This window comes from Actinomadura fulvescens (genome assembly GCF_039533225.1).
Lineage (GTDB): Bacteria > Actinomycetota > Actinomycetes > Streptosporangiales > Streptosporangiaceae > Spirillospora > Spirillospora fulvescens.
This window is the reverse complement of record NZ_BAAATD010000010.1, coordinates 286,991-341,855: the sequence shown is the minus strand read 5'-3', so window position 1 is coordinate 341,855 and position 54,865 is coordinate 286,991. Positions and strand designations below refer to the sequence as shown.

The 54,865-nt window shown below is 69.5% G+C and carries 62 protein-coding genes, 2 tRNA genes and 1 pseudogene (2 of these 65 cut by a window edge); 36 read left to right on the top strand and 29 right to left on the bottom strand.

All coding sequences use genetic code 11. The features are described from left to right. Positions 1–179 carry the final stretch of a winged helix-turn-helix transcriptional regulator gene (locus ABD333_RS33495; RefSeq protein ID WP_344546550.1) on the top strand. 214 nt of this gene lie to the left of the window's left edge, so the window shows 179 of its 393 coding nt (coding positions 215–393); its start codon lies off the left edge, out of view; the stop codon is at positions 177–179. A gap of 546 nt (positions 180–725) precedes the next feature. On the opposite strand, the gene ABD333_RS33490 is transcribed toward ABD333_RS33495, so the two are convergent. Then, on the bottom strand, positions 726–1,562 hold the full coding sequence (locus tag ABD333_RS33490; RefSeq protein WP_344546549.1) for a helix-turn-helix transcriptional regulator: 837 nt from the start codon (positions 1,560–1,562) through the stop codon (positions 726–728). A gap of 76 nt (positions 1,563–1,638) precedes the next feature. Between ABD333_RS33490 and ABD333_RS33485 the strand changes: the two genes are divergently transcribed. Continuing rightward, the gene (locus ABD333_RS33485) at positions 1,639–2,619 is read left to right on the top strand and encodes a hypothetical protein (protein WP_344546548.1); all 981 of its coding nucleotides are present in this window, start codon (positions 1,639–1,641) and stop codon (positions 2,617–2,619) included. Positions 2,620–2,843: 224 nt separating this feature from the next. Here the strand turns inward: ABD333_RS33485 and ABD333_RS33480 are convergent, their stop codons facing one another. Then, on the bottom strand, positions 2,844–3,545 hold the full coding sequence (locus ABD333_RS33480) for a TetR/AcrR family transcriptional regulator (protein ID WP_344546547.1): 702 nt from the start codon (positions 3,543–3,545) through the stop codon (positions 2,844–2,846). A gap of 105 nt (positions 3,546–3,650) precedes the next feature. Between ABD333_RS33480 and ABD333_RS33475 the strand changes: the two genes are divergently transcribed. After that, complete coding sequence (locus ABD333_RS33475) at positions 3,651–4,262, top strand: dihydrofolate reductase family protein (protein ID WP_344546546.1); 612 nt, start codon at positions 3,651–3,653, stop codon at positions 4,260–4,262. A gap of 137 nt (positions 4,263–4,399) precedes the next feature. On the opposite strand, the gene ABD333_RS33470 is transcribed toward ABD333_RS33475, so the two are convergent. Further along, on the bottom strand, positions 4,400–5,029 hold the full coding sequence (locus ABD333_RS33470) for a recombinase family protein (RefSeq protein ID WP_344546545.1): 630 nt from the start codon (positions 5,027–5,029) through the stop codon (positions 4,400–4,402). Positions 5,030–5,222: 193 nt separating this feature from the next. Then, the gene (locus ABD333_RS33465) at positions 5,223–5,921 is read right to left on the bottom strand and encodes a TetR/AcrR family transcriptional regulator (protein WP_344546544.1); all 699 of its coding nucleotides are present in this window, start codon (positions 5,919–5,921) and stop codon (positions 5,223–5,225) included. An 80-nt stretch (positions 5,922–6,001) separates the two neighbouring features. On the opposite strand from ABD333_RS33465, the gene ABD333_RS33460 reads away from it, so the two are divergent. The 4 genes from ABD333_RS33460 (at position 6,002) to ABD333_RS33445 (ending at position 7,748) form a co-directional block, all read left to right on the top strand. Continuing rightward, complete coding sequence (locus ABD333_RS33460) at positions 6,002–6,745, top strand: siderophore-interacting protein (protein ID WP_344546543.1); 744 nt, start codon at positions 6,002–6,004, stop codon at positions 6,743–6,745. A 108-nt stretch (positions 6,746–6,853) separates the two neighbouring features. Further along, positions 6,854–7,249 carry a hypothetical protein gene (locus ABD333_RS33455; RefSeq protein WP_344546542.1) on the top strand — a complete coding sequence of 132 codons (396 nt, stop codon included), beginning with the start codon at positions 6,854–6,856 and terminating at the stop codon, positions 7,247–7,249. A gap of 31 nt (positions 7,250–7,280) precedes the next feature. Next, positions 7,281–7,448, top strand: coding sequence for a hypothetical protein (locus ABD333_RS33450; protein WP_344546541.1), 168 nt, complete (start codon positions 7,281–7,283; stop codon positions 7,446–7,448). 78 nt (positions 7,449–7,526) lie between these two features. Continuing rightward, positions 7,527–7,748, top strand: a complete 222-nt coding sequence (locus tag ABD333_RS33445; protein WP_344546540.1) for an AAA family ATPase — start codon at positions 7,527–7,529, stop codon at positions 7,746–7,748. 654 nt (positions 7,749–8,402) lie between these two features. On the opposite strand, the gene ABD333_RS33440 is transcribed toward ABD333_RS33445, so the two are convergent. Further along, complete coding sequence (locus tag ABD333_RS33440; RefSeq protein WP_344546539.1) at positions 8,403–8,864, bottom strand: MarR family winged helix-turn-helix transcriptional regulator; 462 nt, start codon at positions 8,862–8,864, stop codon at positions 8,403–8,405. Between the two features lie 30 nt (positions 8,865–8,894). Between ABD333_RS33440 and ABD333_RS33435 the strand changes: the two genes are divergently transcribed. Then, positions 8,895–9,278, top strand: a complete 384-nt coding sequence (locus ABD333_RS33435) for a nuclear transport factor 2 family protein (protein ID WP_344546538.1) — start codon at positions 8,895–8,897, stop codon at positions 9,276–9,278. A gap of 673 nt (positions 9,279–9,951) precedes the next feature. Beyond that, positions 9,952–10,473, top strand: a complete 522-nt coding sequence (locus ABD333_RS33430) for a hypothetical protein (RefSeq protein WP_344546537.1) — start codon at positions 9,952–9,954, stop codon at positions 10,471–10,473. A gap of 213 nt (positions 10,474–10,686) precedes the next feature. Here ABD333_RS33430 and ABD333_RS33425 read toward each other — a convergent pair whose 3' ends face one another. Beyond that, on the bottom strand, positions 10,687–11,055 hold the full coding sequence (locus ABD333_RS33425; protein WP_344546536.1) for a hypothetical protein: 369 nt from the start codon (positions 11,053–11,055) through the stop codon (positions 10,687–10,689). 95 nt (positions 11,056–11,150) lie between these two features. On the opposite strand from ABD333_RS33425, the gene ABD333_RS33420 reads away from it, so the two are divergent. The 7 genes from ABD333_RS33420 (at position 11,151) to ABD333_RS33390 (ending at position 15,144) form a co-directional block, all read left to right on the top strand. Further along, positions 11,151–11,813, top strand: coding sequence for a hypothetical protein (locus ABD333_RS33420; protein ID WP_344546535.1), 663 nt, complete (start codon positions 11,151–11,153; stop codon positions 11,811–11,813). Beyond that, positions 11,810–12,115: a site-specific integrase gene (locus tag ABD333_RS33415; protein ID WP_344546534.1), complete on the top strand. Its 306-nt coding sequence runs from the start codon at positions 11,810–11,812 to the stop codon at positions 12,113–12,115. Before ABD333_RS33420 ends, ABD333_RS33415 begins: the two co-directional genes overlap by 4 nt. 313 nt (positions 12,116–12,428) lie before the next feature. After that, positions 12,429–13,631: a helix-turn-helix domain-containing protein gene (locus ABD333_RS33410; RefSeq protein ID WP_344546533.1), complete on the top strand. Its 1,203-nt coding sequence runs from the start codon at positions 12,429–12,431 to the stop codon at positions 13,629–13,631. Positions 13,632–13,775: 144 nt separating this feature from the next. Further along, complete coding sequence (locus ABD333_RS33405) at positions 13,776–13,976, top strand: hypothetical protein (protein ID WP_344546532.1); 201 nt, start codon at positions 13,776–13,778, stop codon at positions 13,974–13,976. Next, complete coding sequence (locus tag ABD333_RS33400) at positions 13,969–14,367, top strand: hypothetical protein (protein WP_344546531.1); 399 nt, start codon at positions 13,969–13,971, stop codon at positions 14,365–14,367. The genes ABD333_RS33405 and ABD333_RS33400 overlap by 8 nt, the downstream gene beginning before the upstream one ends. Beyond that, positions 14,364–14,672: a hypothetical protein gene (locus ABD333_RS33395; protein WP_344546530.1), complete on the top strand. Its 309-nt coding sequence runs from the start codon at positions 14,364–14,366 to the stop codon at positions 14,670–14,672. The genes ABD333_RS33400 and ABD333_RS33395 overlap by 4 nt, the downstream gene beginning before the upstream one ends. 37 nt (positions 14,673–14,709) lie before the next feature. Further along, positions 14,710–15,144 carry a hypothetical protein gene (locus ABD333_RS33390; RefSeq protein WP_344546529.1) on the top strand — a complete coding sequence of 145 codons (435 nt, stop codon included), beginning with the start codon at positions 14,710–14,712 and terminating at the stop codon, positions 15,142–15,144. A gap of 638 nt (positions 15,145–15,782) precedes the next feature. Here the strand turns inward: ABD333_RS33390 and ABD333_RS33385 are convergent. The 4 genes from ABD333_RS33385 to ABD333_RS33370 form a co-directional block, all read right to left on the bottom strand. Beyond that, complete coding sequence (locus tag ABD333_RS33385) at positions 15,783–16,208, bottom strand: hypothetical protein (protein WP_344546528.1); 426 nt, start codon at positions 16,206–16,208, stop codon at positions 15,783–15,785. Further along, entirely contained in the window at positions 16,205–17,107 is a 903-nt protein-coding gene (locus tag ABD333_RS33380) for a phage major capsid protein (protein ID WP_344546527.1), read from the bottom strand. The genes ABD333_RS33385 and ABD333_RS33380 overlap by 4 nt, the downstream gene beginning before the upstream one ends. A 147-nt stretch (positions 17,108–17,254) precedes the next feature. Continuing rightward, a complete protein-coding gene (locus tag ABD333_RS33375) occupies positions 17,255–17,803 on the bottom strand; it encodes a hypothetical protein (RefSeq protein WP_344546526.1) in 549 nt (182 codons plus the stop codon). Positions 17,804–18,529: 726 nt separating this feature from the next. Next, positions 18,530–18,790, bottom strand: a complete 261-nt coding sequence (locus ABD333_RS33370) for a helix-turn-helix domain-containing protein (protein ID WP_344546525.1) — start codon at positions 18,788–18,790, stop codon at positions 18,530–18,532. A 111-nt stretch (positions 18,791–18,901) separates the two neighbouring features. Here ABD333_RS33370 and ABD333_RS33365 point away from each other — a divergent pair, with 111 nt between their 5' ends. Next, positions 18,902–19,378 (top strand): helix-turn-helix domain-containing protein, encoded by a 477-nt coding sequence (locus ABD333_RS33365; RefSeq protein ID WP_344546524.1) that lies wholly within the window; start codon positions 18,902–18,904, stop codon positions 19,376–19,378. Between the two features lie 409 nt (positions 19,379–19,787). Here the strand turns inward: ABD333_RS33365 and ABD333_RS33360 are convergent, their stop codons facing one another. Then, positions 19,788–19,931: a hypothetical protein gene (locus tag ABD333_RS33360; RefSeq protein WP_344546523.1), complete on the bottom strand. Its 144-nt coding sequence runs from the start codon at positions 19,929–19,931 to the stop codon at positions 19,788–19,790. Here ABD333_RS33360 and ABD333_RS33355 point away from each other — a divergent pair. Next, a pseudogene (locus ABD333_RS33355) lies at positions 19,861–20,778 on the top strand (tyrosine-type recombinase/integrase); the annotation flags it as partial. The gene ABD333_RS33360 and the pseudogene ABD333_RS33355 sit on opposite strands and share 71 nt — an antisense overlap. A gap of 151 nt (positions 20,779–20,929) precedes the next feature. Here the strand turns inward: ABD333_RS33355 and ABD333_RS33350 are convergent. Both ABD333_RS33350 and ABD333_RS33345 read right to left on the bottom strand, forming a co-directional pair. After that, positions 20,930–21,018, bottom strand: a tRNA-Ser gene (locus ABD333_RS33350). Between the two features lie 124 nt (positions 21,019–21,142). Continuing rightward, positions 21,143–21,592, bottom strand: a complete 450-nt coding sequence (locus tag ABD333_RS33345; RefSeq protein WP_344546522.1) for a hypothetical protein — start codon at positions 21,590–21,592, stop codon at positions 21,143–21,145. Between the two features lie 210 nt (positions 21,593–21,802). Here ABD333_RS33345 and ABD333_RS33340 point away from each other — a divergent pair. The 4 genes from ABD333_RS33340 to ABD333_RS33325 all read left to right on the top strand — a co-directional run bounded on the left by ABD333_RS33340 (position 21,803) and on the right by ABD333_RS33325 (position 23,536). Continuing rightward, positions 21,803–21,878 (top strand) — tRNA-Arg (locus ABD333_RS33340). A 119-nt stretch (positions 21,879–21,997) separates the two neighbouring features. After that, positions 21,998–22,957 (top strand): tyrosine-type recombinase/integrase, encoded by a 960-nt coding sequence (locus tag ABD333_RS33335; protein ID WP_344546521.1) that lies wholly within the window; start codon positions 21,998–22,000, stop codon positions 22,955–22,957. A gap of 85 nt (positions 22,958–23,042) precedes the next feature. Beyond that, entirely contained in the window at positions 23,043–23,234 is a 192-nt protein-coding gene (locus tag ABD333_RS33330; protein ID WP_344546608.1) for a peptidoglycan-binding domain-containing protein, read from the top strand. Between the two features lie 47 nt (positions 23,235–23,281). Further along, on the top strand, positions 23,282–23,536 hold the full coding sequence (locus ABD333_RS33325; protein WP_344546520.1) for a hypothetical protein: 255 nt from the start codon (positions 23,282–23,284) through the stop codon (positions 23,534–23,536). A 316-nt stretch (positions 23,537–23,852) separates the two neighbouring features. Here the strand turns inward: ABD333_RS33325 and ABD333_RS33320 are convergent, their stop codons facing one another. The 11 genes from ABD333_RS33320 to ABD333_RS33270 all read right to left on the bottom strand — a co-directional run bounded on the left by ABD333_RS33320 (position 23,853) and on the right by ABD333_RS33270 (position 31,064). Next, on the bottom strand, positions 23,853–24,083 hold the full coding sequence (locus tag ABD333_RS33320) for a hypothetical protein (protein ID WP_344546519.1): 231 nt from the start codon (positions 24,081–24,083) through the stop codon (positions 23,853–23,855). 148 nt (positions 24,084–24,231) lie between these two features. Further along, complete coding sequence (locus tag ABD333_RS33315) at positions 24,232–24,405, bottom strand: hypothetical protein (RefSeq protein ID WP_344546518.1); 174 nt, start codon at positions 24,403–24,405, stop codon at positions 24,232–24,234. Between the two features lie 108 nt (positions 24,406–24,513). After that, positions 24,514–24,777, bottom strand: coding sequence for a hypothetical protein (locus ABD333_RS33310; protein WP_344546517.1), 264 nt, complete (start codon positions 24,775–24,777; stop codon positions 24,514–24,516). Between the two features lie 11 nt (positions 24,778–24,788). Continuing rightward, complete coding sequence (locus tag ABD333_RS33305; protein ID WP_344546516.1) at positions 24,789–25,112, bottom strand: hypothetical protein; 324 nt, start codon at positions 25,110–25,112, stop codon at positions 24,789–24,791. A gap of 106 nt (positions 25,113–25,218) precedes the next feature. Next, entirely contained in the window at positions 25,219–25,416 is a 198-nt protein-coding gene (locus tag ABD333_RS33300) for a hypothetical protein (RefSeq protein WP_344546515.1), read from the bottom strand. Between the two features lie 61 nt (positions 25,417–25,477). Beyond that, a complete protein-coding gene (locus tag ABD333_RS33295) occupies positions 25,478–26,323 on the bottom strand; it encodes a helix-turn-helix domain-containing protein (protein WP_344546514.1) in 846 nt (281 codons plus the stop codon). 6 nt (positions 26,324–26,329) lie between these two features. Next, positions 26,330–26,845, bottom strand: a complete 516-nt coding sequence (locus tag ABD333_RS33290) for a DUF6879 family protein (RefSeq protein WP_344546513.1) — start codon at positions 26,843–26,845, stop codon at positions 26,330–26,332. A 303-nt stretch (positions 26,846–27,148) separates the two neighbouring features. Beyond that, on the bottom strand, positions 27,149–27,382 hold the full coding sequence (locus tag ABD333_RS33285) for a hypothetical protein (protein ID WP_344546512.1): 234 nt from the start codon (positions 27,380–27,382) through the stop codon (positions 27,149–27,151). Between the two features lie 102 nt (positions 27,383–27,484). Then, on the bottom strand, positions 27,485–29,461 hold the full coding sequence (recQ, locus tag ABD333_RS33280) for a DNA helicase RecQ (RefSeq protein ID WP_410558149.1): 1,977 nt from the start codon (positions 29,459–29,461) through the stop codon (positions 27,485–27,487). A gap of 132 nt (positions 29,462–29,593) precedes the next feature. Beyond that, entirely contained in the window at positions 29,594–30,187 is a 594-nt protein-coding gene (locus ABD333_RS33275) for a TetR/AcrR family transcriptional regulator (protein ID WP_344546511.1), read from the bottom strand. Positions 30,188–30,377: 190 nt separating this feature from the next. Next, positions 30,378–31,064, bottom strand: coding sequence for an HAD family hydrolase (locus ABD333_RS33270; protein ID WP_344546510.1), 687 nt, complete (start codon positions 31,062–31,064; stop codon positions 30,378–30,380). Positions 31,065–31,276: 212 nt separating this feature from the next. Here ABD333_RS33270 and ABD333_RS33265 point away from each other — a divergent pair, with 212 nt between their 5' ends. Together ABD333_RS33265 and ABD333_RS33260 are read left to right on the top strand one after the other, a co-directional pair. Beyond that, positions 31,277–31,783 (top strand): hypothetical protein, encoded by a 507-nt coding sequence (locus ABD333_RS33265; protein WP_344546509.1) that lies wholly within the window; start codon positions 31,277–31,279, stop codon positions 31,781–31,783. Between the two features lie 92 nt (positions 31,784–31,875). Continuing rightward, positions 31,876–32,247 carry a phage holin family protein gene (locus ABD333_RS33260; protein WP_344546508.1) on the top strand — a complete coding sequence of 124 codons (372 nt, stop codon included), beginning with the start codon at positions 31,876–31,878 and terminating at the stop codon, positions 32,245–32,247. Positions 32,248–32,350: 103 nt separating this feature from the next. Here the strand turns inward: ABD333_RS33260 and ABD333_RS33255 are convergent, their stop codons facing one another. From ABD333_RS33255 to ABD333_RS33245, 3 genes are all read right to left on the bottom strand, one after another. Continuing rightward, the gene (locus ABD333_RS33255; protein ID WP_344546507.1) at positions 32,351–35,221 is read right to left on the bottom strand and encodes a coiled-coil domain-containing protein; all 2,871 of its coding nucleotides are present in this window, start codon (positions 35,219–35,221) and stop codon (positions 32,351–32,353) included. A gap of 301 nt (positions 35,222–35,522) precedes the next feature. Next, complete coding sequence (locus tag ABD333_RS33250) at positions 35,523–36,530, bottom strand: hemolysin family protein (RefSeq protein WP_344546506.1); 1,008 nt, start codon at positions 36,528–36,530, stop codon at positions 35,523–35,525. Next, on the bottom strand, positions 36,518–38,386 hold the full coding sequence (locus tag ABD333_RS33245; RefSeq protein WP_344546505.1) for a CNNM domain-containing protein: 1,869 nt from the start codon (positions 38,384–38,386) through the stop codon (positions 36,518–36,520). Before ABD333_RS33245 ends, ABD333_RS33250 begins: the two co-directional genes overlap by 13 nt. A gap of 330 nt (positions 38,387–38,716) precedes the next feature. Between ABD333_RS33245 and ABD333_RS33240 the strand changes: the two genes are divergently transcribed. Genes ABD333_RS33240 through ABD333_RS33210 form a run of 7 tightly spaced genes read left to right on the top strand, consistent with a single transcriptional unit; the run spans position 38,717 to position 48,330 of the window. Beyond that, complete coding sequence (locus tag ABD333_RS33240; RefSeq protein ID WP_344546504.1) at positions 38,717–39,958, top strand: hypothetical protein; 1,242 nt, start codon at positions 38,717–38,719, stop codon at positions 39,956–39,958. Then, entirely contained in the window at positions 39,958–42,504 is a 2,547-nt protein-coding gene (locus tag ABD333_RS33235) for a serine/threonine-protein kinase (protein WP_344546503.1), read from the top strand. The genes ABD333_RS33240 and ABD333_RS33235 overlap by 1 nt, the downstream gene beginning before the upstream one ends. A 19-nt stretch (positions 42,505–42,523) precedes the next feature. Beyond that, complete coding sequence (locus ABD333_RS33230) at positions 42,524–43,798, top strand: PP2C family protein-serine/threonine phosphatase (RefSeq protein WP_344546502.1); 1,275 nt, start codon at positions 42,524–42,526, stop codon at positions 43,796–43,798. Next, complete coding sequence (locus ABD333_RS33225; RefSeq protein WP_344546501.1) at positions 43,795–45,129, top strand: VWA domain-containing protein; 1,335 nt, start codon at positions 43,795–43,797, stop codon at positions 45,127–45,129. Before ABD333_RS33230 ends, ABD333_RS33225 begins: the two co-directional genes overlap by 4 nt. A gap of 5 nt (positions 45,130–45,134) precedes the next feature. Beyond that, on the top strand, positions 45,135–45,917 hold the full coding sequence (locus ABD333_RS33220; RefSeq protein WP_344546500.1) for an FHA domain-containing protein: 783 nt from the start codon (positions 45,135–45,137) through the stop codon (positions 45,915–45,917). Beyond that, positions 45,914–47,482 carry a hypothetical protein gene (locus ABD333_RS33215; RefSeq protein WP_344546499.1) on the top strand — a complete coding sequence of 523 codons (1,569 nt, stop codon included), beginning with the start codon at positions 45,914–45,916 and terminating at the stop codon, positions 47,480–47,482. Before ABD333_RS33220 ends, ABD333_RS33215 begins: the two co-directional genes overlap by 4 nt. Before the next feature lie 23 nt (positions 47,483–47,505). Continuing rightward, the gene (locus tag ABD333_RS33210; RefSeq protein WP_344546498.1) at positions 47,506–48,330 is read left to right on the top strand and encodes a glutamate ABC transporter substrate-binding protein; all 825 of its coding nucleotides are present in this window, start codon (positions 47,506–47,508) and stop codon (positions 48,328–48,330) included. Between the two features lie 10 nt (positions 48,331–48,340). Here ABD333_RS33210 and ABD333_RS33205 read toward each other — a convergent pair whose 3' ends face one another. Together ABD333_RS33205 and ABD333_RS33200 are read right to left on the bottom strand one after the other, a co-directional pair. Beyond that, the gene (locus tag ABD333_RS33205) at positions 48,341–48,694 is read right to left on the bottom strand and encodes an STAS domain-containing protein (RefSeq protein ID WP_344546497.1); all 354 of its coding nucleotides are present in this window, start codon (positions 48,692–48,694) and stop codon (positions 48,341–48,343) included. Positions 48,695–48,833: 139 nt separating this feature from the next. Then, positions 48,834–50,426: an alpha/beta hydrolase family protein gene (locus ABD333_RS33200; RefSeq protein ID WP_344546496.1), complete on the bottom strand. Its 1,593-nt coding sequence runs from the start codon at positions 50,424–50,426 to the stop codon at positions 48,834–48,836. Positions 50,427–50,808: 382 nt separating this feature from the next. Here ABD333_RS33200 and ABD333_RS33195 point away from each other — a divergent pair, with 382 nt between their 5' ends. The 5 genes from ABD333_RS33195 to ABD333_RS33175 all read left to right on the top strand — a co-directional run. After that, positions 50,809–51,495: a lysophospholipid acyltransferase family protein gene (locus ABD333_RS33195; RefSeq protein WP_344546495.1), complete on the top strand. Its 687-nt coding sequence runs from the start codon at positions 50,809–50,811 to the stop codon at positions 51,493–51,495. 128 nt (positions 51,496–51,623) lie between these two features. Next, on the top strand, positions 51,624–52,334 hold the full coding sequence (locus tag ABD333_RS33190) for a hypothetical protein (protein ID WP_344546494.1): 711 nt from the start codon (positions 51,624–51,626) through the stop codon (positions 52,332–52,334). A gap of 162 nt (positions 52,335–52,496) precedes the next feature. After that, on the top strand, positions 52,497–52,700 hold the full coding sequence (locus ABD333_RS33185; protein WP_344546493.1) for a hypothetical protein: 204 nt from the start codon (positions 52,497–52,499) through the stop codon (positions 52,698–52,700). A 146-nt stretch (positions 52,701–52,846) separates the two neighbouring features. Beyond that, the gene (locus ABD333_RS33180; protein WP_344546492.1) at positions 52,847–54,232 is read left to right on the top strand and encodes an SPFH domain-containing protein; all 1,386 of its coding nucleotides are present in this window, start codon (positions 52,847–52,849) and stop codon (positions 54,230–54,232) included. A gap of 90 nt (positions 54,233–54,322) precedes the next feature. Further along, positions 54,323–54,865 carry the 5' portion of a class I SAM-dependent DNA methyltransferase gene (locus tag ABD333_RS33175; RefSeq protein WP_344546491.1) on the top strand. The gene runs 102 nt beyond the window's last position, so the window shows 543 of its 645 coding nt (coding positions 1–543); its start codon is at positions 54,323–54,325; the stop codon falls past the right edge of the window.

Below are 54,865 nucleotides of genomic sequence, written 5' to 3'. Positions count from 1 at the left end.
TGCGCACGTACCACCCCGAGATGCCGCCCCGGGTCGAGTACGAGATCACCGAGCTGGGCCGGAGCCTGGCTCCGCTCTTCGCCTCGCTCGCCGAGTGGGCCGACACCAACCTGCCCAAAGTAGAGCGGGCACGGCAGGCGTTCGACCGCTCAGAGCAACTGACCTCCCACCGGAGCTGAGACACCCAGAACCGCGAGCAGTGGTGCAACGGCCGGCGGACGTGTGACCATCCGCGACGAGACCGCCGGGCCACTCCACGTGGCACGGCGGTCTCGTTCCCTCCTGTCGGCGGCGGACGGGTCAGGCCGGCCTTGATCCGCCGGCCAGCCACTCCACCTCCAGCCCCTCGGCAAACACCTCACCCGCCTCGGCATCCCGACCACCGCAGCACGAAGCGCCGCGCTGGCCCAACACCTCCACGACAGCCCGGCACCCGTCGTCGCCCAAGCCCTCGGCTTCCACCCGGTCACCACAGCCAAGATCTCAACCCGCACCGGACTCACCTACAGCCGCTACGCCCCCGGCAATCACACAAGCTCACCACGGCCCACCCCTCAGCGGAGGAACTCGCGACAGTTGAATACGCGCCTCCGCCAGTCAACCGCCGTCCGACACTCCGCGCGCCTAGAGCGGTAAGCCTTCCCGTGTGCCGGTGGCGCCCCGCCAACGGGCCTTGACCTCCGCGCATCGCGCGGGGGCCGCAGGTGCTGAGGGGCGGGGCGGAATCAGACGGGTGTGGTCCTGCCCCCGGCCACCAGGGCGGCCAGCCGCTGGGCGGTGTCGGTGTCGGCGGGTTGCTGGACGATCAGGAACAGGCCGGGCGCGTCAGCGGGGCGCAGCACGATCTGGTTCAGCCGCAGGGTTCCGGCGGACGGGTGCCGGATCTCTTTGGCGAACCCACCGGTCCGGGCGTTCACCGAACGCTCGTCCAGCCATTCGCGCGCTTGCGGGTAGCCGGCGCGCAGCCGCCGCTGTATTTCCGCCATGCGGGTGTCCTCAGGATTGCGGGCGAAGCTCTCCTGCAGCTCGCCCACCACCCGGCGGGCGTGCTCGGGCCAGTCGGCGATCTGATCGCGGATCTCGGGCGCCGCGAACATCAGGTAGGCCATGTTCCGGTCGGCCACCGGCCAGTCGGAGAACCTGTAGAGGGTCTCCGCGCCGAGGTTCCAGGCGCGCAGGTCCCAGCGGTCGTCGAGCACGATCGACGGCGTCGGGTCTTGGGCGTACATGAGCTGGACCAGGTGGTCGGGCGCCTCGCTGACGCCGGGTCGCTCCGGCGGCTGCAGCGCGGCCAGCCGGAACAGGTAGTCGCGCTCGGCGTCGGTGAGCCCGAGCGTACGGGCGATGGAGCCGAGCACCTCCGGTGACGGATGGATGTCGCGGCTCTGCTCCAGCCACGTGTACCAGGTGACCCCGACACCGGCCAGCAACGCGACCTCCTCGCGACGCAGGCCGGGGGTTCGGCGGCGCACACCCGGCGGCAGGCCCACGTCCTGCGGGGAGACCTTCGCGCGGTGCGTACGCAGGAAGCTGGCGAGCGCGTCACGGCGCAGCTGACTCATCGGCTCTCCCTGTTAGCGGCGCTACCAGTATCAGCACGCTCTGCCGGAAGATCCATTCCCGGCCGAGGCTTGGGCCATGAACAAATCACTCACCCGGCGTACGGTCGCCGCCGCCCTCGCGACCGCCACCCTCTCCGTGCTGCCCGTACCGGCCGCGCTGGCGACCCCGTCCCCTGTCATCACCGGGAACGCGCCCTCCCTGCACCCGGAAGGGATCGCGTACGACCCGTACCGGCGGGCGTTCCTGGTCGGCTCGGTCCGGCACGGCACTGTGTCGGTGGTGCGCCGGAACGGCTCCGTCAGCACGCTTGTGCGCGACCCGGCCTTGGTTTCCGCGATCGGTATCCACGTGGACGCGCGCCGTGGCCGCCTGCTCGTCGCCAACGCCGATCCTGGTGCGGGGACCCGCAGTTCGCCGCGGACTCAGCAGCGGCTGGCCGGCGTTGGGATCTACGATCTGAGCACCGGACACCGGATCCGTTACGTGGACTTGGCCGCTGTGGCCTCGGACGGTGGACGCCATCTCGCCAACGACATCGCCGTAGCCCCCGACGGCACCGCCTATGTCACCGACTCGTTCGCGCCGATCGTCTATCGCGTGCCGGTCGGTGGCGCCGCCAGCGTGTTCGTCCGCGACGTTCGTCTCTCCAGTGACTCCTACGGTGCCAACGGCATCGTCTGGCGGTCCGGCAGGCTGATCATCGGCAAGTACGATGACGGCACACTCTGGAGCGTCTCCACGCGCAACGCCGCCACACTCCGCCAGGTCCCGCTGGACCGCCGGCTTCCCGCCCCCGACGGCCTCACCCTCCGTCCCAACGGTGCGCTGACCGTCGTGAACAACACCTTGTCGCCGAGTGGCGCGAACGTCGTCCTCACCGTCCGCCTATTCGCGAACGGCCGCCGCGGCAGTGTCGTACGCGAACAGCGCTCCCCGGAGCCAGTCCCCACCACCGCCGCCATCGGCCCCCTAGGCCATCCCTACGTCCTGAGCGGACGCCTCGACCTCCTGTTCGCAGGCACTCCGTCCGACACCTTCACCGTCCGCCGTTTCTGACCACCTGAGAGCCCGTCGACCTCGCACGCCAGGCCGCGCCCTGCACGACACGACACGGGGCATGACGAGCATCTCTGCGAGAAGTCGCGGTAAGCGGCCCGGAGCGCGTTCCTTGGCGTGACGTTCCGCGCCGATGGGGGTGGGCGGGTGTGGCAGGAATCTTCGGGTTCTTCGCCCGGCTCTTGAGCGGCTACCGACCGCGTCGGCTGGGCGGGCTTGATGGGTCAGCGGGTGCGTTGGGTGATGAGGACTTCTAGGCCGTCGAGGAGGCGTTGGAGGCCGAACTCTCGGCTTCTGTCCGGGGTCGGGTCCCCGGCGGATGCGATTGCGGCGCTCAGCGCGGGAAAGCGGCCGGCGGCGTGGTCGGGCAGGGTGCTGAGGTCGGGCCCAGGCTGCCGCTGTGTGGTCCATGGCTGAGTTCCGGCTGATGCGGTTGATCGGGTGTTGCGGACGTGGCCGCTGAGCAGGAGGACCGCGTCCATCTGCTCGCTTCCGCTCAGCCCGGTCCCGGCGAGGGCGGCGACCGCGATTTCTGTCCAGCCGACCTCTTTCGGGCCCATGACCCGCTCGCCGATGGTGGCGCCGGGCAGCCACGGGTGGCGGTCCCAGGTCTCCCACAGCTGATGGGCCCACTGTTGGAGCTTGCCGCGCCAGCCGCCTGGGACCGCGCTCAGATCGAGCGGCTCGCCCACGGCTTCCTCAATCATGACGGCGATCAGCTCGGCCTTGCCGCTGACATAGCGGTACAGCGCCATCTTGGTGAAGCCGAGTTCGCCGGCGACCCGCTGCATGGACAGCGCGGCGAGCCCTTCGGCGTCGGCGATGTCCATCGCGGCCCTGGCGATCTCTTGGATGGTGAATCCGGGCTTGGGCCCTCGGTTCGGCGGTGGTCGCATTCCCCAAAGCAGCTCCACGGTGCTGTCCAATCGATCCTCCAGAATGCCTTGCCGCCGAACTAAAACTGTGTCTAGCATACACAGCGTCTACCGGACACTGTTTCTTGGATCGTCACCAGCGACGAGGGGACCACCATGGCTGAGAACACCCAACAGCAGCGCAAAGTCATAGCCGACGCCGTCGTTTCGATGGACGGCTACACCAGCACAGGCCCCGAGGACGACATGAGCTGGGCCATGGCGCACATCAGCAGCGAACAGAGCGAGCTCATGTACGAGGGGATCTGGCGCGGAGTGAGCACGGCGGTCCTCGGCCGCGTCAACTGGGAGGGCTTCACCTCCGTATGGCCCGGCCTGACCAGCGACCCGAGCAGCTCGGCCCGGACCCGCGACCTGGGCAACTGGCTCGCCACGGTCGAGAAGGTGGTCTTCTCCACGACCCTGCAGCAAACCGACCTGGACAAGGCAGAATGGACCAACGCCCGAATCTCCCGCGACCCCGAAGCCCAGGTACGCGCTCTCAAGGCCGCGCCGGGCCGCGACATTCTCGTCATCAACAGCGCCAGCATCATCAAGGCGCTGCTCAAGGCCGACCTGATCGACGAGCTCCATATGACCGTGATCCCGGCGACCCTCGGCGCCGGAGTGCGCCTGCTACCCGACGGCCTCGCATCGACATGGCGGCTTTCCCACACCACCACCATCCCCACGACAGGCGCCGTCGCCCTGTGCTACCGCCGACCCTGAGCCGGCGTCTCGCCCAAGAAACAACCCCGGGCCCCCGGGAACGCGCGACCAACCCCCAAAGACATCCCAGGTGGACGTGGCCGGCGGGCTGGCAGCGCCCAGTTCTGGATCATGTTGGGGGATGCGTTCGGACGCGGTCATGACGGCGTTCCAGCCGGCTCATGCCGTGCGGCCACGCGGTAGACCGTGGCGCACCCGATGGAGAAGACGTCGGTGAGGTCGGCGATGGTGTACTCGCCGGTGCGGTGCATGCGTACCAACTCGGCCTGCTGTAGCGCCGTCAGCTTCGGACGCTTTCCCTTGAGCTCGCCTTTGGAGCGGGCGATGGCCATGCCCTCGCGGGTGCGGAGTTTGAGCAGGTCGACTTCGAACTCGGCGAAGGTGGCCAGGATGTTGAAGAACATCTTGCCCATGGGGTCGGCGGGATCGTAGAGGCTGCCGCCCAGTGACAGCTTGACGCCGCGCTCGACCAGGGAGTCGCCGATCTGCCGGGCGTCGGGCACCGAGCGAGCCGGTCGAGCTTGGGGACGACCAGGGTGTCGCCGGCGCGGACGGCAGCCAGGGGCCTGGTCGGGTCCGGGGCGGGCGCGGCTGGTGCCGGTGAGGCCCTTGTCGAGATAGATCCTCTCGTCCGCGACGCCATGGTCGGTCAGGGCCTGGCGTTGAGCGGTCAGATCCTGCAGGACGGTGGAGCATCTGGGTACCCGATGAGTTCCTCCGCAAGCGTGCCGTTTAGCCCCCCATCGTCGGACACTTTCTCGGACCACCTATATGAGACGACGTTCCCACAGGTCACTATCTCGCTCGCGACGCGACCAGGATCGCCCGGTGAGCGAACCCCTAACGGACATCGGGCGATGGGCCGGTCAGGGGACGAGCGCCACTGTCGCAGGGTGATGTCTGAACTTCGTGTGCACGGGCAGTCGCTCCTCGACCGGCACGAGCTCAGTGGATCCGGGTTCAGCCGGGGTTCACATACTCCAGGCCGAGTAGGGGGAGCAGCTCGCGTAGGCATTCTTCGAAGACGGGTTCGAGGTCGGAGTAGGCGTAGTCCAGCTGATTCAGGACCTCCATGCACACGAGTCCGTACAGTCTGATCCAGCACTTCATCACGACGTGCAACGCCTCGGGCGGGAGTTGGTCGCCGAGGGTGGCGGCGTACTTGCGTAGCTGCTCGCGCAACGACTCGTCGAGGTCGTCCGGCACAGGGAACGGCCGCGTCCGCCACAACTCGGCGATCTGGCCGAGGAAAACGCCTCCGAAGCGCTGTCCGGCCAGGTACCACTGCGAGTCCGGCTGCCGGTGTGGCGGCGCGATCCGGCTGGCGAAGATCCAGCGGAACTCGGCGGGATGCGACGTCGCCCAGCGGCGCAGAGCCCGGCAGATGGCCAGCAACCGGAGCGTGGGCGTGTCGTGCGCGTCTCGGGCGGCCTCCATCTCCTCGGTCAGCTCGCGGTAGAAGTCCGCGGTCACCGCCCCGACCAGCTCCTCGTGCCCGGCGAAGTAGTGGTAGAGCGCCGGGCCGCTCATCCCCACCTCGCGCGCGACCGCGTTGATGGTGACCGCCTCCGGTCCCTTCGTGGTCAGCAGCCTGCGCGCGGCCGCGCGGATCTCCGCGAGGGTCTGCTGCCGCTGCCTGTCCCGCCGGCTCGTCGTCATCGGCCACCTCCGTTGACATCCTAGGCGGTCTATGTTCTCTTAATGGTTCTAGATTCACCTAGAGCCATTAAGGAGAGTCCATGCGTAATCCGCTGACCAGCGCCTTCGCCAAGTACTTCATGGAGGCGACCATCACCGAGGCAGACCAGCTCACGCCGACCATGCGGCGAATCCGGCTGGAAACCACCGAGCCGATCCCGTTCCCCTACATCCCCGGCCAGCATGTGCGGATCCAGATCAACGATCCGCTGTCGCCGCGTGGCCTCCTGCGGCCCCTTGAGACGCTGCGCACCTACACGATCTGGAAGCACCGGCCCCAGGCCATTGAGCTGCTCGCCCACCTGTACGAGAACGACGGCGGCGGCATCGGGCTGCGGTGGGCGTCCACGGCGTGTCCCGGCGACCGCGTGACGTTCTGGCGGCACCAGGCGAGTTTCTGCATCCGCGAGGACGCCGCGTACCACCTCTTCATCGGCGAGGAGACCGCCAGCGCCGCGTTCAGCCCGATGATCCGCGCGCTGGACGGCTCGGCGCGGGTGTACGGAGTGCTGGAGAGCGAATCACCCCACGACGACCTCCCCATGCCCCGACCGCACGACCTGCACCGTGTCCACCGCCACGGCACATCAGCTCACTACTCCACGACGCTCCTGGCCGGTGTGACCGACCTCGACCTGCCCGCCGAGCCCGGTGCCGCCTATATCGCCGGCGAGGCCAGGACCTGCCAGATGATCCGTGACCACCTCGTTCGCGACCGCAAGTGGCCCCGCACCTCGATCAAGGTCAAGCCGTTCTGGACCCCAGGGAAACGCGGCCTGCACTGAGCCGCGAACCCTCCCTCGAATCGGTCGTCTTTGCCGAGGAGCAAGCGCTCCCGCTGACCAGATGACCGGTCCCCGACCGCGCCACTCCGCGTCCCGGATCCGCAAGCCGTGGCCTCAGAACGGGCCTCCGCCCGGCCCCCCGTCACAGCAGGTCAGACCGATATCCGTGCTACCGGGACCGCCACCGAGACGATCTCGCTGAAGGACATCCAGACCGCGCGGTCGGCGTGCCGCCGCGCGCTGCACGGCCAGACCAACGAGCGGATCGCCGTCGTCTCTGCTTTGCTGCCCGACCAGGCCCGCCGTCAGATCCCGCAACCGGCGAGACCGTCCCGGAAACGACCGCTGATCGGCGATGACGGACCTGGTCGTTCACCTACGCCGAGGACAAGCCGTGACCGCCCCGAACCCGCCACGCGCGACCTCCGATCCGGCACGTTCATCGCCACCAAGGAGCACCGCCGCTTCACCGAGTTCGCAGGCGCCGTTCGCCGCAACGGCTAGCCTGAGCCGGCCACGCCCCCTGCCCGCCGGCGTGGGCAAGACGCTGCCCGCTCGCCACTACGCCCACTGGGACACCACCGGCCTCTACCTGACCGATTGGGGACCGCGCAGCGACGCCGACGCAGCCATGAACGCCACCCTCAACCGGACCCGGACCGTCTTCTACACAGCGGCGACTACCGACACGCCACGCCATTAGGCACCGAACTGCGCACGCTGGCCACCGCCTGAACATCTGCGTCCACGATCACCTCACCCGCGACCAGCCGCCCCAGCAGTGGCAGCCCACCGCGGCTCGCCCTACCTGGAACTGCTCATCGTGGACGAAGCCGAACGACTGCGTCCCAACGTCCTGGAGCACCTACGCGACCACTACGACAGGACCCGCATGGGCCTAATCTTCATCGGCATGCCCGGCATCGAAAACGCCTTGCCCGCTACCCCCCGCTCTACGGCCGCCTCGGCTTCGCCCACCACTACCGGCCGCGGAACGAGCTGACATTCGTCCTCACACGGCGCTGGCGCAAGCTCGGCCTGAACCTGGACACAGCCGACTTCACCGACGCCCAGGCCATCGCCGCACCGCGCGCCCGGCAAGGGCTTTCGTGCGCGCGGTGGCGTCGACGCGCGCAGTTCAGAGCCGCGCCCATGATCTGCAAGGCGCGCTCAGGACCGCGTATCACGCGCACATGCGCACGATTCACCGAGAGCGCCCCCGAGTGGCGTCGACCAGCTCGCGGACGGACGCTCGCGGCGAGAGATCGCAGCGCCAGTCGCAGCGGAGCGCGCGGTCGGCGCATGCGCGCAGCTCATCTCAGGTTCGGCAAGGGTGGCGCGCGCCGACTTATTCGGGTGAGCAACAGTCGCTGGGTTCGTAGGTTCCCTGTGGTCGTTGGGCCGATTGGAACGGTGCTGGACCTGGGCTTGTAGAACGTCCCGCTTTGCCACGGTCCCGTCTGAAGCAACCTCAGTCAGGCGGAAGCCTCTTCGTCTCCGCCGACGATTCTTGGTCGAAGGCGAATTCGTGGATTGGTGAGTTTGGGTGCCGGGCGGTCCGACAGCCTCCGTCCATCGTCTGAGGCGCAACTAGCGATGATGTTGACAGGTCGCGCGCCGGGGTGGCTCATCGAGCCATTGGCGTCAGGTCGGGCGGTCAGCGGGGTGGGCGGATGTCGCGGCGGTGGACAGCGGGCAGGGCGTCGAGGTCGTTGAGGATCTGGTGGAGGCAGGCGCGGGTGGTCGCCACAGCGTCGTCACCGGCGTGTTGGAGGAGTTCGGCCTCCAAGGCGGCGCGGGCCTGGCGGGCCGCGTCGATGGCCATGCGGCCGCGAGGGGTGAGGCGGACGCGGCGGATGCGGGCGTCGCCGGGGTCGGGAAACCGCTCGGTGTAGCCGAGGGACTCTAGCTCGGCAATGGTCTTGGAGGCGGCCTGCTGGGTGACGGCGAGCCGAGCGGCCAGGTCGCCGATGGTCGGCTCGCCCTCGATGAGGTGCTGGAAGACAAAGCCGTGGCTGAAGCGCAGATCGCCGTACCCCTGCCGGGCGAGCGCGTCCTGCACCCGGTCAGCGGCGGCGAGGCCCACGAAAAGTGCGAGGGTCTGGATGTCCAATTCCACAACCGGGATTGTACATCTATGGTTGTGCTTATGGAGGCCAACACCGAACTCGCCCTTCGCTACCACGCGGCCGTCGCGAGCGGCGCCATCGGAGCCGACCTCGCCGCCTATCTGACCCCCGACTTCGTCCATCACGAACTGCCGAACCTGTTCTTTCCCGACGGCAACCTCAGCGACCTGCCCGCGGTCCTGGCAGCGGCCGAACGCGGCCAGGGCAAGCTCGCCTCCCAGACCTACCGGGTCCGCAACACCGTTGCCTGCGGCGACACCGTCGCCCTGGAGATCGAATGGACCGGCACCCTCAAGTCCGGCCCGACGCTGCGAGCCCACATCGCGACCTTCCTCGATTTCCGCGACGGCAAGATCTGCGGCCAACGCAACTACGACTGCTACGAGAAACTCCCCGACCTCTGAGCCCACCCCGACCGGTCCCAACCGACCGAAGCAGCCGCAGACGGTCGAGATCACAGGCCGTGGACCACGCCGGCCAGGTAAGCGGCAGCCCGGCCGATCGGGCCACGAACCGGCCGGCGCGCTCGCGCCCTACGCACCCAACCCTTGGTCTTCAACCTGCCGCACACCACCACCAGCCACCACGCCGCCAACACCCAGACCATCCGAGCCACCCAGATCGAGAAGACAACCCCAGGCCGCGCTACCCCTCCCAACCCACATCCTTCGCGGGCCTCAAACCCCCAAAAAGCCGTGTTCCCCCGAGAAACCTTCAGCACCGCTCAACCCACGGCGGACGTGTCGTTAACGGCCGTGTCATACGCCGCAGGTCCCAGCCCGTCCTGCTGCTCACCGTGGCGGTTACGGCGACGAACCCTCGGTTGCTCCAAGCGAATTGCGTTTCAGTCCCCGCCGTTGGCCAGGGCGGTGAACGGGTGGCGGGGTGTGGGCGTCCGAGCCGGTATGAGGGATCGGATGAGGCGGTTGCACCGTCGGGGGAGTACGCGTTCGCGCGTCCCGCTGCCCGGGTGATCGGGACAGTGCTGGCCGTGCTGGCGCCTGGCCGCGGCGTACGCGGTGGCGCTGTGGAAGATGCCCGGCTGGATGGGGGTCTCCGATCCCAAGGACCGGCACAATGCGCGGCTGCTTGGTCTCGGCCGGTGGTCCGGTGGTGGCGATCTCGCTGCTGTACACCGCCCGCAGCTACCGGCTCTCCCACCTGGGCCAGGTGACCGACCGATTCACCAAAGCGCTGGAGCGGCTCAGCTCCGATGACATCGACGCCCGCCTGGGCGGCATCTACACCCTGGCCCACGTCGCCAAAGATTCTGGCCCCCACCACAACGACGTCGTCGAGGTGCTGGAGACGTTCGTCCGCCGCGCCCCCGCCGCCCGCCGCGACGACGGCGGGCCTAGCCTGGGCCGGCCACGCCCCCTGCCCGCCGAGCCCGACGCCGACGTCCAGGCCACGCTCACCGCGCTCGCTACCCGGCCCCACCGTCCCGAACGCCGCACCCTCAACCTCAACGCCTCCACCTCGCCCAGGCCCGCCTCCAAGTCCGCGGACCTGCGGTACGCGGACCTGCGGGGCGCCAAGGAGATGACGGCAGCGAGGATCCGGTCGGTGGCGAGGGTGGACGAGCACACCCAGTTCTAGCCACGAGCGCAGCCAGCAAGACCCCACTCGCGAGCCTTACGGCGAATAACACGATCGTTAACGGCACCCCTATTCGGTGCGCGCCTCTCCCCGGCCCCGGAGAGCGCGCATCAGCCACAAAGGGCGCGCTCGCGGCGCGCGGTGAGGATCGCCCCCCGGGTCATGCCGTCGCCACGTCCGGGCGGGCGGAGCGTGGCCCCGGCGGCGACTGGATCACTTGATCGCAATCCGGCGAAAACCCCACAACACGATCGCGGCGCTCACCGATCCGACGGAGAGCGTGATGGCGAAGCCGGAGGTAAGCCCATGGATGCCGACGACTACGAGCGCGACCAGCGCTCCGACGGTGGTGCCGAGGGCCGGCCACCATGCAGGTGCGAAGAGCAAGCGCACGCGCAGGCCCGCCACGGCGAACACCCACAGGAAAATCCCGATCATGAAGGCGGCGAACCCGAGCTCGCCCTTTTCCGGCACCCCGCACGTATGGCGGCCCTGGGAGTTGATGTAGTACTCGCATCCGGTACGGCTGCCCTCGGCCAGTCCCCACAGTGCCAAGAAGGCACCGCCAGCCTGGGCGAGCACGATGATCCACCCGCTGATGGCCAGCCACGACCCTCCTTCGTCCCGGCGGCTCTCCTTTGACGGCAGACCGGCAGTCCCCGCTCCCGTAGTCGCACGTGACACGACGTGTCGCTCCTCTCTCCAAGCTGCACATTCCCGCCATTCTGACGACCGCCTGTCGCGCGCCACTGTCAAAGCTCCGTCAGACGAACCACGGCTCGTGGTGGGCCTGCTACGACGCACCCCAAGGAGTGAATGGCAAGCGAAGACAGCCGCGCCTGGGCCCGTACCGGACGAAGACGGATGCGCAGGATGGACTGGCCGACGAACTGGGCAAGGTCGGGCATGCCTTCCTCGACTTCGCGGCAGAAGAGCGGCTCTACGCCCTCTTCCACCTCACAGCCTTCCGTGGCCCTCGACGCGCCGAGGTCGCGGGGCCGCCCTGGACCGACCTCGACCAGAGCGGATCGATCACAGTCCGCGAGACTCGTCCGGACGACGACGATACGAAGAGCGAAGCCGGTGACAGGAACGTCGGCCTCGACGAGGAGACCGTCAAGGTCCTACGTGCGTGGCGTACTCGCCAGAAGGAGGAGAAGCTCAAAGCCGGCCTGGAGGTGTGGATCGATTCCGGCAGGGTGTTCACTCGACCCGATGGCTCTGCACTGCGCCCTGAGTGGATCTCCCAGCGGTTCGCTGTGGAGCGCTACAACGCGATCAGGCGCCGCCACTACAAGGAAGGCTGGCCGTCGAGCAGATCGCCCGGCGCCATCGCGTGAGCGAGCGCATGGTCCTCGTCGCGATCGAAAGCGGCCCGCTCCCGCCGATCCGTTTTCACGAGCTGCGCCATGGCTCGGCCACGCTGAGCCTCCTCGGCAAGGTCGACATGAAGGTGATCAGCGTTACTCTCGGCCGCGTTCGGTCATCATTCACCGCCGGTACCTACACCTTGGTGCTGCCCGAGGTGGCCAAGGCGGCGGCCTCCGTCGCCGGGATGTGCCCACCAGACGCCGAAAACGCCCCCGCCGAAGTGATCAACTTCAACGAGAGCGCTTCTACCGGCGGAGGATCGGGGATTTGAACCCCGGATGGGCTTGCACCCAAACCGCATTAGCAGTCCCGTGCGTGACGTTAAGACGCGTCCGGACTCATGATCTCTAGTCCGGTTGATGCAGGTCACCGCACCAGGGTGCGTCTTTTGCGTCCGGCTGGTCCGGCCCGATCGTGTCGCGTCTGGCCCCACAATGGCCCCACGGACGGCCCCACAGAGCAGTAGCCGCGCAAAGCGCCCGCCCCTCGCTTGAATCGGAGGGGCGGGCGTTGTTCCCTGCCCGCCGGTCGAGGTGCCGCGTACGGTGGGCAGTGGGATATTCGGAACGACATCGAGGGTAGCTATGGCTGGACCCGTTGACGATGGTGCCCGGCGGATCGGCGAAAACGTACGCGCGGCGCGGCGCGCGAGCGGCAAGAGCCTGGAGGCCACCGCTGGCTTGGTGGGGCGCTCGAAAGCGTGGCTGTCTAAGGTCGAGAACGGCCGCACTCGGCTGGAACGCCGCTCAGACATCGCGGCGCTTGCGCGAGCGCTGGAGGTCTCGGCCGACTACCTGATGGGCGGCCCGACTCCCGAGGTTCAGCCTGAACGCCGTGAGTACAACCTGACGGGTCTGCAGCGGGTCTTGCTCGACTACTCGCCTGACGATCCCCCGGACGTCGGCGCGCGGCCGATTGAGTTCCTCAGGAGCGAGGTCGATACCGCTGACATGGCGCTTCGGGTGGCGGACTACGCGACCGTAGCTCGCATCTTGCCGGATGCGATCGGCGAACTTTTCGTACACGCAGCGGCCGCGGACGGGCCGGGCCGAGACGAGGCGCTACGACTTCTCGTCCGTGCATGTGGATCGGACGCGACCTGTACTCTGCGGCATCTCGGCGAGATCAACTTGGCCTGGATCGCGGGCGAGCGCGGGCAACAGGCGGCCGACATGCTGGGGGATCCGGTCTGGCGTGGCGCGGCGGCTTACGGCAGGGCCCACGCACGCAGCTCGGCGAATCGGCCGCGGGCGCTCATGTTGACGCCGAAGATCGCGGACGAGGTTGAGCCGCACATCGGAGACGACATGTTCGGACGTCAGGTGTACGGCATGTTGCAGCTGTCGAGTGCACTGGCCTGCCAGGTAGACGGTGACGACCAGGGCGCGGCCGCTCATGCCACAGAAGCCGCGCGTCTCGCCGAAGGCTTGGGGGAAGACTCGGACGCCTTCGAGCTGTTCGGACCAGCCAACACGGGCGTGTGGCGAACGTCGTTGGCAGTCGAGTCAGGTCAGCCGGGAGAGGCGCTTTCCTTCGCCGATAGCGTCGAGCCTCGCGCCCTGTCGTCCAAGAATCGCCGTGCCGCGTTGCTCCTGGAGCGAGCACGGGCGCGGGCGATGCTCGGCCACAGCAGCGAAGAGGTGTCGCGCGAGCTACGCCAGGCGGAGCGGCTGTCCCCCCAACAAGTCCACAACCATCCGCTCGTCCGCGAACTAGTTGCCGACATGCTCAATCGTGCCGGCGGCAGAGACCTGCGCGGGCTTGCGTGGCGGATGAACCTGATCTGACCAGGGTTTCAGTACGGAAACAACCTCCGGCCGCTCCGGTCTTACGTTGCTGCTCTGCACCTGTGTCACGTGACACATAGAGCGGCCCTCGGCGGCGGGCTAACGCCGGTGTCCCGAGGGCCTGACCGGAGGTGAGTCCGGCTGATGACGAACGTAGCGGAGATCAAGGACCAGCTGCGCCGAGAGTTCCCTGACTGGTCGATCATCACCAGCAGCGCCGGCCGATGGTGGGCGACCCGCGCCCCCGACCCAGGCGAGCTCGTTCAGCATGGCGCCTCATGCTTCGAGGCCGACGGCCCGGACGATCTGTACGCCCAGCTCGCCGGCGTGAGCGCCAGTGAGTAACAGCGGCCCCCACTTCCCGGACGGCGTCCGGGAAGAAGATGCAGCCCGGCGGCTCGCCGCCGGGGAGGCGGCGAAGGCGACGCCGTTGAAGATGCTGCCGGTCGTGCTCGGCGCGTTCGAGGAAGCGGGGAAAGCGCAGGTCCATCCCCGCATCGTGGATTTGGTGTTGTCGTTCGTCAGGGACGAGGCCGAGACCAAGCTTGGCGGCGAGCCGGAGATGGACGCGACGGACGCGCTGAAGCGCGCGCTCGCGGCGGTGCGGCCGATCTTCGCCCGGCATCTGGGCCAGCAGGGGTATCTGCTGGGCACCGCCGACGAGGTGATCGGGGACGCCGAGCGGCGGGTTCACCTGATCGCGACGTCGGGGCCGCACGGCCCGGACGCGACGTGATCCCGCCGCGTGAGGAGATCGCGCGGCGCCGGGCGGCGGTCGAGGCGTTGGCGGCCGAGCTGGAGGGCCGTGGCTGGCACACCTACAACCGCGGGGTGCAGATGTGGGTGTGCGCGGTGCCGTTGGGGCCTGGGCGTGAGGTCGGTGCGTGGTGGGACACCTTCGTGTGGCGTCGTGGGTCGGGTGTCGGCGCGGACATCGGCCCGGTGGAGGACGTGGTGGCCGCCGCTGACCTGATCTGCCAACAGCTTCCGAGCCCCCCAACGCAGGAAGGGAAACCTTGTGGTCGATCGTCTGAACGTTGACCGAGGCCAGGTCCGCGCGGAGTGTGAGGCGTTGATCATGACGGGTGTGTCCGGGGCGGTCGAGGGTCCGCTGCGGTACTTCGCACGGGTGAAGGTCGCGCCGGGGTGGGCGGTGGCCGGGCCGGTGATGGCCGAGGTGTTCGCGGACGCGATCCAGCGTGACGCCGTCGCGGCCGGTGTGGTCATCGCCGGTGTGGCGGATCTGGCGCGGCTCGCACCGTCGGAGCGGCGCGGCTACGCGCGTGTGATGGCCCTGGGGATCTCGGCCGGTACTCGGCTCAAGGCACGCGGCATCCATCGCGTGATGCTGCGCCATGCCCGCGTGTACGTGAAGGCGCGGGCACGCGGTTGCCACGAGGACGCCGGCGCAGTCCTCAACCGGATGGGCGAGGAGCAGCTCGGGCAGTTGGTGTTCATGCTGTGGGCGACCGCTATGCAGGCCCGACGCGCCGCGCTGACGGACACGAGGTAAGGCTCCCGCGGCCCCGGGTGAAGTTCCCCGACCCCGGGGCCGCGGGCAACCAGGACGCTCAGACGGGCGTCACACCAGGTAGGAGGCACGACGGTGGGCGGCCGGTCGCGTTCGAAACGACCACGTGCCGCTTGATCAAATGACTCCCCGAGGGCTCGAAATCTGAAGAACATTCGAGACCGCGGGGATCGGCGTGAGTGCGCGCTGTACGCCTAGCCGGGATGACTCGGCGCGCGCTCACGCCCCCTTCTGCTGTACGGATACAACACTCTGAGCAGCGAATCGGCCGACGCGCTGAGCTGCACCGTTCGTGATGAGGGTTTCCGTACCCTCAGAGTGCCGTGCTCGCGCGTGCAAGGCCGTGGCAACTCCTCAAGCATGGAACCCCCAGACCCGTACACAGGGCCAGCACCAGCTATCTGCCGGTGTGCAGACCCCCCGGCGGGGGAGTCACCCGCCATCCGGCGGGACGGGGCTTTGGTCCAGGATTCCCGCCCGGCGGCCGCGCGGGAATCCTGGACCAAGAGTCCGCGCGGCCGCCGTTGGCCCCCAGGACGGGCTAGACCGGGAGCCAGCGGCCCGGTGTCGCGCGGGCAGGATCTCAGAGCATCCCGCGCGGCGCCGGTGCTGGTGAGGCGCTAGGCGCCTGTCTGGGGCGGCTCGTCGGCGTCCTGTAGCTCGCGCCGCACGCTGCCGACCGTCTTGTGGTCACAACCCACGACCTTGGCGATCTCGCGATCCGAGCGCAATGCGTCGGCGCGCAACTCCTCGGCGACGCGCACGCGGACGTTGCCGCGTCCCCGCGGCGAGGACGGGACCGGTTCTGGTTCGGCCGTGGCGCCGTCCGCGTCGTCGGCGCCCTGGCCCTCGGCGGTCGGGACACGTGCGGCCGGGTGATCGGCGGAGGGGTTGGGATCGGTGGTCTCGTCAGCCCACCCGTACCGGACCCATTGCCGGGCGAGCCGGGCGGGGACGGTGAGGATTTCCCCGCCGTAGTGGTGGCCGAGGTCGGTGACGATCTGGCGTCCGTCGCGGACACGGACGTTCACTCGCTGATCACTCATGAGGGCAGCACTCCCAGGATGCGGACGACGGCGGCCGGGTTGGGTAGCACCAGATCGGCGCGCAGGGTTACGCGCACGGCGGTGCGGTCGGAGGAGAACGCGGCCGACTTGTCCACCTGCACGTCGGCGTCTTCTCGGATCACCGCGCACACCTGGTCGCCCTGGTAGACGTACGCGCTGTTGGCTGTGGTCGCGGTGCCTTGGGTCTCGTTGGTGGCTAGCTGCGAGGTGAGCCAGACCGGCACGCCGTAGATAGAGCGCCGTGGCCCCTCCGACGGCGCGCCGGCGCCGTCGACGAGCACGGGCCGGGCTGACCCGCTGGTCTCTTTGATCTTTGTCAGCGCCCGCCAGTTGCGCGGATGCATCACGATCGCGGTTCCCTCGGCGTCGGCCTCGGCCAGCAGGCCGAGGGCATCGGCGAACGGGTCCAGGTTGGTCAGCGCGGCCCCGTTGACTCCCATGCTCACGGTCTGGATGCCTGACTGGTTCTTCAGGCCCCGGATCTCTGGAGCGGTGCCCGATCCCTCGTAAAACGACAGGTCCAGCTTCAGCGCGATCGCGCGGGCGAGGTTGGTCGCGAGCACGTCTTGGGCGTCGGGCTGAGAGTCGTCCACCAGTTCGTTGCTGGCGTAGGTGAGCGCGGCCAGCTTGCGCGGGACCGCGGTCACGGTGTCGGCGTTGGGGTCGCTGGGGGTGATCTCGGTGCCCTCGGCGGTCCAGTTGGCCACTGCATCGGTGAGGATGCGCGGGACCGCCAGCCGGGCCGCGTTGGTGCTGACGCGCCGGAATCCGGAGTTCAGGCCCACCGACATCGCGGTGAGTTGATCGAAGAAGTAGGCGGCGGCCTCGGTGGGCGCGAACGATCCGCCCGCCGTGCCGCTGGTGGTCAACCAGGTCACGGATTCCTCCCGTGGGGACGCGACATCAACAGGTGATGCGGCGCGGCCACGGGCCGGGCGCCGGTCGCCCACGGGGCGGAACGGTCCGCGGGGAGCGGGCCACAGGCCCGCCGTTCCCCACGTCCAAGATCCAGAATACCCTGACGATCACCGCGCCTTGAAGATCCCGCCCATCCGTTCGGGCCCTCCGCTGCGGCTCCGGACGCCCTGTACGTTCTGGCCGGCGCCGAGGTCTCTGGGAGAGAGGTGCGGCTTGCGCTCCACCAGATCGGCCACGGCGTCGTGGACCTTGTCCGGATCCAGCTGACCGTTTTCGTCCACCAGGTCCTCGAGCTGGACGCCGAACGCCCAAAGGTCCGTGCCGTCCTGGAGCTTTGATCGCCATCCCTTGCCCTTCTGACCAGTCATGGCGAGCCGCTCGACCTCGGCGCGTTGCATCGCGGTCACCACGCCGCGCAGCTGGTCACGCTCGGAGGCAGCCTCGCGCAACTGCGTCCGGTACCGCGCAGCCTCCCGCGCCGCGCGCCCGCCTGACTCCCCGCCCTCGCCACCCTCGGCGCCGGTCTCCGCCCCGGCACCGGTGCCGCAGTCTGCTGCCTCGGTGGCGTCGGTCTCGCCGCCACTGGTGCCGCCCGGCGCGGAGTTGGCCGCCGCGGTCGCGTCCTCGGCGGCCGCCGCCTCGGTGCCCTTGGTCATCTCGTATCCCTCTCTTGGTCATGCGTCCGATGGCGGACGCGGTTCAACTCGGCTCGAAGCGCGCGGATCTCTTCGGCCACAGCAGGAGGCAAATCCGGTTCGTCGCTCGCGCGCGCCCGCGCGGTACCTGCAGGTTGGTGATCACCCCAGCCATCTCGTCCTGAAATAAGTCCTGAATCCTCCTGTCCTCCTAGGCGGGGGGCTGGGTCCCCTCCATTTCCAGACTCAGTGCCCCCCACTGCGGGGGGCTGAGTCCCCTCCATTGCGGGGGACTCAGCCCCCCGCAGTGCCCGTCCGCGCGGTTTGAATGAGGGGGGTTGAGTCCCCTCCACTGGGGAGAACTCAGTCCCCACCATTCCGAGCGAGAGGTTCAGCGCATATGCAGCCGGGCGGCCAGGCCCTGCATCCCGTACGAGGGTGATCGCACCCTTCCTCTTGAGTACCTTTTTCGCATATTTGACCGCTTCGTACGCCTTATTCCGTTCCTTGGTGGAGGCGGGATCGGTCGCGTCCCTCGGTGGCAAGTCGCGGCCGAGGGCAAGTGCCAACTCCTCCCACCCGCCCCAGAAGAGCGGCGGGTCGTCGCTGTCCATGCTTCGAAGCGCCATCCATGTCAGCACCCGGAATGAGGTGTTAGGCAACGGGCGCCATCGGTTGTAGACGAGCTTGATGTTTCCGACCCCCATTCCTTGGTCCTCCGCCTCTCTTCTCGCCCTTCCCGCACCATCAGGCGTCGCGGCGCTGCTGGGCAGGGTCGGGGATGAGTCCGAGCATGCCGAGAAGGTGTGCGGTGGGTACCACCATGCGGCGTCCGATGCGCAGCGTTGGAAGGTCGCCGCGCTTGGCGGCTTCGTAGGCGGCCGCCCGGGAGAGCCCGAGGACGCGTCCAGCCTCGGGGACCGTCAGCGTCGGTCGCTTCTGGAGATCTGGGATGCCGGTCGGTTGCTCTTGGGCATCCGGCACGTGGGGGGAAGGGCTATCGGCCATGGCTCTCCTTAAAAAGAAGGGTGTCCATCCTGTATGGATGCGATCCCTTGCTGTTAAGGATCATGTAGATAGGTCTGGCGTCATGTCAATAAGGATGTGTACTCTTCTTATATGGAAGAGAATTCTGCAAAGCGCCACCGCAACGCGGTCGGGCCGGTCGGTGAGCATGTGGCTTGGAACGTGCGGCGACTCCGCGCGATGCGCAACCTCTCGACGACCCAGCTTGCGAACCGTCTGACTGAGGCAGGACGGCCGATCCTGGCGAACGCCATCACCAAGATCGAAGCTGGTTCTCGGCGGGTGGACGTCGATGATCTGGTGGCGCTCGCCGTGGTCCTCGGAGTGAACCCCTCAGCGCTCTTGTTCCCTCCTGACGATGACGACACTTCGATGGGCGTGACCGGCGCCGGACGTTTCAGGGCTGAGGTGATATGGGACTGGGCAGACGGGCGGGCGCCGCTCCGAGAGCGTGACTTCATCCCGGATGAACACGAGTTGCGCGAGACGTTCACTCGCTTTCAGCTCGACGCACGTCCCCCGGGGAGACGAACCTATGAGTTCCCCGCCTGGTTGGGTGGCGAGCAGTGAAGGGCGCCGTCTTCAAGCGCTGCGGGTGCCGCAACCCTGCAACAGGCAAGGTCTACGCGGAGGGCAAGTGCCCAGACCTGGAGAAGAAGAAGCACGGGTCATGGTGGGCGCGGTACGACGCGCCGGCGTCCGCGGACGGGAAACGTCGGCGGCCGCGGATCGGCCCCTTCCCCACGAAGACGGCGGCCGAGGACGCGCTTGCTGACGAGCTGGTGAAGGCTGGCAAGACCGGGCACGCCTCGGACCGCGCGCTGAAGGTCGGGCCGTACCTGGACCGGTGGCTTGCGGGCAAGGTCGATCTGAAGGACTCCACGCGGGAGAGCTACGAGGAGGCCGTGAACCTCTACCTGAAGCCGGGCCTCGGTCACCTGCGGTTGGTCGATCTCCGCGACTACCACGCGAGCGAGCTCTACGCCGAAATGCTGTTTATCAATCGGCCGTTGCCGGACGGCGAGAAGCCCAGCGAGCTCATGCGGCGGCTGATGGCTGCCCGCGCGGACTCGGTGAAGAAGAAGCTTGCGGCGGGCGAGAAGCGCGGGAAGAAGTCCACCAAGCCTCTGTCTCCCGCACGGGTCAAGCGCGTTCACGCCGTGCTCAGCTCGGCGCTGGGGAGCGCGGTCAAGAAGTCGAAGCTTCTCGACTCCAACCCGGTAGAGCACGTGGAGTTGCCGCGCGCCCCGAGGCCCAAGCCGCTGGTTTGGACGGCCGGGCGGGTGGCTCGATGGGAGCAGACCGGCAAGGCGCCGAGCCCCGTCATGGTCTGGACCCCCGCCCAGACCGGTGCGTTCCTGGACTTCATCGCGGCCGCTGAGGAACGGCTGTATGCCATGTTCCACCTGGTGGCCTTCCGCGGCCTGCGTCGCGCCGAGGTGGCTGGCCTGCCGCGCGGTGAGCGGGATCGCGAGGCGGGGACGATCACGATCCGCGAGACGCGCCCCGATGACGACCTGGACCCGGATGACACGAAGTCTGAACACGGCGACCGGACCGTCACGCTCGACGCGGGCACGGTCGAGGTCCTGGACGAGTGGGAGGCGCGCCAGGACGACGAACGCCGCGTGGCGGGCGAGGTCTGGCAAGAGACGGGCCTGATGTTCACGCGCGAGGACGGCTCAGCGCTGCGCCCCGAGTGGATCTCTCAGCGCTTCGAAGCGCACATGGAGCGGTACGCCATGATCCGCCAGCGGCACGCGGGCGGGTGGACGGTCGCCGAGATCGCGAAGCGGCACCGCCTACCGGCCGAGGCCGTTCGCGTGGCGATCGACGGTGACCCGCTCCCACCGATCCGTTTCCACGATCTCCGCCACGGTGCCGCCACGCTGAGCCTCGCGGCCGGTGTGGACATGAAGATCATCAGCGAGACGCTGGGGCACTCGCGGTCCAGCTTCACCGCGGATGTCTACACGTCGGTGATCCCTCAAGTGGCCAAGGCGGCGGCCGAGGCAACCGCGACGGTCGTTCCTCGCCGGACCGGCCCCACAATGGCCCCACAAGACGACGACAGCGCGCTCGCTGAAGTCATCGACTTCCGCGAACGCGCTGGTCGCAGGGCGGAGGATCGGGGATTTGAACCCCGGATGGGCGTGAACCCAAACCGCATTAGCAGTGCGGCGCCATAGACCGGACTAGGCGAATCCTCCAAGAGGCCAACAGGCCGAGAACAGGTTACCGGGTGTTTGCATCACCCGGCAAAGCGCAGCCTGAAGCGGGGACCAGCATAGCGATGGCCGGCCGTCCACGCATGGCGGACGGCCGGCCGCAAGATCAGCTGAGGCGGAAACCGGCGATGCCGCAGGCCTTGGAGAGGGCCTGACCGCTCTGCTGCATGGCGCTGATGCTGGACATGCTGCTTGAGGCGCTGCTGGGGTTGGAGGCCATCTGCCGCATGGCGTTGGCAGCGCTGTCGACGTCGGCCGCGAACTTGGTGGCCGCCGACTCGACGTCCCCACCGGCGTTCTGGCCCTCCGTACGGACCTTGGAGGCGAAGTCGCTGAGCTTCTGCGCGTTGGCGGAGATGCTGGCGGTCGGGTTGTTCACGTCCGGCTGCGTCATACCCGAGCTGGACAGCTGCTCAGCAGCGGACTTGATGTTGTTGCAAGCCGCCTTCTTGTCGCCGCCGCCCGTCACCGCGTCCAGGGGGCCGCAGGCGGTGGAGGTGAGCATTGCGCCACCGATGGCGAGGACGCCGACCAGCTTGGTGGCAGACATGCGCATGGGGGTTCTCCTTTGAGGGGGGTTTGATTCGGACGAGAGTAGACCTCTCGGGTCACTGGCGTCTCCGTTACCCCTTCGGCGCTCTGGCGTGACGAACGGTTCCATGACCCACATCACACAGTCGATCACGTCGTCAGCGCCCCGGACGCGCGGACCCGCGAAACCGATTCGCGGTTAGGTCCGAACAGCCGGTACAGTATTCCCCGGCAGGCACCCGTAGCTCAACGGATAGAGCATCTGACTACGGATCAGAAGGTTAGGGGTTCGAATCCCTTCGGGTGCGCCAGACAGGCCCCGACCTCCTCAAACGCAGGAGGCCGGGGCCTTCCTCGTTCGAGGCCATTGTGCCCGAACCATCTGATTTCCCTGAATCGTGCGCGCCATGGACGACGCCAGCCGCCTCACATGGCGCGAGTTCGAACGCGACCTGCGCCGCGACAAGCGATCCCCCGGACCATCCAGTCGTACCACGAGGCCGCCCAGCAGCTCGCCGACTTCGTCGCCGACCAGTGGTGCGGAAAGAGCTGTGAGCACGAGGCCCACGACGGCGCCTCGTTCGAGGAGATGACCAAGGCGCACGTCACGGACTACCTGATCGAGTACATGGAGCGGCAGTCCACCCCCGCTGCTGGGGTGCGGTTTCGGTCGCTGCGCCGGTTCTTCAACTGGATGGTGGAGGAGGAGATCCTCGACGAGTCGCCGATGCGGCGGATGAGGGAGCCCGTGCCGGACGAGGAGCCCGTGGAGGTCCCCCCGCTCGACCACGTGCGCAAGCTCCTGGAGACGTGCGAGGGCAGGAAGGCGACCGACCCGCGCCGCAAGTTCAACGATCTCCGTGATGCCGCGATCATCCGGCTGTTCTGCGAGCCCGGCGCCCCACGCGTCGCGGAGATGGCGGGGATCGAGGTCGCCCGCGTCGACATGGTCACCGATGTCGTCGCGGTCCTGGGCAAGGGCCGCAAGTGGCGAAGCGTGCCGTTCAGCGCCAAGACCGGCAAGGCACTGTCGAAGTACCTGCGGGCCCGGCCCAAGCATCCCCTCGTCGTGGCCGCGAAGGCCAAGGACCACGACTCCGACGGGCCCGCGCGACTCTGGATGGGATGGCGAGGCAAGCCGCTGGACTCCTCGGGGATCTACCAGATGATCGAGCGCCGGTGCGAAGAAGCGGGCATCCCGCGGATCCACCCGCACCAGCTGCGGCACTTCGCGGTCGACGCCTGGTACGAGGACGGCGGGTCCGTGCAGGACGCGATGACGTTGTTCGGCTGGTCGTCGCCCGCGATGGCCCACCACTACGCCAAGGCCACCGCAGGCAAACGAGTGATCAACGCCGCGCGGCGCGCGTCGATCGGCGACCAGCTCTAACGATCACACAGCAACCGCAGCCGCAGCAGCGGCTGGAGGTCCACGTCCAGCAGGCACCGCCCGGTTCCTCACCCAGCCGCTGGTGATGCGCGGCGAGGACGTCCGGACCTGGCAGCGGCAGATGAAGGCGCGCGGCTGGGACATCGACGTGGACGGCGCGTACGGCGCCGACAGCGAAGAGATTTGCCGCGCCTTCCAGAAGGAGAAGGGCCTCGCGGTCGACGGCGTCGTGGGGCGTGAGACCTGGCGCGCCACTTGGGAAACACCCATCACCTGATCCCGCTTCACCCATGCCGCCCCGGACCAACAGGCCGGGGCTCTGTCATGTCTGGAGGCATGATGCTCGACTCGATCATCCGCACCGTGGTGCCGCTCATCGTCGGCGCGGTCCTCGGCTACGCCGCCAAGGTCGGTCTCGACCTTCCGGCCGACGCCGTGACCGCGATCGTCACCCCCGTCATCACGGCGGCGTACTTCCTGCTCGCCCGTGCGCTGGAGCAGGTGTGGCCGACGGCCCGCCGGGTACTGCTCGGCTTCGGCCTGACCGGGAAGCAGCCGGAGTACGTCTCGCCTCGATAGTCTGATCTTCGTCGGTGGGCGGGGAAGCCCGACCGGCACACCGGACGCCGCGCGCTCTCGACAGCCCCACGGCTACGGAAGCGCGGGGCGTTCGGCATCCCGGGTGTGTTTGTTGTGTTTGTGCTGGTGGGGTGCGGTTTGAGTATTCGAAGCGGTACCGTTTTTCTAGCGCGGTCCGCTTCTTCGGGGGAGAAGACGGACCGCCGCTTACTCCCGGTAGAGGGGCCGATCCCCCCGCGCGGGGTCGTTTCGCTTGGGGTTCGCCCGTGAGCCAGGGCCTTCCGTAATGTTCAGTGCTGGCGCACGCCACCAGGCCTTACGGGTTGTTCGCAGCCTGATCGGCTGGGCAGGTGACGAGGCCGGTCTCCTGATCCAGACAGAGGGGCTTGAGGGCGGTCGAAACCAGGGACGTCCACACAATCTGGGCTATATCGAAATTGACGTTCTGCCCCTCGTCGGGGGCGGGAGCCGTGGTGGCCAGGGCGGGAGTGGGACTGAAGGCGAGGGCGGCGGCGAGGGCGGCGACGACGCTCGCGGTTCGGTACATCGTGATCTCCTTGCGGGAAAGGCGGGGGAACGATCAACGTCACCTAGCGTAAACAAGTGACCACTTTGAGTCAAGGGAAGGTGTGTCTCAGCCGAGGCCCGGCACCGGCACGAACGGCCCGTCCTCCATGGGAGGGCGGGCCGTTTCGTCATGCCTGGAGCCGGGCCTGCGCGGCGGAGCGATCGGGGCTGACCGTGAACAGCGCCTCATCGCCGCTGAGCTGCTCGTAGATGCCGGAGCCGACCCCGCCGAGGCCGCCACGTGGGAGCCCGAGGGGCTGAGGCGGGCGAACGCTGGTGGCCCACCGTTCAGCCGGCCTCACGGTGGCGCGTGACGGCCGCGAGGGGCTGTTGGGGACAGATCCTCCGCGACCGTCACGCCGCTGACCCACGGTCCCGGGGTCGGGGAACTTCACCGGGACCGCAGGAACCTATGAGCCCGACTCCTTCTCGACCATGTCCGCGGCATGCGGGATGTCATCGACCGGCGCAAACGCAGGCCGGAAGACCGAGCCGCCCTTCCGCCACACGAACCCGTCGCGGTCGACGCCGATCTCGTGGCCGGGGGAGTGCCTGGCCGGCGCGGCCCACATCCACGCGCCGGCCTGCGACACATACCGGCCACGCGCACGCAGCTCGGCCGCGAGCGCCTTGGCGGCCCGGCCGCGTCGCCGGATCTCGGGAAGCGACAGCATCACAGCGCCCGCTATTGGGCAGCGCCGAAGTAGAGCGCCCGCCACCAATCCTCAGCGACCTTGCGGCGTACCCGCGGCGTCTCGTGCAGCCGTGCAGCTCCTTGCATGCTGTCCGTTCGGCGGACTGCGAACGAGCCACCGACCAGGACGAACTCGTAGCTGACCGCGCGGCACTGGAAGCAGGTGGAATCCAGCACGCGCGCTGGGTCGAAGGCCCGGTACACGGGGAGCCAGTCCAGCTCGCTGGCGCCTCCCAGAGGAGGAGGGAAGTGCAGCCCGACGTGTTCCGCCAGCTGCGCCGTAGGGGTGCGTTGCCGACCTGTGGTGGCGGTCATCGTCGGCCACCGAGGCGGAGAGTGGAGGCGTGACGGCCGCGGGTCCATGGAGCCTGGGACAGCGCCGACACCGCGACCGCCACGCGTCTTGGGACGCCCAGGGGCGTCATCGCCGCACTCCGAGTGCCGTCCGCCGGATGCGGACGGCCGTGCACCGGTCTTCCAAGTCCTGCCAGCAGTCGGCCTCGACGACCACTTCGGTGTCCCTGAGGAGCACCGCCCGCAGCCTGCCGCCAGGCAGCGGATGCACCGCGAAGTCCGGGATGCACTTGGCCCACTCGACGGGCGGGTAAGGCGAGGTCATGACTGTGACGCTAGGTAGGCGCCGCAGCGCGGGTCGAGATTTATGCAGAGGTATGCAGCAACTAGCGCAGGCTGGTCAGCGCCTCGTTGACCAGCCGCCGTGCGCGTTCACCATGGACGGCCAGCTCGGCCAGAAGCCCGAACGTGTGGGCGTACATGGCGATCTCACCGGGCGCGGTAACCCGCAGCCACCCCGACACGAACTCGGCCGACACCTGATCGTCGTCGAACATGAAGAACATCTCCACCGGCCGCAGCAGTGACCGATCCGCGTCCATCGGGATGATGCCGAGCGAAACCGACGGCAACGCCATCACGTCCAACAGGTGGCGCAGCTGCTCGGCGAGCACGCCCACGCCACCGATCCGCGTCCGCAGCACCGACTCCTCCAGCACGATCGCGAACCGGTGATCACCCTCGCGAATGACGTGCTGCTTCGCGACCCGCACGGCGGTCGCCTCGTCGATGTCGTCGACCAGGCCGCGCCGCGCCTGCGTCGAAGCCAGCAGTGCCCGGATGTACGGCTCGGCCTGGAGCGGCCCTGGCACCAGCCACGAGGAGTAGATCCGGAAGTGCCGCGTCCGCTCCCACAGCGGAACAACGGCCTCGTTCGCCTGCCGGAGCCCGGCGCGTTCCAACCGACGCCAGTCCGTCCACATAGTCTCAGTCGCGATCAGCTTGGCGAGCAGCTCCGGATACTGGTCGGCGACGTCGCAGTGCACACACCACGCCCGCAGATCGTCGGCATCGGGGAGCGTGATGGCGTGCTCCAGCTTCGACACCTTGGTCTGGTGCCGGCCAGCCCGCCGCGCAAGCTCGGTCCCGGTCAGCCCAGCCTCGCGGCGGATCTCACGGAGCCGGGTGCCGAAAGCCTCGCGGGCGGCCTGGACGCTGGACGACGTGGGCACGGCAGATCAGATCTGGTAGTCCCGGTGGTCGATGGCGCGGTCCCACGCCGCATCGAACGCCGACTCACACAGCTTCACGATCGACGGCGCCGTGATGAACTCGCGGGCATCCGTGGCCAGCTCGCCCTCACCGGTGAAGTGGTGGAACAGCACCGCCTCACCATCGACGATCCAACAGTCGTTACCGGGCAGAGCGAGATCAGATGCGCGGCGCCGCGGGAGCCACCGGATCTCCTCGCCGGCCGCGACGTTGGACGCGGTCGTGGCGTGCTCGAACCGGATGTAGTCGCTAACGGGCTCGGACACAATCCGGACCCGCCGCACCTGGACGCCGCGGCCGGTCACCTCCCGGATCAGGTCGAGCCAGGGCCGCTCCAGCCGCGCCTCGAACTCAGCGGTGTCGCCGCGCGCCCACGCCTGGTACCACGGGTCGGAGCGCATGTAGCCGTCCCGCATCTCCAGGTGGTATGCCGTTTGCCGGGCGCCCTGGAGCAGCTCAACGGGGCTCGGTGTCTCGCCCATCACGTACCTCCGGGAGCAGGTCAAGCATGTCGGCCGGGAACCGAATCAGCGTCTCACCGACTGGCACCGTCTCCTTGCCGGAGGCGGAAAGGAGCTGGTCGCGTGTCGCGTCGTCGACCGTGTAGCCCTGCATCATCAGGTCTCCGGTCTGTCGGTCCCTCCGCAGGGTCGGGCTGTCGCCGTCAGGGCTGCCGCCCACTTGCCGAGGTACTCGTACCGGTCGTCGTCCATGCCCGCCTCCTCGTCATGCGTGCGTCTACGTCGACCGACTCTCACCCTGCGTGCGCGGCCCGGTCAAGCGGTTCAGGAACCTAGGCGTAGCTCAATCCGGCCGATCCCGTCCCCGGTCACCGTGACCGGTGCCTGTCGGCCGACGGTCACCCGGTACGCCTTCCGGGCCGGGACGGTCAGCCCGCTGACTGTGTGCTGGCACTCGGACGCGATCGTGCCGAGCTCGTCCCGCCGGATCCCTCGAGGGATACCCGGACCGAGCTTGGCGACGCCCAGCAGCTGCCCGCCCATCTCACGTGGGCGCACACTCGGAGCGTCATCGACTGGTCACTCGGTCGAAGGGTCCATCGATACTAAGAACGTCCCGCCGCTGCAGAGGCGGTCTGCGAGGCCACCGGCAGTTGGCGCCTAGGGGTCGGTGGTCAGGGTTTCTAGGACTTGTTCGCCGTACTTGGCCAGTTTGTTCTCGCCCACGCCGCTGACCTTGCCCAGTTCGGACAGTGACGTCGGGTTCAGGGTGGCGATCTCGCGCAGGGTGGCGTCGTGGAAGATCACGTAGGCGGGGACGCCCTGGGTCTTGGCGGTGGCGGCACGCCAGGCGCGGAGGCGCTCGAAGATCGGCATGGCTTCGGCGGGGAGGTCGACCGGTGCCTTGCGGGACTTGGCGGCCTTCGCTGCCTTGGCGGCCGTGGCCCGTTCGGGCTCGCGGCGTAGCCTGACCTGCCGTTCCTTGCGCAGGACCGCGCCGCTGTCGTCGGTGAGGACGAGCGCGCCGTAGTTCGGCTCGACGGCCAGCAGGCCCTGGGCCAGCAGCTGGCGGATCACGCCTCGCCATTCGGTGTCACGCAGGTCGGCGCCTACCCCGAAGACGCTCAGCGCGTCGTGGTCGAACTGGATCACCTTCGGGGTCTTCTTGCCGACCAGGATGTCGATGATGTGCCCGGCGCCGAACTTCTGGCGGCGTTCCCGGTCCAGCCGTACGACTGTGGACAGGACCTTTTGGGCAGCGACCGTTCCGTCCCACGACTCAGGCGGCGACAGGCAGGTGTCGCAGTTGCCGCAGGCTTCCCCGGGCTGGCCGAAGTAGTTGAGGAGTTGTACGCGGCGGCACTCCACCGTCTCGCACAGCGCGAGCATGGCGTCGAGGTGCATGCTCAGCCTGCGCCGGTGGGCGTCGTCGCCCTCCGACGTGTCGATGAGCTTGCGTAGGTTGACGACGTCCTGCAGGCCGTACGCCAGCCAGGCCGTGGACGGGAGGCCGTCGCGTCCGGCGCGGCCGGTTTCCTGGTAGTAGCCCTCGACCGACTTGGGCAAGTCGAGATGCGCTACGAAACGTACGTCCGGCTTATCGATCCCCATGCCGAACGCGATCGTCGCTACCACCACCAAGCCGTCCTCACGCAGGAACCGTGATTGGTTGGTGGCGCGCGTCTGTGGGTCAAGGCCCGCATGATAGGGAACGGCAGCGACGTCGTTCTGTACGAGCCATTCCGCGGTCTTCTCAACCGAATTACGGGACAGGCAGTAGACGATGCCCGCGTCTCCGTTGTGTTCGTTGCGGATGAGGTGCAGGAGCTGGCGCTTGGGGTCGGTCTTCGGCTCGATGCGGTACTGGATGTTGGGCCGGTCGAAGCTCGCGACGAAATGCCGGGCGTCCTCCAGATCGAGCCGCCGGGCGATGTCGGCGCGCGTCTCCTGCGTCGCCGTCGCGGTCAGGGCGATCCGCGGGATGTCGGGCCAGCGCTTGTGCAGCTCCGACAACATCAGATAGTCGGGACGGAAGTCGTGGCCCCACTGCGAGACGCAGTGCGCCTCGTCGATCGCGAAGAGTGCGATCGTGCCGCGTTCGAGCAGGCGAACGGTCGACTCCACGCGCAGCCGTTCGGGAGCCAGGTAGAGCAGGTCGAGGTCGCCCGACGCGAACTGCGCCTCGACCACGCGCCGCTCGTCGAGGTCCTGCGTGGAGTTGAGGAACCCGGCCCGCACGCCGAGCGCCTGCAACGCGTCCACCTGGTCCTGCATGAGCGCGATGAGCGGTGAGATGACGATCCCGACGCCCTTACGGACCAGCGCGGGGATCTGGTAGCACAGCGACTTCCCGCCGCCGGTCGGCATCAGCACCAGCGCGTCGTTGCCGTTGACGACGTGATCGATGATCTCCTGCTGGCCGTCGCGGAACGAGTCGTACCCGAAGACGCGCTGCAGTGCCTCGATCGGCGAGCCGGGCGCCTGGGCGGCGAGGGGCGGCAGCTCCGCCGAGGCCGGCCCGTTCGCGTGCTCGAAGTCGTCTGGAGGCAGATCTTCCTCGAACCAGGGGTCCGGCGGCGGTTCCTCGGGCAGCGCGTACGCCTCGTTCACTTCGGGTCCGCTCTCGGGGGAAGCCACCGGCTCATCCTAATGACCCTGCGGGCCTGCGGACCCCGCTATGCGGTGGCTGGCGGGCGTTAACGCGTTCGGAGGTCGTGGTGGGTGGTTGGTGGGTAGGCGGCTTTGGGCCTTGCTGGGTGCGGGTGGCTGTCAGGTCGGTTGAACGAGGCGGCGGGCGGCTTCTACCACGGCGGCGCGGCGGCGGGCGATCGCGGCGGCTTCGTCGGGCTCATCGAGAACGAGGCGGCGCAACTGGGGCACCGTGAAGTTCCAGACGACCAGGCCGAGGATGGTGAACATCCAGTCCTGGGCCTCCTGGGTACGGCGCGGCTCGTCGAGCCCTTCGGTGAAGCCGCTGTCGCGGATTTCCTTCACGTTCTCGCGGTATGCCTCCAGGCGTTCCTGCTCGCCCATCACCGGTCCCTGGCCGGTCTCCAGGGCCTCCCAGAGGAGGAGCCTGATCAGCTCAGGGTGTCCGTGATACCAGTCGAAGAGCAGGCCGACGCTCTCGGGCAGCGCGGCCGGGTCGAGCTGGACGGCGTGGCAGATCTCTTCGAGCTTGGCACGCACGACCGTCCCGAAGAGCTTCTCCTTGCCGCCGAAGTAGAGGTAGATCGCCTGCTTGTTGGCCTTGGCGGACGCGGCGATGCGCTCGACCCGCGCGCCGGCCAGGCCGTGCTCGGCGAACTCGGCGGTGGCGGCCTCGAAGATCCGCCGCCGGGTGGCCTCCGCGTCGTACGTCATGACCCAATTAAACCATCCAGTTGACTTTGTGGTGCGACGTGGCCACGCAGACGGTTTATTTGAGGAAGGGAATGTTCATGATGGGCCGGCTCCGGTTGCCCTTCCTTAGCCCACCGCTGGGCTCGGCGTGCTCGTTCGGCAATGGCCACCGGCTGCCGGCTCGGCGCTGGTGGCGGTACGCAGACGCGCGTTACGTGTTCGGTTGGTCGGGCCGGGGTGCGGTGCCGACCTTGGCGACCAGGTCGGTGGTGACGGCGTCGAGGTTCTCGGCCACGTGAGAGGCCAGGGCGAGCGCGTCGGCGGCGGGCGGGTAGCGCGGGTGCGGAACGGCGATCACCCGCATGCCCGCCGCGTACGCCGAACGCAGGCCGTTGCTGGAGTCCTCGATCGCCACGCACTCCGCCGGTGTGACGTCCAGGCGCGCGGCCGCGGTGAGGTAGCCGTCAGGCTCGGGTTTGCCGCGGTCGACCTCCTCCGTCGAGACGGTCGCACGGAACAGGACGTCCACGCCGAGCCGTCCCAGAACGAGGTCGATCAAGGCCCGGGGAGACGAACTGTTCAGGCCGAGCGGGTAATCCCCCGCGAGCCTGCGCACGGTCTCCACCGCGCCCGGCATCAGCGGAAGATTCTCGGCGTACCGCCGGCTCATCCGGTCGATCACCTCGTACGCGACGTCCTCGGCGGTGAGGCCGTCGACGAGGTCGGTGGCGAGGTAGTCGGCCCACTCCTCGGTGCTCATGCCCATCAGGCGGTCCTGGGTGTCGGGCAGCCAGCGGCCGCCATGGTCGGCGACGAAGCCGCGGCGGACCTCCTCCCAGACCGGTTCGGTGTCGATGAGGACGCCATCCAGGTCGAACACGACGGCCTGTACGGACATGATCCCTCCCGGTCGGGCGGCTGAGAGCCGGATGACGCCGCCTCCTGGCAACGATCTCTACCCAAGGCGAAACCCGGCAGAACCTTCATCCCGCTTCCGGATGAATTCCGGCTGACCTGCATATATCCGGCAGATAAGGCAAAACGGTGCGCGGGTCTGGCATGGTGGTGGCGCTCCGATCCCCCTCCGGAGCACTGGAGAGGAGACTGCCCATGGTGTTCCTTGGACTGGTCCTGGCCGTCGCCGCCGCCGTCTTCGGTGTCGGCATCGCGATGGAGAACACCGGCCCCGCCGAACTGGTCGTTTTCGGTGAATCGGTGCCGGGTGTGACGAACCTCTGGCAGGTGTTCTTCGCGGGCGCGGCCGTCGCCGTCGTCTTCGTCCTCGGCCTGACGCTCACGTTCGTCGGGATGGGCCGGATGGTGCGCACCCGCCGTGACCTCCGCTATCTGCGCGAGGAGCACGAGGAGTCGCTCACCACGCTGGAAATGGAGAAGCGTGAGCTTCAGCGGGAGCTCGCCCGCATCCGGCAGGCCGGTGGCGCGCCCCGTTCCCAGCGTTCGGACGCCGTCGCCCCGCGCCGAAGTGGCCCCCGCCGCGAACCGAACCCCGCCCCCGCCCCCGCCCCCGTCCCCGCGCCCCCTGCTCCTGCGGCTGCCGCCGCGCCCGGCCGTTCCCAGGTGACCACCAACTCCTCGTTCTTCGACCGCGCCGACTGACGTCCTGCTGGTCCTCGGAGATGAGATCGGCCGGGGAGATATCGCCGCACAGTGCGATGGGACGGGACCCGGCCTCGACGCATGATCGAGATGTGCGGATACTCCTCAAGATTGCGATCACGGCGGCGGCGCTCTGGGTGGCGACCGCCCTGATCGACGGCATCTCGCTCACCGGGGACACCGGACCGCGACGCGCGGCCACCCTGGTCGGCGTCGCCGTGATCTTCGGCCTGATCAACGCCGTCATCAAGCCGATCGTCAAGACCCTCGGCTGCGCGCTGTACGTGCTCACCCTGGGCCTGATCGGGCTCGTGGTGAACGCCCTGCTGCTGTTGCTCACGAGCGAACTGGCCGAGCGCCTCGAACTGCCCTTCCACGTGGACGGCTTCTGGCCGGCGTTCTGGGGCGCCATCGTGGTAGGCGTCGTCGGCTGGATCCTCAACCTGCTCCTGAACGACGACTGACCCTCCCTGCCAACACCGACAGGGCCGCGAGGCGTCAGCCGATGGCGCAAGCGAACGCCAGCCGATGGCGCAAGCGAACGCCAGCCGATGGCGCATGCGAACGTCAGGCGATGGCGCGGGTGAAAGGGCTTTGTGTCAGGCGATCGGCGTCTGCGATCTCCACGTACTCCGCGTACTCCGGCGGAGTCTGGCCCGGGGCGCCGATCAGCACCTGGTTACGTGCGTGTACGGCGCCGACGAGGAGGTCCGCGTCGTTCAGCCGAGCCGCTCCGACGACCACCAGCGTGTCGTAGTCCATCGTGATCACAGGTGAGGCGCCGACCGTTTCAGGGGTGCCGCCGACCAGTCCCGCCTTGTCGAGGAGGAGCTGGACGGGGAGTTCGGTGCCTTCGAGATGTCCGGAGAGCTCCTCGATCCGCGCCATGGCCCGGCTCTGGTGCTCCGTGATCGACTGCGTGCCGCAGATCTCCTGCACCTTCTCGCGCGAACGGGCCTCGGCCTCGGCCGCCGTGTCGATCTCCGTACGGAGGGCGACGAGCTCCCGCTCCGACTCGGCACGCCGCTGTGCCAGCCCGTTCGCGGCTGCGGCGGCCTGCTGCGCCGCCGTCTCGGCCCGCGCCCCGGCGTGTTCGGCCGCTGCCACGGCGTCCCGGTGCGCACGGTAGGCGACGGCCAACTGTTCCTCGGCCTGCCGAGCCACTTGCTGAGCCTGCCGGGCGGCCATGCTCGCCTGCGTCGCGACGTCGACGGCCTCCGCCGCTTGCCGTGCCTGCTCGCGGTGGGCGGTGGTAGCGGACTCGCGGTCCGCGGCGAGACGCGACAGATGCGCGGTCAGCCGTTCCTGAGCGGCCTGGGCGGCCGCGAGCCCGGCGCCGCCCTCCGAAATGAACCTGGCCAGCCCCGCATGATGCGCGGCGGCTCGTTCGGCCACCTCGGTCGCCTGCCGCGCGCGCGTGGCGGCCTCTTCGGCCTCGCGGGCCTGGGTCTTCACGTCGATACGCAGTTCCTCCAGCCTGGGCGGCGGGGCGGAGACGTGCAGACGTTGGCCGAACGTCAACTTGCGGCGCTGCGCGGCCAGGGTCGATTCCGCCGACTTGAGGCGGTAGTAGCGGGTGTGCCACTCCGCTTCTGCGTCGGTCGCCGCACTGTTGAGCCGTTCCGCTTCCTCGGTAGCCCGGGGCAAGTCCTCCTGTGCCCTGGCCAGTTCCTGGACTAGCGACGCCTCAGCCCGGCGTGCCTCCTCAAGCTCCGCTTGGCAACGGGCAGCCTCCTGATCGAGCGCGACGCAGCGTGCGTACGCCTCGTCGGCGGTACGAGTGTGCTCCCCGGCCTCGGCCGCCGCCGTATCGGCCAGCGCCTGGAGCCGTTCGGCCTCCGCACGCGGCTCGGCCGTCTCCCCGGCCAGCCGTTCCGCCTCCTCAGCGAGCCGATCGCGCTCTTCGTGGCTCTCGGTGATGGCCTGCTCTGCTTGAGCGGCCTCTGTACGCAGGGTGGAGAGCTCCTGCTCCAGCCGTTCGATCTCGGCCGCCATCCGTTCGCCGAACCGTTCGTGCTTTGCCTTCACCTTGTCGAGGACTTCGGTGTCACGCGGCCATTGTTCGAGCCAGAGGAGTTCACGCTGAAGCTGCTTGGCCTCGGCCCGCCAAGCCTTACGCCAGGCGTCCCCACCCAGCGAGACCGTCGCGCCCCGGACTATCCCCGCCGGTGCGGGCTCCACCTCCGGGTTTGGTGGCGGCTCGATGTCCATGATCGTTCCGACATCGGCCTGATCGGGTGCGGTCGCCTCGACCTTCAGGGCGAACACCTCGTCCCCGACCGCCTCCACGACCCGCTCGGCCAGCTCAACGGTCGGCGCCAGCAGCAGCACCCTCTCGCCGCCTTCCAACACGGCCGCACGCGCCGTCGCCACCTCGGCCTCGTCGTCATCGACCTCGACCACGCGTGTCCGCGCCCCCACCCGGCCTTCCACCAGGAACTCCGCGAGCTCGTCCCAATCCCCGGTGACGCGCCCTTCCCGGAACGAACGCATGGCCTCAAGATGCGCCGCCCACCCGACCGGCCTTCCACCGCTCGTGGACCTCTCCCGAAGCCGACTCTCCAACTCCTCATAAACCCCGATCAGGGGCACGTAGACCTCATCGACCAGCTCCCCCAGCCGTTCCGGCCCCTCCACAACCGGCAACGCCAAGGTCCCATCCGCACTAACCTGCTCCGCGTCTGTCGCGTTCGCGCCGGGCAGTGCTGCGCCTGCCTCGCCCAGTTGCGGCTCATCTGAGCCGAAGAGCTCTGCGTCGGGCTGCGGCTCATCTGGCACGAAGAGCTCTGCGTCCGCGTCCGGCTGCTCCGCGCCAGCCTGGTCTGCGCCAAGCTGGTTCGTGCCAGCCTCGTCTGAGCCTGCGACATCTGCTCTACGGGAGATACTCGGGCTGGACGGCTCCGCGCTGACCTGTTGCGTGACCAGCGGATCCGTGTCCAGTTCGCCTGCGTCAGACTCGTCTGTGTCTGCTACCTCTGTGCTGGGCAGTGCTGCATGGGACTTATCCGGGCTGAACGGTTCCGCGCCAGTGCCGGGCTGCTCTATCCCGGCTTGAGAGGCGCCCAAGTGGTGCTCGTCTGCGTCAGTTTCGGCTGTGCCTGGCGCGTCCGCGGTGGGAGGATCCACGGCGGTCTCATCGGTGCTGGGTGTGGCTTCGCTCTCTGGGACGGTGGTGCTCGGTTCGTTTGTATCCGGAACGACCGGGGCTTCATCCAGGACGGGAAGGGCCATCGTCTGGGCCGAGGGAGACTCCGGCTCCGGCTCATCCACGGTAGGCAGCGGTTTGGTCTCGTCTGGCGAGGCGGACGGGAGGACCAGGTCGGCCGTGTCCGCTCTGCCTGAACGGGCGGTCATTCTGGGACGTGGCTCGGTCGTGGGCTCGGTCTGTGGCTCGTCGCCGGTTCCGTTGGCGTCTTCCGGATGCTGCACCGCGGCCATCCCCGTTCTAGTTCGGCTCGTGGCCGTCGTCTCCAATCCTGCGCGGGACTAACGTCTCACAGGTTTTGGATCATCGGTGTCCCGCGAGGAGGGCGTGATGGTCGATGCCATTGACGGGTTGCGGATCGGTGGAGCGTGTCGCCGAAGAGCGCCACGGAGCCCGACAGGGCGACCACCACGGCCTGGATGACCGCGGTGGCGCCCAGTCCGGCCACCGAAATCCACAAGGTCCGCATGCCCTCCGGGCTGGACTCCATGGCCGAGTCCACCTTGCAGCCTTCGGGCAGTCGCCATTGGCGCGCTAATGCGGGTTGGTGGCGAGGAGCTCCGCGAGCAGGTCATCGAGGGTCACGATGCCGGCGAAGTCGCCGTTCGCGTCGGCGACCACGGCGAGCTGCGCGCGGGCGCGACGCAGGCGGGTGACGGCGTCCAGCACCGTGGTGCCCGCGGTCAGCGCCGGTGCCGGGGTGGCCAGTTCCAGCGCACGGCGGTCGCTGGTGATGGCCGCGCGTACGTGGACGATGCCGACGACGCCGCCGGTGCCGTCACGGACCACGAGGCGGCTGTGCCCGCTCGCGGTCGCCGCGCGGCGTACCTGGGCGGCGGTGGCGTCGGCGTCGATCGTCGTCACCGACGCGGCCGGTACGACGAGATGGTCGGCCGTCGCTTCGCGCGCCGCGATGGCCCGGCGGAGCAGCTCGTGGTCGTGCCGCCCGATCAGGCCGAGGCGGCGGGACTCACCGAGGAGGTGGTTCAGCCCCTGCGCGTCGGCGTGGCTGTCCAGCTCGTCGCGCGGGGTGACCCGGACGAGCCGCAGCAGGCCGTTCGTCGTGGTGTTGAGCGCGGACAGCACCGGCCGGGAGACCTTGGCGAACGCCCGGAACGGCAGCGCGAGGATCAACGCCGCACGTTCGGGATGCGCGATGGCCCACGACTTGGGCGCCATCTCCCCGACGACCATGTGCAGGAACGTGATCACGGCGAGCGCGGTGGCCAGCGCGACGGCCTTGGTGCCCGCCTCCGGCATGCCGATGGCGTGCAGGGGTGGTTCGAGGAGGTGCTCGAAGGCCGGTTCGGTGACGATGGCGAGCCCGAGCGAGCACATGGTGATGCCGAACTGCGCGCCCGCCAGCATCAGCGAGAGTTCCTTGACGCCGGCGACCGCGGCGCTCGCGGGCCTGCTGCCACGCGCGGCGGCCCGTTCGAGCTGCGGACGGTTGGCCGCGACGAGCGCGAACTCAGCGGCCACGAAGAAACCATTGCCGACGAGCAACAGCACCGTCACCAGCAACGAGGTCAACGGGTCCATGAGACCTCCTGCCCCGAAGTAGCGGACACCACGGCGGCCCCATCGTCCACACCCTCGCCAGAGCCATCATCGGCACCGGAGCCGTCGCCAGAGGCGGGGCTGCCGTTAGCGGCGGAGCTAAGGCTGCTGCCAGGGCCGTCGCCGTGGCCAGAGCCGGTGCCGTCGCTAGCCGCAGGGCTGGCGTTGGAGGTGGAGCTAAGGCTGGCGACAGAGCCGTTGCCAGCGCTGTTGCCATGGCCGTCGTTTGGGCCCGCGCTGGTGCTGGAGGCGGAGCTAAGGCTGGTGACAGCGGTGTTGCTGTGGCTGTCGCTAGAGGTTGTGTTGGAGGCGGAGCTTGGGCTGGCGACAGAGCCGTTGCCTGGGCTGCCGCTAGAGGTCGAGCTCGGGCTGGTTACCGCGCCGTTGGCGGGGTTGTTGTCGTGGCCGTTCTTTGGATTTGTGGTGGAGGCGGTTGTCTTGCCGTTGCTCGGGGCGGTTATGGCGGCGGAGGGGGTTTCGGTGGGGGAGTCGCAGGTGGGTAGGTCGGGGGCGTCGCTGGGTGAGATTGCGCGCAGGCGGACCTGGCTGGCGACTCGGCGGGCGAGGCTGACCACTTCTAGCTCGGCCTTGCCCAGGTCGCCGGATTCGGGGTCGAAGCCGACGACGAGACGGTCGCCCGGGGCCGGCAGGCGGCGCAGTTCGGCCATGACGAGGCCCGCGAGGGTGTCGTAGGCGTCGCTTTCGGGCAGGGGCAGGCGCGTCATGCGGCTGACCTCGTCGATGCGCAGGCTCGCGTCCAGCAGCCATGAGCCGTCGGGCTCGGTGCACGGCACGGCGTCGCGGGTGTCGACCTCGTCGGTGATCTCGCCGACGAGCTCTTCGGCGATGTCCTCGAACGTGAGGATTCCGGCCAGCCCGCCGTACTCGTCCACGACGCACGCGAACTCCTCGCCGGAGTCGCGCATCTGCTCGATGACCCCGTACAGCGGCTGGCTGCCGGGCACCAGCAGCGCGGGCCGCGCGAACCGCCGGATCGGGGCGTCCTGGTCGAGGGTGTCGTCGGCGACCTCGCGGACTCCGGCGACGCCGATGACGTCGTCGACCTCCTGGCCGTACACCGGGTACGCGGTGTGGCCGGTCTCGCGGATGAGCGTCACCAGGTCGCCGACCGTGGCGTCGCCGGGCAGCGTGCGGACCTGGGGCCGCGGCACCATCACCTCGTCGGCCGTCAGGTCGCCGAACGACAGCGCGCGTTCGAGCAGGCCCGACAGGTCGGCGGGCAGGTGGCCGGCGCTGTGGGAACGGCCGATGATCTCGCCCAGGTCCTCCCGGGTGGCGCCGCCCTGCAGTTCCTCGACAGGCTCGACGCCGACCGCGCGCAGCAGGCGTTCGGCCGTACGGTCGAAGAGCCGGATCAGCGGGCCGGCGACGGTCAGGTAGACCAGGGTGGACGGCGCGAGGACCCGGGCGAGCCATTCGGCCCGGGCCAGCGCCAGGTTCTTGGGGAACAGCTCGCCCAGGACCATCTGGACCAGGGTCGCGAGCACGAAGCCGGTGGCGAGCGCGATCGCGCCCGTCGCGCCGGCGGGGACGCCCGCCACGTCGAGAAGGGGTTCGATCAGCTCGGCCAGCGCGGGCTTGGCGATGAAACCGACGACGAGCGTGGTCATCGTGATGCCCAGCTGCGCTCCGGAGAGCATGAACGACAGCCGGCCGATCACCTTGAGGGCCCGGTGCGCACCGGTGTCCCCCTGGTCGGCGGCCTGGGCCAGCCGCGCGCGGTCGGCGGCGACGTAGGCGAACTCCTGGGCCACGAAATATCCGGTCGCCGCCGTGAGAAGGACGACGGCGAGCACGCCGAGTGCCGCGGTCAGCATGGGGCACCGGGTCTATGACTGGGGTCCGACACTGCGGACTCTCAACTCCTCTCGATCGACTGCTCCCTCTGAGCAACGTCACCTCACACCAGGACGTTCCCCGAACACAAGGGTCCCCGGAGTGATGATCGCCTCATCGTGCCCCTGAAGGCCCTGGTCAGAACGTGGAAACGGCGATCATGATCCACTTTGTGCGCGTGCGGCGGGTCCGCCGGCGGCCCTTGTCGGGGAAAGTGTCACCGATCACACTGTTCGCAGGGCGTACGCCTGATTCTGGGATGGTCCGCGCCGACGGGCACGGGGCGACGGCTGAGCGAACACGGGGCCAAGGTGAGCGAGAGCGGGGCCGGGGCGGCCGCGCCCATGAGCCGGGAGGGGATCGAGCACGCCCTGGACGGCCTGCGCGAGGACAGGGAACGCATCTTGGCCGCTCTGCTCGCCGTCGACGACCACCACGGATACCGGCTGCTCACGGGCGCCCGGCTGGCCGGCGAGACCTGGCACCGGTGGACGGAGGCGCAGGAGCGGCTGGAGTTGCTGTGGCGGCTCTTCGACGAATACAGCCGGACCCTCGAAACCGCGGAGGCGCTCAACGCCCGCCTCGGACGGCGACCCCACCATGACTGCCTGATGGAGCTGACCAGGCTGCTCTCCGGTCCCTCGGTCGAGCTTCCCGGCGAGATCCCGTTGGCGAAGCGGACGCTGCTCGGTCCCGCCAGAGAACGCCTCACGCTGGACGAGACGGTCACCCTGATGGCCGACGCCTACGACAAGGCCGCCGGTGTGATCGCCGCTGCGGACGCGGCCTGGTCGGCGCTATTCGTGCCCTTGGAGGAGGCAGAGGAGAGCTGGCGCGAGACCGCGCGTCTCGTTCAGGCGCTGGAGGACGTCCGGCACGTCGAGCTCGATCGGCTGGGACGGGAGTTGTCGGCCCTCGGCCGCCTCGTTCGCACCGATCCGCTTTCGCTCATACGGGAAGGGCAGGCCGACACGGGTCGCCTTGACCGGGTGCGTGAGGGCCTCGACGCGCTGCGGGCCGAGCTGGCGAACGTGGCGCGCGTCCGGGATGAATACGCGGCGCACGCGGCACGCCTGGAAGAGGCGATCACGCGGGTGGAAGCGGCCGAACGGGACGCGCGTGACGCCCGGGCGACCGCCCTGCTCAAGATCGCGGGCGCGGCGCTGCCGGAGCCGCCGCAGACCGGTGCCGGGCTGCGCCACCGGCTCGCGGCGCTCGACGCCCTCCGCGAGTCCTGCCGCTGGACCGAACTCGCCGAACGCGCCGGCGAACTCGAACGGGCGGCGGACGAGGCGTTGGAACAGGCCTGGGCCGCCCTGCGTCTGAGTACCGGACTGCTCGACCGGCGAGGCGAGCTGCGGGGGCGGCTGGGGGCCTACCGGGCCAAGGCCGCCCGGCTCGGTTTCGCCGAGGACGAGATGCTCACGCGACTGTACGGGGAGGCCCGCGAACTTCTTTGGACGGCGCCCTGCGACCTGCGGCGGGCGACTGCCGCGGTGGCGGACTACCAGCGCGCGATCAAGGCGTGCGAGAGCGAAACGCGGAGGGCCTGATGACCACGACACCGTGCGGCCAGCCCGGATGCGGCGGGAAGGTAGGGGAGGACGGCTTCTGCGACGTGTGCGGGATGGCGCCCCTTCCGGTGCCGCCGCCCGCGAACCCCGCCGAGGCCGTCACGCCGTCGGTGGCCCACGCTCCGACCGTCGCGGCGGGGCCCGCGCCCAAGCCGTACTCGGTGGCCGCCGGCGCGGTGATCCCCGGCTGGTCGCCGCCGAGTTCCGGCGACTCCCCGGACAGCGGCGAGTCCGGCCCCTCCGCTTCGTCCGGCCCCTCTGGTTCGTCGGGCTCCTCCGGGCGAACGGCGGCGTCCTGGGCCATGTCCGGCACCGGCTCCAGCGGCTCGTCCAGGCGCGGCATGCTCGGCGCCGGGCTGGTCGACGTGCCGCCCGTTCCGTACCGCGACCCGGCCTCGGCCGTCATGGACCGCCCGGAGGTGCCGGAGAGCCGCCGCTTCTGCAGCCGCTGCGACGAGCCGGTCGGCCGTGGCCGCGACGGGCGTCCCGGCCGTACCGAGGGCTTCTGCCGCGGTTGCGGCCATCCGTTCTCGTTCACGCCCAAGCTGAAGAAGGGCGAGCTGATCGGCGGTCAGTACGAGGTGCTCGGCTGCCTCGCGCACGGCGGCCTCGGCTGGATCTACCTGGCCCGCGACCACAACGTGAGCGCCCGCTGGGTCGTGCTCAAGGGCCTGCTCGACACCGGCGACGCCGATTCGCTGGCCGCCGCCACCGCCGAACGCGCGTTCCTCGCCGAGGTCGAGCACCCCAACATCGTCAAGATCTACAACTTCGTGCAGCACGGCGGCAGCGGTTACATCGTCATGGAGTACGTCGGCGGCCAGTCCCTCAAGGACATCCTGGTCCGCCGCCGTCACGAGGAGGGCGAGGACGCGGCCCTCCCCCTCGGCCAGGTCATCGCGTACGGCCTTGAGGTGCTGCGGGCGCTCGGCTATCTGCACGGCGTCGGGCTCCTCTACTGCGACTTCAAGCCCGACAACGCCATCCAGTCCGAGGAACAGCTCAAGCTGATCGATCTCGGCGGGGTCCGCCGCGCGTTCGACGTCAACAGCCCGATCTTCGGCACGCCCGGCTACCAGGCTCCGGAGATCTCCGAACGGGGTCCGTCCATCACGTCCGACCTCTACACGGTCGGGCGCACGCTGGCGGTTCTCAGCTTCTGCTTCCGCGGCTACACCGGCCGCCACGTGCGCAGCCTGCCGCCCCGGCACGACGTGCCGATCTTCCAGCGGCACGAGTCGTTCCACCGGCTCCTGCGCCGCGCCACCCATCCCGACCCCGCAGGTCGTTTCCAGAGCGCCGCGGAGATGGCCGATCAGCTCACCGGAGTCCTCCGCGAGGTCCTCGCCACCGAGGACGGCCGGCCGCGCCCGGCCCCCTCCTCGCTCTTCGGCCCCGAACAGTCCGTGGCCGGCACCGAGATCGTCGACGCGATGGCCGCCGACACGTTCTCCCTCGCACTCCCCGCCGCCGCCCAGACCGCAGCCCGCATCCCCGCGCAGGCCGCCGCCCAGACCCCCGCCCAGACCCCCGCCCAGACCGCCGCTCAGACTGCCGTGAGCGCTCCTCCCGGCAGGCCATCACAAAGCGTCAACGGAGCCGGACGGGTGCTGGCGGCCCTGGACGCGAGGGCCGCGGCCGCCGCGCTGCCCGTGCCGCTGGTCAACAGCGCGGACCCGGCGGCCGGGTTCCTGACGGGCCTGACGGCTCGCGATCCCGGCGAGCTGGCGGCGGCGCTGGCCACACCCTCCGTACCCTCGCTGGAGGTCACCCTGGCGCTGGCCCGCGTACGGATCGAGCTCGGCGAGCTCACCGAGGCCGCCCACATGCTCGACGGCATAGCCGACGACAATCCCGACGACTGGCGCGTGGACTGGTACCGCGGCGTCGCAGCGCTGGCCGGGCGGCGGTTCGACGAGGCGATCAGGGTCTTCAACCGGCTGTACGACCTGATGCCGGGGGAGACGGCGCCCAAGCTCGCCCTCGCGTTCGCCCACGAGTGCAAGGGGGCGGACGAGAAGGCCGGGTACTACTACGAGCTCGTATGGCGGACCGACCCCACCTACGTGAGCGCCGCGTTCGGTCTCGCCCGCGTACGGCTCGCCTCCGGTGACCGGATCGCTGCCGAACAGGTGCTGGACTCCGTTCCGCCGATCTCCAGCCACTATCTGACCGCGCAGCTCGCCGCCGTCGCGGCCGTGGTGCGCGGCAGGGGAGCGGGCGAGCTCGGCGGCGACGAGCTGGTGGAGGCCGGGCGCCGGCTGGAGACGCTGCGCCTGGACACCGAGCGTTACGCGAGGTTCGCCGCCGAGGTTCTGGAGGCGGGTCTCGGCTGGGTACGGGCGGGCCGAGCCGGCGCGGGAACGAAGCAGACCGAACTCCTCGGTGCCCCGCTCTCCGAGATCATGCTGCGTCGGAAACTGGAGGCGACGTACCGCCTGCTGGCCAAGCTGGCCGAAGGCCCGGGCGACAGGCACGAGCTGGTCAAACGGGCCAACTCCGTACGGCCGAGGACGTTGTTCTGAGATGGCCCGGGGCGATGACGTGACCCCCACGGGGCGGGCGAGCACGTCACCAGCCGAGGGCTGCCACGACTGCGGCGAGCCGTTGAACGCCGATGACCGGTTCTGCGAGGCCTGCGGCATGCCGAGTGATCTCGTGGTCGCGGCGCCCCGGAAACCGGAGGGTGCGCGCCAGGCCTGCGCGGACTGCGGCGCGGAGGCGGTCGACGCGGACGGTTACTGCGGCGCCTGCGGATTGCGCCAGCCCCACGGCCGCGAACGCGTCGAGCTCACCGTCACCCGGGACGGGACGGTCTCCGCACACCCCGCGCCTGATGGCTCGGCGGCCGGGATCAGTGACCGCGGCCTGCGGCGGAGCCGGAACGAGGACGCCCTCGCCCTCGCCTGCCTCGCCCTCCCCCAGCCTGTTCCGGCGCCCGGCGGGCAACTGGCCGCGCGTGGTTCGATGCCGCAGGGCAAGACGCCCACTGAACGGCTCGTCTGCGCGGTCGTGTGCGACGGCGTGGCGTCCGCGCCGGGTTCGGAGGAGGCCGCGAGGATCGCCGCCGACACCGGTATCGCGACGCTCGTACGCCGGTTGTCGCTCGGCGCGGACCCGGAGAACGCCACGCGCGCGGCGGTGACACGGTCGGCCCGCGCCGTCGCCGGACTGCCGGGCTCCGACCACAACTCCCCTGCCTGCACGTACGTCTCGCTCGTGGTCGGCGCAGACACCGTTACCGTCGGCTGGGTCGGTGACAGCCGCGCCTACTGGCTCCCAACCGCCACCACCAGCACAAACCCGTCGGCTACATCCGGCACGCCAGCCGCCCGGAGAAACGCGGACGAGGCGGAGGTCGCGGGCCCGGGCGTTCTGCTCACGTTGGACGACTCGTGGGCGGTGCGGATGGTGGCCAGCGGGGAGCTGACCGAGGACGCCGCGTTCGCCGACCCGCGGGCGTACCTGCTGACCGGCTGGCTGGGAGCCGACGTGGCGTCGGTCGAGCCGCATGTGACCACGTTCGAGCCGGGCTGTCCCGGGCTGGCCGTCGCGTGCAGCGACGGGCTGTGGAACCACCTTCCCGAGCCGGACGCGCTCGCGGCCGCCGTGTGGGAGGAGCCGGACGGCGATCCCCTCGGGGCGGCGCGGCGTCTGGTCCGGGCGGCGCTGGACGCGGGCGGCCACGACAACGTCACGGTGGCGCTCATCCCGTACCCGCCGGCCTCCGCCTCCGCCTCCGCCTCCGCCTCCGCCTCGGCCTCCGCCCATCGACCACCGAGGCCGCCGACCGACCCTGCCAGGGAGCCCCTCTCATGAGCGACCTTCCCGAGTTCACGATCAAAGTCGACCAGAATCCCTACCTTCCGGACGGCGGCCGGGAGATGCACGCCGTCGTCACCGTCGAGGCCACCGGGGCGGCGGCCGGCACGCCCCGGCCGTCCACCGCCGAGGCCGCGGAGATCATCATCATCGACACCTCGGGGTCCATGTCGTACTCCGGGAAGATGGCCGCCGCCAAGCGCGCGGCCAAGGCGGCGCTGAACGTGCTTCGCGACGGCGTGCACTTCGCCGTCGTCGCCGGAGCGAACCAGCCGCGCATGGTCTATCCCCTGGGCGAACGCCTCGTCCGGGTGTCCGACAAGACGCGGCACGACGCGCAGGCCGCGGTGTCCAAGCTGGACGCGGCCGGGGGCACGGCGATCGGGACCTGGCTGAGGATGGCCGACCGCCTGTTCGCCGAGCATCGTGCCGCGATCCGGCACGCGATCCTGCTCACCGACGGCAAGAACCAGCACGAGCCGGCGGAGGAGCTCGACGCGGCCCTGCGGACGTGCGCGGGGAGCTTCGTCTGTGACGCGCGCGGCGTGGGAACGGACTGGGAGGTCGCCGAACTGCGCAAGATCTCGTCGGCGTTGCTGGGAACCTTCCTGGACGTGCCCGACCCCCAGGACCTGGAACGCGACTTCCTGGAGATGACCCGGGCGGCGATGGGCAAAGAGGTCGCCGACGTGATGTTGCGGGTGTGGACTCCGCAGTTCGCCCGGCTGAAATTCCTCAAGCAGATGACCCCGACCGTCGAGGACCTGACCGAACGGCGGCAGGGGTCGGGGAAGCAGACGGCGGACTATCCGCTCGGGGCCTGGGGCGCCGAAGACCGCGAATACCACCTGTGCGTCGAGGTCGAACCCGGAGACGTGGGACGGCAGATGCGCGCGGCCTGGGTGAAGCTCGTCGTGCCGGGAGGCGGTACGGACGAGGTGCTCGCGTCCGGCAACGTGCTCGCCGAATGGACGGACGACGAGGCCAAGTCGACCCGCATCAACGGACGCGTGGCGATCCACACCGGGCAGTCGGAGCTCGCCGACGCGATCCAGGAAGGCCTCGAAGCCCGCCGTACGGGTGACGAGGAGACGGCGACGGCCCGGCTCGGCCGCGCGGTCGTGCTGGCCAACAGGGTCGGGAACGAACAGATCGCCGGGCTGCTCGATCGCGTCGTCGACGTGGTCGATCCCGAGTCCGGGACCGTACGCCTGAAGAAGGACGTGTCCAAGGCCGACGAGATGTCGCTCGACACGCGTTCGGTCAGAACGGTGCGGACCCGTCAGGGCGGCGACACTCCCGCGGACCGGCAGCAGGGCGGGGGCTGACCACCATGCCGCTCTGCCCACGCGGACACGACTCGGGCGCCGACGACTACTGCGACGTCTGCGGTGACCTGATGCCGGCCGCGGCCCCGGCCCCGGCTCTGGGCGCCGGGACCGCGTCCGGCGCGGAGGAGTGCCCGCACTGCGGTACGCCTCGCAACGGCGCGTTCTGCGAGGTGGACGGGTACGACTTCGAGCACAGGACGCTTCCCCGCGCGGTCTCCCCGGACCCCGGCCTCACCGGCCAGGCCACGCAGTTGCTCCAAGACCCGATGGCACGCTTCGCCCCACCTCCGTCCCCGTCCCCGTCCCCGCCCTCGTCGCCGCAGCGGCCGGAGATCCCGCGAACGACCATCGGGGTTTCCTCGCCCACGGGCTGGTCGGTGCTGATCGCCGCAGACCGCGACTACTACGAGACGATGATGGCCTTGGGTGGGCCGGAGGCGGCGGCGCTCCAGTTCCCCCCGTACTGTCCCGACCGCTGGATACCGCTGATCGGCGAGCAGATCCGCATCGGCCGCCGGAGCGCCTCGCGGGCGCTCTTCCCGGAGATCGACCTGTCGACGCCGCCCGAGGACCCGGGCGTCTCGCACGTCCACGCGATCCTGCTCGCCCAGCCGGACGGCACCTGGGCGCTGGTCGATCCGGGTTCGACCAACGGCACGACGGTGAACGGCGCGACGGAGCCGATCGCCGTCAACGTGCCCGTCCCGGTCGGTGCCGGCGACCGCATCCACGTCGGCGCCTGGACCACCATCACGCTGTTCCTCGAAGGAGAGAACCGCCGATGACGACGAAGTCCGAGAGCGAGACCCGGCCGGAGGCCGCGACCGCGCCGGCGACGCCGCCCACCGCGCCCACCGGGCGCCACGCCGCGCGCCGGTTCCCGGGCGACCTCCCTGACCTGCGGCGGCCTTCGGGGATCGCCGCGCGGCTCCGGACGTTCCTGCGGGCGCGGTGGCTCGGCACCATCCCCGGCAGGATCCGCGCCTACGCGGCCCTCGCCCTGGCGGGCGTCGCCGTCCTGCTCGCGGTGCTGAGCGTGGCGATCGGCAGCGCGCGCGACGGCGTGCAGACGATCGGCCACGACGCGGGGCCGCGGGTCGTGGCGACCGGCTCGCTCTACTTCGCGCTCAGCGACATGGACGCCCAGGTCGCGAACGTCCTGCTGATCGGGCGGCAACACGACCTCGGGATCGGGTACGACGAGGCGCTGCGGCGGTACGAGGTGCGCCGGGTCGAGGCCGGGCAGGCGGCGGTGCAGGCGGCCCAGCTCGCCGGCGACAACGTCCACATGCAGCGGACGGTGCGCGAGGTGCTCGACGGGATCGGCCGGTACGAGCGGCTCGTCGGCGAGGCCATGGTCCTCGACCGGCAGGCGAACCACGCCGCGGGCAAGCTTCCGCAGCAGGTCATCGACACCTACCGCCGCGCCACCGACCTGATGAAGTCGGAACTGCTGCCCAAGGCGTACAACCTCACGCTCGACAGTGGCGCGACCGTGCGGCAGTCGTACGAGAGCAAGCGCACGGCCATCGAGTCCGGCCGTACCTGGGTCGCGATCACCGGCGCCCTGCTGCTGGCCGCGCTCGTGGTGCTGCAGGTCTACCTCGCGGGGCGGTTCCGGCGGCTGGTCAATCCGGCGCTCGCCCTCGCGACGGCCGTCGCGTTCGTGCTCGTGGCCGTGAGCGTCGGCCTGCTGTCCGCGCAGGCCGGGCATCTCAGGAAGGCCAAGGAGGACGGGTTCGACTCGGTCCTCGCGCTGTCGCGGGCCCGGGCCATCAGCCACAGCGCGTTCGCCGACGAGAGCCGCTACCTCCTCGATCCCGGACGGGCCGACACCTACGAGCAGACCTATCTCGACAAGTCGCTCGCGGTGCTCTTCGTCGACCCCAAGGACAGGCCCGTCAACCTGGAGACCTACTACGCACGCCTGCCGGAGGTGCTGCGCGCCTTCGACCCCGGCCGTGACCGGGGCGCGTTCCTCGGGTTCTTCGGGAACGAGGCCGACCGGGTCCGTCCCGGCCAGGAGACGGCCGCGCTCAACGACACGCTCCGCGCGTACCAGAAAATCATCGAGAACGACCAGAAGATGCGGCGGCTCGCCACCGGCGGCGACCGGAACGGGGCCATCACGCTCCGGATGGGCCGCGAGTCGGGGGCGATCAAGGATTTCGACGACTACGACCGGGCGCTGGTCCGGCTGGCGGAGGCCCACCGCGCGGCGTTCGACCAGGCCATCAGGGACGGCGACGGAGGGCTGGGCGGCTGGAACGTGATCCCGGTGGGGGCGGCCGTCGTCATCGCCGGGCTGGTCCTCGCCGGGGTCCGGCCCCGGCTGGCCGAGTTCCGCTGACGTGACCAGAGGAGACGAGAAGCATGCGCACTGCACGCGTCGCCGCCGCCGCGATCCTGCTCGCCGCGACCGCCCTGGCCGGCTGCGGGCTGAACGGCGAGGCCGACGAGGGCTCGATCCTCCACAAACGGTCGCTGGTGATCGGCGTGAAGGAGGACCAGCCGAGCCTCGGCCTCAAGCGCCGCGACGGCACGTACGAGGGCTTCGACGTGGACGTGGCCAGGTACGTCGCGGGCAAGCTCGGCGTGCCGCCGGACCGGGTCACCTTCCGGACGACGCCGTCCTCGGAACGGGAGGCCGCGCTCGCCTCCGGCAAGGTCGACATGATCTTCGCGACGTACTCCATCACCGCCCAGCGCAAGACCAAGGTCACGTTCGGCGGGCCGTACTACGTGCCGCACCAGGACACGCTGATCCGCGGCGACGACTCCTCGATCAAGAACGTGCGCGACCTCAAGGACAAGCGGCTGTGCGCGGTGAAGGGCTCCAACTCCTGGAAACGCGTCACCGAGGAACGGAAGATCGCCGCGAAATCGGTCGAGGCCGCCAACTACGGGGAATGCCTGACCATGCTGCTCGCCGACCGGGTCGACGCCATCTCCACCGACGACCTCATCCTCGCGGGCTTCGCCGTCGGCCGGCCCCTCAAGATCATAAACGCGCCGTTCACCGACGAGAAGTACGGCATCGGCCTCAGGAAGGGGGATCTGGCCGCCTGCGAGGCCGTCAACAGGGCCGTCATCCAGATGTACCAGGAGGGCAAGGCCAAGGAGTACCTCGAAAAGTGGTTCAGCAAGTCCGGCCTGCGGCTCACGACCAGCGTTCCCCAGTTCGAGGGCTGCACCTGACCCGGGGTCGTCAGGGTGTGGTCGTGGAAGGGAACGTGGCGAGGGCTTCGCCGACCGTGTCGTAGATGGGAACGAACTTGTCGATGCCCGTGATGCGGAACACTCGCCGCACGCGTTCGGGCAGGCCGACGAGCGCCATGACGGTGCCGCGCTCTCCGGCCCGCCGGTTGGCCGCGACGACCGCGTTCAGGCCCGTCGAGTCGCAGAAGGTGACGCGCCGCATGTCCACGATCATCGGCCCGCCCGTGTCGACCACGTCGAACATGGCCTTCTCGAACTTCTGGCGCGACACCACGTCGATCTCACCCCGCACCCGCAGGAGGGTGCAGCGATCGTCATGCATCAGCTGAACGTCGAAGTCCATGGGTCTACCTCACACCCTCAGTCAGGAGTGGACCTGTGACCCTGCCCCAATGACTCAACAGGATTGCGCACCTGTTGGGCCTTTCCAAGCGCTTCCGGGGAATAGGTCCAGGTCGTCAGGGTGGGGTACCGGCCCGTATTCAGCGGGTGCAGCCGACCTTGCCGAGGTCCGGATTCTCGGCCAGGGATCCGTCTGCCGCCCTCCGGAAGCGATAGGCGGAGCAGTGGTAGAAGGACAGCTGGTCGTTCCTCCGCAGAGTGACCGGCGCCCATTGGCCGACGGCGACCGGTTCCAGATAACGGAACGACTGACCAAGGAGAACGTCGTCCGCGGCGGGGTCATGCTTCAGGTATTTCGCCAACCACGCCTGGGTGTAGACGCTCGACAACGCCTGTCCGTAGCGCGACGCGGGCAGCACCAACGGGATGTCGGTGTAGTCCAAGTGCGTGGCGGCACGCGGGACGACGAGCATGCTGTCCACATTGGCGGCGGCCCAGGTGTCGTAACCCGTCTTTCGCTCGCGGTACGGGTCGGGTGCCTTGTCCGGTGAGCATCCCTCGCACGAGTCGTACGCCTGCGGCAAGAAGGAGTAGTCGGCTTGTAGTGCGAGCGCGGGAACGACGGGCTTGCCCACCGGCCACGCCTTGTCGCTGCGCAACCCGAGCTTGTCGAGCGCGACGACGGTCTGGATACGGGAATCGACGGTCTGCAGGTAGGAGACGGCAGCGGCCCCGTAGGAATGGCCGATGACGGCGATCCGGCTCGTCCGGCCGGGGGTGACGCTGCGCGTGTCCGGACTGCGGTCGTAGAGCTGCCAGAGCGGGTTGTGGCTGTCGACGGACGCCGAGCCGGCTCCCGGATTGCGCCAAGGCGAGGCCGGAGTCGACTGGAAGAAGCTGAGCGCGTCCTCGGTGCCGTACCTGAAGTTCGCGCCCTGCTGTGAGATGACTCCAGGACAGCCGGACTGTTCGCCCGGCAGCGGCGCGGCCGACGGGTCGCAGAGCGGGAGGTCCTCGACGGGGCCCTGGTGCGGGAGCGTCTCGCTGCGTCCCTGGCCCTGGACGTCGTAGGTCATGACGACGTAGCCGCGCTCGGCGAGGTCCTGGGCGAGCCAGGTGTACATGCGCTCGGTGCCCTGGACCGAGCCCGTGGTGATCACCACACCGGGGAACGGGCCGGAGTGCCGGACGCCGGTGTACGGATCGCGGGCGCCGGGCAGCGGCGCGTACATCGTGCCCTTGATCAACGCGCCGTACCGGTTGGTGTAGCTGATCGGCACCGCCCGGCCGCGCCGTCCCGACCAGCCCTCGCGCAGCGGGTTGCCGAGGTTGGCGGGCGGGAAGATCATGCCGAGCGTGACGCTGGGCCGGTTGAGCCGCCGGGCCTGGTCGGCCCAGTCGGCCAGCGTCTTCGGGCCGACCTGGGTGGCGAGCGCGGTGAGGTAGGGCAGGCTGCGCAGCTGGCCGCCGGGCCCGAAGATCCGGCCCCAGGCATCGCGCTGGTTCTGGGCGTCCCGTTCGCGGTACGCGGGTGTCCCTGGCTGCGGGCTTTCGGCGAAGGCGGAGACGGAGGCCAACGCGGAGACGGAGGCCGAGGCGGAGACGGAGGCCAACGCGCCAGCGGGGGCGATCATGCTGGCGGACGCCGCGAGAACGGTGAGCGCCGCCACGCCGGGCACGCCCTTGACGAGGAGCCGGAGGCCACGGCGTTCTCGGCCCGGTCGTACGGTCATCGTCGCCTCCACCGCCCGATACCGCCCGTATTGGGCGCATGATCGAGTTTGGGGCCAAGGGTAGAGCGGTGGTGTGGGGCGTGCCAGCGGGCAGGTGGTGGTTCCGGTGGCCGGGATGGGTCACGCCATCGCCCCCGGCACACTCGAAAACCTACGCGCGAGAAACTTACTCAAGGGTAGGAAATGGCGGGCCGATTGGATCGGCGGTCCAATATTGCGGCCGTTCCGAGGCCGGTTCTTGGTGTGACTAATCTTTCGACCAACCCTCCTGACCTGCGGTTCGTCCATTCCTGGCAGTCCGGCGATGACAAGAATGGGGATGGTGGAGCGGGCTCGGATCGGTATGGGCGTTACAGTGTCGGTGCCGAATTCAGGAGGCTGGGTGTTCTACACGTTCATGACCCTCGTGGTCCGTCCGATCCTGTGGGTGCTTTTCCGCCCCCGGGTCATCGGTGGCGAGAACGTTCCGGACTACGGTCCGATCATCGTGGCCAGCAACCACCTGTCGTTCATCGACAGCTTCATCATCCCGCTGGCCATCCCCCGCCCGGTGACCTACATCGCGAAGGCCGACTACTTCACCGGCCGGGGCCTCAAGGGGCGCTTCGTCCGCTGGTTCATGACCAACCTCGGGCACGTGCCGGTGAAGCGCGGCGCCCAGCGCGCCGCGATGGGCGCGCTGGAGCAGGCGGTCGAGATCCTCGACAACAGCGGCGCGTTCGCCGTCTACCCGGAGGGCACCCGATCGCCGGACGGCCGGCTGTACCGCGGTCGCACCGGTCTGGGCTGGCTGGTGCTGGCGTCCGGCGCGCGCGTGCTGCCCGTCGGCCTTGAGGGCACCGAGAAGATCCAGCCCATCGGCGCCTCGCTGCCGCGTCCGTTCGGCCCGCGCCCCACCGTGCGGATCGGTCCGCCGATCGACTTCACGCACTACGGGGACCTCGCGCCGGCCAAGGCGAGGCGGGCCATCACCGACGAGGTCGTCGAGACGATCCAGAAGCTCTCCGGACAGGAGTACGCCGGCGTCTACAACGACCGTGCCGACGGCTCCGCGCCGCCCGCCGGCTGACCCGCTCCGTTCAGCCCTCCATCCCTGCGTCCCTCCGTCCCAGTCCGATCGTGGTGTGTCTGGGTCGACTTGGACCAAGGGCGTGTCGTCTGCACCGTCTTGCACCGAGTGCGCCTAGGGTCACCCGCATGGCGGCGCAGAAGGTCCTTCCGATCGTGGTGATCCTGACGGCGACGGCGGCCGTGTCCGCCTGCAGCGGTGGCGGCGACGAGCGCTTCGAGCCGGTGCGGGCGACCGGGCGGGCGGCGCTGGCGGGCACCGGTTACACGTCCGACCAGCTTGAACAGGCCCTGCTCCTCGACGTGCCCGGCTACCAGCGCACCGGCGAGCCCGACTCCGGGGAGTACGGGGCGCTCAAGGCCGTGCAGAACTCCGCGCAGCTGCAGCGCCAGGCCAGGCTGGACAAGCCGCGCTGCGCCGGCGCCGCGAACAGTTCGTTGCGCGCCGTCGACGCGGGTCTCCCGGCGGCCGTCGCGACGTTCTCGCGCGGCAGCGGCCAGATCGCGACGGAGACGCTGGTGGCGATGCCCACGGAGGCCGCCGAACGCCTCGTCGGCAACCGCGTGCCCGTCGGATGCGCGACGTTCCGTACCAGGGTCGGGGCGCAGTGGTCCGAGCACCAGATCGTCGAGACGCCGCCCGGCACGATCGGCGAGGGTTCGCGCACCGTCGGGATCACGACGGTGTCCGGCAACTCGCACACCAGGGCGTGGTACGTGACCCTGCGCGGCCGCCGCTACCTCGCCACCGTCAGCCTGTACGGGCCGAACGCCACCCGCGCCGACGCCGAACTCCTCGCCCGCCACGCGTACGACCAGGCGCAGCGAATCCTCCCCTGACGATCTCGCGGTCGCCGAAGGCGGCCGTGAACCGTGCCCTGACGATCTTGCGGTCGCCAGAGGCGGCGTCCAGCGGATACCGTTCACCTGCGGGCCCCGCCGACGTCGCACACCGCGGCGCGTTCGGCCCGCGGACGGCCACGTGAGCGAGCGGGAGAGACCTTGATCGGCAAGGAGGGCCGGGTCACCGGCAGGATCGGCCCCGGCCTGGTCGGGGAGGTCATGATCCCGATCCGCGGCGGGGTGGAGGCGTTCTACGCCCATCCGGTCGACCCCCGCGACGAGATCCTGGTCGGCACCATCGTCGTGGTCGTCGAGTACCACCCGCCGCGCACCGTCTACGTGGCTCAGGCGTTCGGCGGCTGAACCCCGCCGGTTCCGCCGCCTCCTCCGCCTCCTCCGGCTCGTCCTGCGCGGATGCGAACCGACTGGACCTCCCCTGCGTCTATTCTGCGACGCCGATTCGCGCAGTCTGTCGCTGATCGCACCAGTCCGGTCCTGTAGGAGGTCCTATGCCCTTGATCGCTGTGGTGGCGATAGCCGCCGTCGCCGCCATCGTCCTGCTCATCATCTTGTTCAAGATGGTCTGGCGGGTGGCCGAGCCGAACGAGGCGCTGATCATCTCCGGGCTCGGGGCCAGGTCCAAGCCGATCGACGGGGTGGACAGCCTCGGTTTCAAGATCGTGACAGGCAAGGGCACCTCGGTGCTGCCGGGCTTCCAGGTCTCCCGCCGCCTGCGCCTCGACAGCCGGGCGGCCAACCTCGAGGTCAGCTGCGTCACCCAGCAGGGCATCCCGGTCAAGGTGCGCGGCGTGGTCATCTACAAGGTCGGCGACGACTTCGTCTCGATCGCCAACGCCGCCCGCCGCTTCCTGGAGCAGCAGGGTTCGATGGACGGCGCGATCCACGAGCTGTTCACCGGTCATCTGCGTTCGATCATCGGCAACCTGACCGTCGAGGACCTGATCCTTAACCGCGAGCGGCTCACCGGGGAGACCCGCAGCTCGGCCGCCGACGAGATGAACAAGCTCGGGCTGGTGGTCGACTCGCTGCAGATCCAGGAGATCGACGACGAGACCGGCTACATCATGAACCTGGGCCGCCCGCACGCCGCCAAGGTCTCCGCCGCCGCCCGGATCGCCGAGGCCGAGCGGAACCAGGAGGCCACCCAGCGCGAGCAGGAGGCCTTGCGGGAGAACGCGGCCGTGATCAGGGACACCGAGATCAAGAAGGCCGAGTACGAGGGGCAGGTCCAGCAGGCGGCCCAGCAGGCCCGCCAGGAGGTCATCCTCAAGGAGACCCGCAACGCCGAGCTGGAGGCCGAGCGCACCGAGAAGCGCCTGGAGAGCGAGATTCGCAAGCCCGCCGACGCCCGCGCCTACGAGCAGGTCAAGCTGGCCGAGGCCGAACGTGAGGAGCGCATCGCGCACGCGCAGGCCGCCGCCACCGAGGTCCAGCTCAGGGCACAGCGCGAAGCCGAGGCGACCCGCCTGCACGGTGAGGCCCAGGCCGACGCCATCAAGCGCAAGGGTCTGGCCGAGGCCGACGCGATCCGCGCCCGTGCCGACGCCCTGGCGGTGAACCAGGAGGCCGTCATCGCGCAGCAGCTCGCCGAGCAGTGGCCGCAGATCGTCGAGGCCGGCGCCAAGGTGTTCGGCAACGTCGACAACATGGTCGTGCTGAACGGCGCCGACGGCATCGAGGACATGCTCGCCAAGGCGCTCACCCTGGGCGGCACCGGCCTGGGCGTGGCCCGCACGCTCCTCAACAACATGAACGGCTCCAACGGATCGAACGGCTCCAAGGGGAGCGAAGTGGCGAACGGCGCCGCGGTGGCGCCCAAGCCCATCGAGGAGAGCACCGCCGTCCCGACGGTGAAGAAGTCCCCCGACGCCTGACCCGCAAGACCGGGCGCGACCGCGACAAGACGGGCCGTGGGCACGACCGCCCACGGCCCGTCCGCATTTCGGTTGATTAGGGTCGTCGCCATGACCGAACCAAGCTTCGTCCGTACGACGCGGACGTTCTATGACGCCGTGGCCGTCGACTATGCCGAGCGCTACAAGGACCAGCTCGACACCGTGCCGCTGGACCGGGCTCTGCTCGCCGCGTTCGCGGAGCTGGCCGGGGGCGCCGGTCCGGTGGCCGACCTCGGTTGCGGTCCCGGCCGCATCACGGGGCACCTGCGTTCGCTCGGCGTGGACGTGTTCGGTGTCGATCTGTCGGCGGAGATGGTCGCCCTCGCGCGGCGGACGTTGCCGCAGATCCGGTTCGAGCAGGGATCGATGGCCGACCTGGACGTGCCGGACGGCTCGCTCGCCGGTGTCGTCGCCTGGTACTCGATCATCCACACGCCGGCCGAACGGCTGCCGGCGGTGTTCGCGGAGTTCCACCGGGTGCTCGTTCCGGACGGCCCGCTGCTGGTGGCCTTCCAGGTGGGCGAGGAGCCGCTGCACATCGCGGAGCCGTTCGGCCACCAGGTGGCGCTCGATTTCAACCGCCTGTCGCCGGACCACGTCACCGGCCTGCTG

Excerpts from the sequence above, each read along its gene's own strand:
- ABD333_RS33300 (WP_344546515.1), bottom strand. The coding sequence starts at position 25,416 with ATGACCTCGCCTTACCCGCCCGTCGAGTGGGCCAAGTGCATCCCGGAC.
- ABD333_RS33275 (WP_344546511.1), bottom strand. The coding sequence starts at position 30,187 with ATGACGTACGACGCGGAGGCCACCCGGCGGCGGATCTTCGAGGCCGCC.
- ABD333_RS33245 (WP_344546505.1), bottom strand. The coding sequence starts at position 38,386 with ATGCTGACCGCGGCACTCGGCGTGCTCGCCGTCGTCCTTCTCACGGCG.
- ABD333_RS33460 (WP_344546543.1), top strand. The coding sequence starts at position 6,002 with ATGCGTAATCCGCTGACCAGCGCCTTCGCCAAGTACTTCATGGAGGCG.
- ABD333_RS33220 (WP_344546500.1), top strand. The coding sequence starts at position 45,135 with ATGCCGCTCTGCCCACGCGGACACGACTCGGGCGCCGACGACTACTGC.
- ABD333_RS33435 (WP_344546538.1), top strand. The coding sequence starts at position 8,895 with ATGGAGGCCAACACCGAACTCGCCCTTCGCTACCACGCGGCCGTCGCG.
- ABD333_RS33250 (WP_344546506.1), bottom strand. The coding sequence starts at position 36,530 with ATGGACCCGTTGACCTCGTTGCTGGTGACGGTGCTGTTGCTCGTCGGC.
- ABD333_RS33205 (WP_344546497.1), bottom strand. The coding sequence starts at position 48,694 with ATGGACTTCGACGTTCAGCTGATGCATGACGATCGCTGCACCCTCCTG.
- ABD333_RS33330 (WP_344546608.1), top strand. The coding sequence starts at position 23,043 with ATGCGCGGCGAGGACGTCCGGACCTGGCAGCGGCAGATGAAGGCGCGC.
- ABD333_RS33270 (WP_344546510.1), bottom strand. The coding sequence starts at position 31,064 with ATGTCCGTACAGGCCGTCGTGTTCGACCTGGATGGCGTCCTCATCGAC.
- ABD333_RS33320 (WP_344546519.1), bottom strand. The coding sequence starts at position 24,083 with ATGTACCGAACCGCGAGCGTCGTCGCCGCCCTCGCCGCCGCCCTCGCC.
- ABD333_RS33255 (WP_344546507.1), bottom strand. The coding sequence starts at position 35,221 with ATGGCCGCGGTGCAGCATCCGGAAGACGCCAACGGAACCGGCGACGAG.
- ABD333_RS33235 (WP_344546503.1), top strand. The coding sequence starts at position 39,958 with ATGACCACGACACCGTGCGGCCAGCCCGGATGCGGCGGGAAGGTAGGG.
- ABD333_RS33310 (WP_344546517.1), bottom strand. The coding sequence starts at position 24,777 with ATGCTGTCGCTTCCCGAGATCCGGCGACGCGGCCGGGCCGCCAAGGCG.
- ABD333_RS33385 (WP_344546528.1), bottom strand. The coding sequence starts at position 16,208 with ATGAGTGATCAGCGAGTGAACGTCCGTGTCCGCGACGGACGCCAGATC.
- ABD333_RS33405 (WP_344546532.1), top strand. The coding sequence starts at position 13,776 with ATGACGAACGTAGCGGAGATCAAGGACCAGCTGCGCCGAGAGTTCCCT.
- ABD333_RS33345 (WP_344546522.1), bottom strand. The coding sequence starts at position 21,592 with ATGCGCATGTCTGCCACCAAGCTGGTCGGCGTCCTCGCCATCGGTGGC.
- ABD333_RS33475 (WP_344546546.1), top strand. The coding sequence starts at position 3,651 with ATGGCTGAGAACACCCAACAGCAGCGCAAAGTCATAGCCGACGCCGTC.
- ABD333_RS33365 (WP_344546524.1), top strand. The coding sequence starts at position 18,902 with ATGGAAGAGAATTCTGCAAAGCGCCACCGCAACGCGGTCGGGCCGGTC.
- ABD333_RS33465 (WP_344546544.1), bottom strand. The coding sequence starts at position 5,921 with ATGACGACGAGCCGGCGGGACAGGCAGCGGCAGCAGACCCTCGCGGAG.
- ABD333_RS33370 (WP_344546525.1), bottom strand. The coding sequence starts at position 18,790 with ATGGCCGATAGCCCTTCCCCCCACGTGCCGGATGCCCAAGAGCAACCG.
- ABD333_RS33290 (WP_344546513.1), bottom strand. The coding sequence starts at position 26,845 with ATGGGCGAGACACCGAGCCCCGTTGAGCTGCTCCAGGGCGCCCGGCAA.
- ABD333_RS33390 (WP_344546529.1), top strand. The coding sequence starts at position 14,710 with ATGACGGGTGTGTCCGGGGCGGTCGAGGGTCCGCTGCGGTACTTCGCA.
- ABD333_RS33200 (WP_344546496.1), bottom strand. The coding sequence starts at position 50,426 with ATGACCGTACGACCGGGCCGAGAACGCCGTGGCCTCCGGCTCCTCGTC.
- ABD333_RS33265 (WP_344546509.1), top strand. The coding sequence starts at position 31,277 with ATGGTGTTCCTTGGACTGGTCCTGGCCGTCGCCGCCGCCGTCTTCGGT.
- ABD333_RS33490 (WP_344546549.1), bottom strand. The coding sequence starts at position 1,562 with ATGAGTCAGCTGCGCCGTGACGCGCTCGCCAGCTTCCTGCGTACGCAC.
- ABD333_RS33375 (WP_344546526.1), bottom strand. The coding sequence starts at position 17,803 with ATGACCAAGGGCACCGAGGCGGCGGCCGCCGAGGACGCGACCGCGGCG.
- ABD333_RS33210 (WP_344546498.1), top strand. The coding sequence starts at position 47,506 with ATGCGCACTGCACGCGTCGCCGCCGCCGCGATCCTGCTCGCCGCGACC.
- ABD333_RS33305 (WP_344546516.1), bottom strand. The coding sequence starts at position 25,112 with ATGACCGCCACCACAGGTCGGCAACGCACCCCTACGGCGCAGCTGGCG.
- ABD333_RS33180 (WP_344546492.1), top strand. The coding sequence starts at position 52,847 with ATGCCCTTGATCGCTGTGGTGGCGATAGCCGCCGTCGCCGCCATCGTC.
- ABD333_RS33335 (WP_344546521.1), top strand. The coding sequence starts at position 21,998 with ATGGCGCGAGTTCGAACGCGACCTGCGCCGCGACAAGCGATCCCCCGG.
- ABD333_RS33190 (WP_344546494.1), top strand. The coding sequence starts at position 51,624 with ATGGCGGCGCAGAAGGTCCTTCCGATCGTGGTGATCCTGACGGCGACG.
- ABD333_RS33225 (WP_344546501.1), top strand. The coding sequence starts at position 43,795 with ATGAGCGACCTTCCCGAGTTCACGATCAAAGTCGACCAGAATCCCTAC.
- ABD333_RS33215 (WP_344546499.1), top strand. The coding sequence starts at position 45,914 with ATGACGACGAAGTCCGAGAGCGAGACCCGGCCGGAGGCCGCGACCGCG.
- ABD333_RS33410 (WP_344546533.1), top strand. The coding sequence starts at position 12,429 with ATGGCTGGACCCGTTGACGATGGTGCCCGGCGGATCGGCGAAAACGTA.
- ABD333_RS33485 (WP_344546548.1), top strand. The coding sequence starts at position 1,639 with ATGAACAAATCACTCACCCGGCGTACGGTCGCCGCCGCCCTCGCGACC.
- ABD333_RS33325 (WP_344546520.1), top strand. The coding sequence starts at position 23,282 with ATGTCTGGAGGCATGATGCTCGACTCGATCATCCGCACCGTGGTGCCG.
- ABD333_RS33430 (WP_344546537.1), top strand. The coding sequence starts at position 9,952 with ATGCGCGGCTGCTTGGTCTCGGCCGGTGGTCCGGTGGTGGCGATCTCG.